Origin of the sequence: Centipeda periodontii DSM 2778, assembly GCF_000213975.1 — a bacterium.
GTDB classification, from domain to species: Bacteria; Bacillota; Negativicutes; order Selenomonadales; family Selenomonadaceae; genus Centipeda; species Centipeda periodontii.
Genome location: NZ_GL892076.1, coordinates 805,092 through 862,762, shown reverse-complemented (window position 1 = coordinate 862,762; position 57,671 = coordinate 805,092). Strand labels below are relative to the sequence as shown.

51 protein-coding genes, 5 tRNA genes and 1 other RNA gene (1 of these 57 only partly in view) are annotated in these 57,671 nt (G+C 57.1%); 13 read left to right on the top strand and 44 right to left on the bottom strand.

The window, feature by feature from the left end; genetic code table 11:
• From ilvB to HMPREF9081_RS03815, 4 genes are all read right to left on the bottom strand, one after another.
• Positions 1-1,435 carry the 5' portion of a biosynthetic-type acetolactate synthase large subunit gene (gene ilvB, locus HMPREF9081_RS03830; RefSeq protein WP_006305677.1) on the bottom strand. Its footprint begins 230 nt before the window's first position, so only the first 1,435 of its 1,665 coding nucleotides appear in the window; its start codon is at positions 1,433-1,435; the stop codon falls past the left edge of the window.
• A gap of 318 nt (positions 1,436-1,753) precedes the next feature.
• The gene (locus tag HMPREF9081_RS03825) at positions 1,754-1,960 is read right to left on the bottom strand and encodes a hypothetical protein (RefSeq protein ID WP_006305675.1); all 207 of its coding nucleotides are present in this window, start codon (positions 1,958-1,960) and stop codon (positions 1,754-1,756) included.
• A gap of 17 nt (positions 1,961-1,977) precedes the next feature.
• Complete coding sequence (locus HMPREF9081_RS03820; protein ID WP_040394427.1) at positions 1,978-3,702, bottom strand: GTPase; 1,725 nt, start codon at positions 3,700-3,702, stop codon at positions 1,978-1,980.
• Positions 3,699-5,732, bottom strand: coding sequence for a GTPase (locus HMPREF9081_RS03815; RefSeq protein WP_006305673.1), 2,034 nt, complete (start codon positions 5,730-5,732; stop codon positions 3,699-3,701). Before HMPREF9081_RS03815 ends, HMPREF9081_RS03820 begins: the two co-directional genes overlap by 4 nt.
• Positions 5,733-6,185: 453 nt before the next feature.
• Between HMPREF9081_RS03815 and HMPREF9081_RS03810 the strand changes: the two genes are divergently transcribed.
• On the top strand, positions 6,186-8,345 hold the full coding sequence (locus HMPREF9081_RS03810; RefSeq protein WP_006305672.1) for a PTS sugar transporter subunit IIABC: 2,160 nt from the start codon (positions 6,186-6,188) through the stop codon (positions 8,343-8,345).
• A 96-nt stretch (positions 8,346-8,441) separates the two neighbouring features.
• On the opposite strand, the gene ttdB is transcribed toward HMPREF9081_RS03810, so the two are convergent.
• From ttdB to HMPREF9081_RS03795, 3 genes are all read right to left on the bottom strand, one after another.
• A complete protein-coding gene (gene ttdB, locus HMPREF9081_RS03805; RefSeq protein ID WP_006305671.1) occupies positions 8,442-9,053 on the bottom strand; it encodes a L(+)-tartrate dehydratase subunit beta in 612 nt (203 codons plus the stop codon).
• Complete coding sequence (gene ttdA, locus HMPREF9081_RS03800) at positions 9,053-9,952, bottom strand: L(+)-tartrate dehydratase subunit alpha (protein ID WP_006305670.1); 900 nt, start codon at positions 9,950-9,952, stop codon at positions 9,053-9,055. The genes ttdB and ttdA overlap by 1 nt, the downstream gene beginning before the upstream one ends.
• A 201-nt stretch (positions 9,953-10,153) precedes the next feature.
• Entirely contained in the window at positions 10,154-11,554 is a 1,401-nt protein-coding gene (locus HMPREF9081_RS03795; protein WP_006305669.1) for an anion permease, read from the bottom strand.
• A 175-nt stretch (positions 11,555-11,729) separates the two neighbouring features.
• On the opposite strand from HMPREF9081_RS03795, the gene HMPREF9081_RS03790 reads away from it, so the two are divergent.
• The gene (locus HMPREF9081_RS03790) at positions 11,730-12,647 is read left to right on the top strand and encodes a LysR family transcriptional regulator (RefSeq protein WP_006305668.1); all 918 of its coding nucleotides are present in this window, start codon (positions 11,730-11,732) and stop codon (positions 12,645-12,647) included.
• A 54-nt stretch (positions 12,648-12,701) separates the two neighbouring features.
• Here HMPREF9081_RS03790 and HMPREF9081_RS03785 read toward each other — a convergent pair whose 3' ends face one another.
• From HMPREF9081_RS03785 to dhaL, 7 genes are all read right to left on the bottom strand, one after another.
• Positions 12,702-13,121, bottom strand: coding sequence for a rhodanese-like domain-containing protein (locus HMPREF9081_RS03785; RefSeq protein ID WP_006305667.1), 420 nt, complete (start codon positions 13,119-13,121; stop codon positions 12,702-12,704).
• A gap of 21 nt (positions 13,122-13,142) precedes the next feature.
• The gene (locus HMPREF9081_RS03780) at positions 13,143-13,547 is read right to left on the bottom strand and encodes a rhodanese-like domain-containing protein (protein ID WP_006305666.1); all 405 of its coding nucleotides are present in this window, start codon (positions 13,545-13,547) and stop codon (positions 13,143-13,145) included.
• 39 nt (positions 13,548-13,586) lie between these two features.
• A complete protein-coding gene (locus HMPREF9081_RS03775; protein WP_040395452.1) occupies positions 13,587-14,345 on the bottom strand; it encodes a sulfite exporter TauE/SafE family protein in 759 nt (252 codons plus the stop codon).
• 59 nt (positions 14,346-14,404) lie between these two features.
• Positions 14,405-14,479: transfer RNA gene (locus tag HMPREF9081_RS03770), tRNA-Glu, on the bottom strand.
• A gap of 7 nt (positions 14,480-14,486) precedes the next feature.
• Positions 14,487-14,561: transfer RNA gene (locus tag HMPREF9081_RS03765), tRNA-Glu, on the bottom strand.
• Positions 14,562-14,629: 68 nt separating this feature from the next.
• The gene (gltX, locus tag HMPREF9081_RS03760; protein WP_006305664.1) at positions 14,630-16,102 is read right to left on the bottom strand and encodes a glutamate--tRNA ligase; all 1,473 of its coding nucleotides are present in this window, start codon (positions 16,100-16,102) and stop codon (positions 14,630-14,632) included.
• A 27-nt stretch (positions 16,103-16,129) separates the two neighbouring features.
• Positions 16,130-16,753, bottom strand: coding sequence for a dihydroxyacetone kinase subunit DhaL (gene dhaL, locus HMPREF9081_RS03755; RefSeq protein WP_040394423.1), 624 nt, complete (start codon positions 16,751-16,753; stop codon positions 16,130-16,132).
• A 264-nt stretch (positions 16,754-17,017) separates the two neighbouring features.
• On the opposite strand from dhaL, the gene ssrS reads away from it, so the two are divergent.
• The 3 genes from ssrS (at position 17,018) to HMPREF9081_RS14075 (ending at position 19,965) form a co-directional block, all read left to right on the top strand.
• Positions 17,018-17,193, top strand: a non-coding RNA gene (ssrS, locus tag HMPREF9081_RS13095) — 6S RNA.
• A gap of 151 nt (positions 17,194-17,344) precedes the next feature.
• Positions 17,345-19,780 carry a cell division protein FtsA gene (locus HMPREF9081_RS03750; protein WP_006305661.1) on the top strand — a complete coding sequence of 812 codons (2,436 nt, stop codon included), beginning with the start codon at positions 17,345-17,347 and terminating at the stop codon, positions 19,778-19,780.
• Between the two features lie 11 nt (positions 19,781-19,791).
• Positions 19,792-19,965: a hypothetical protein gene (locus HMPREF9081_RS14075; protein ID WP_006305660.1), complete on the top strand. Its 174-nt coding sequence runs from the start codon at positions 19,792-19,794 to the stop codon at positions 19,963-19,965.
• 19 nt (positions 19,966-19,984) lie between these two features.
• Here the strand turns inward: HMPREF9081_RS14075 and HMPREF9081_RS03745 are convergent, their stop codons facing one another.
• The 15 genes from HMPREF9081_RS03745 to HMPREF9081_RS03675 all read right to left on the bottom strand — a co-directional run bounded on the left by HMPREF9081_RS03745 (position 19,985) and on the right by HMPREF9081_RS03675 (position 38,847).
• Positions 19,985-21,214: an ATP-binding protein gene (locus HMPREF9081_RS03745; protein ID WP_006305659.1), complete on the bottom strand. Its 1,230-nt coding sequence runs from the start codon at positions 21,212-21,214 to the stop codon at positions 19,985-19,987.
• 135 nt (positions 21,215-21,349) lie between these two features.
• On the bottom strand, positions 21,350-22,219 hold the full coding sequence (locus HMPREF9081_RS03740; RefSeq protein WP_006305658.1) for a lysophospholipid acyltransferase family protein: 870 nt from the start codon (positions 22,217-22,219) through the stop codon (positions 21,350-21,352).
• A gap of 1 nt (position 22,220) precedes the next feature.
• Positions 22,221-23,246, bottom strand: coding sequence for a UDP-3-O-(3-hydroxymyristoyl)glucosamine N-acyltransferase (lpxD, locus tag HMPREF9081_RS03735; RefSeq protein ID WP_006305657.1), 1,026 nt, complete (start codon positions 23,244-23,246; stop codon positions 22,221-22,223).
• A 13-nt stretch (positions 23,247-23,259) separates the two neighbouring features.
• Positions 23,260-23,691: an OmpH/Skp family outer membrane protein gene (locus tag HMPREF9081_RS03730; RefSeq protein ID WP_006305656.1), complete on the bottom strand. Its 432-nt coding sequence runs from the start codon at positions 23,689-23,691 to the stop codon at positions 23,260-23,262.
• A 58-nt stretch (positions 23,692-23,749) separates the two neighbouring features.
• Positions 23,750-24,799, bottom strand: coding sequence for a KIAA2012 family protein (locus HMPREF9081_RS03725; protein WP_040394420.1), 1,050 nt, complete (start codon positions 24,797-24,799; stop codon positions 23,750-23,752).
• 73 nt (positions 24,800-24,872) lie between these two features.
• Positions 24,873-25,337 carry an OmpH/Skp family outer membrane protein gene (locus tag HMPREF9081_RS03720; protein WP_006305654.1) on the bottom strand — a complete coding sequence of 155 codons (465 nt, stop codon included), beginning with the start codon at positions 25,335-25,337 and terminating at the stop codon, positions 24,873-24,875.
• 85 nt (positions 25,338-25,422) lie between these two features.
• A complete protein-coding gene (locus tag HMPREF9081_RS03715) occupies positions 25,423-25,824 on the bottom strand; it encodes a hypothetical protein (protein WP_006305653.1) in 402 nt (133 codons plus the stop codon).
• Between the two features lie 92 nt (positions 25,825-25,916).
• A complete protein-coding gene (locus HMPREF9081_RS03710) occupies positions 25,917-27,377 on the bottom strand; it encodes an ArnT family glycosyltransferase (RefSeq protein WP_006305652.1) in 1,461 nt (486 codons plus the stop codon).
• Entirely contained in the window at positions 27,370-28,326 is a 957-nt protein-coding gene (locus tag HMPREF9081_RS03705) for a glycosyltransferase family 2 protein (RefSeq protein WP_006305651.1), read from the bottom strand. The genes HMPREF9081_RS03710 and HMPREF9081_RS03705 overlap by 8 nt, the downstream gene beginning before the upstream one ends.
• 19 nt (positions 28,327-28,345) lie before the next feature.
• Positions 28,346-29,656: a hypothetical protein gene (locus HMPREF9081_RS03700; RefSeq protein WP_006305650.1), complete on the bottom strand. Its 1,311-nt coding sequence runs from the start codon at positions 29,654-29,656 to the stop codon at positions 28,346-28,348.
• Positions 29,656-31,620 carry a BamA/OMP85 family outer membrane protein gene (locus HMPREF9081_RS03695; RefSeq protein WP_006305649.1) on the bottom strand — a complete coding sequence of 655 codons (1,965 nt, stop codon included), beginning with the start codon at positions 31,618-31,620 and terminating at the stop codon, positions 29,656-29,658. Before HMPREF9081_RS03695 ends, HMPREF9081_RS03700 begins: the two co-directional genes overlap by 1 nt.
• A gap of 73 nt (positions 31,621-31,693) precedes the next feature.
• Positions 31,694-32,224 (bottom strand): hypothetical protein, encoded by a 531-nt coding sequence (locus HMPREF9081_RS03690; RefSeq protein ID WP_040394418.1) that lies wholly within the window; start codon positions 32,222-32,224, stop codon positions 31,694-31,696.
• 111 nt (positions 32,225-32,335) lie between these two features.
• Positions 32,336-32,962 (bottom strand): sigma-70 family RNA polymerase sigma factor, encoded by a 627-nt coding sequence (locus tag HMPREF9081_RS03685; protein ID WP_006305647.1) that lies wholly within the window; start codon positions 32,960-32,962, stop codon positions 32,336-32,338.
• Between the two features lie 23 nt (positions 32,963-32,985).
• The gene (locus HMPREF9081_RS03680) at positions 32,986-37,317 is read right to left on the bottom strand and encodes a translocation/assembly module TamB domain-containing protein (protein WP_006305646.1); all 4,332 of its coding nucleotides are present in this window, start codon (positions 37,315-37,317) and stop codon (positions 32,986-32,988) included.
• A gap of 9 nt (positions 37,318-37,326) precedes the next feature.
• A complete protein-coding gene (locus HMPREF9081_RS03675; protein WP_006305645.1) occupies positions 37,327-38,847 on the bottom strand; it encodes a TolC family protein in 1,521 nt (506 codons plus the stop codon).
• Between the two features lie 448 nt (positions 38,848-39,295).
• Here HMPREF9081_RS03675 and HMPREF9081_RS03670 point away from each other — a divergent pair, with 448 nt between their 5' ends.
• Positions 39,296-39,547 carry a DUF4160 domain-containing protein gene (locus HMPREF9081_RS03670; protein WP_006305644.1) on the top strand — a complete coding sequence of 84 codons (252 nt, stop codon included), beginning with the start codon at positions 39,296-39,298 and terminating at the stop codon, positions 39,545-39,547.
• Between the two features lie 33 nt (positions 39,548-39,580).
• Positions 39,581-39,898: a DUF2442 domain-containing protein gene (locus HMPREF9081_RS03665; RefSeq protein ID WP_154647286.1), complete on the top strand. Its 318-nt coding sequence runs from the start codon at positions 39,581-39,583 to the stop codon at positions 39,896-39,898.
• Positions 39,899-40,028: 130 nt separating this feature from the next.
• On the opposite strand, the gene HMPREF9081_RS03660 is transcribed toward HMPREF9081_RS03665, so the two are convergent.
• The 13 genes from HMPREF9081_RS03660 to HMPREF9081_RS03600 form a co-directional block, all read right to left on the bottom strand.
• Positions 40,029-43,796 carry a PolC-type DNA polymerase III gene (locus tag HMPREF9081_RS03660; protein WP_006305642.1) on the bottom strand — a complete coding sequence of 1,256 codons (3,768 nt, stop codon included), beginning with the start codon at positions 43,794-43,796 and terminating at the stop codon, positions 40,029-40,031.
• Positions 43,793-44,398, bottom strand: a complete 606-nt coding sequence (locus tag HMPREF9081_RS03655; RefSeq protein WP_050795003.1) for a lytic transglycosylase domain-containing protein — start codon at positions 44,396-44,398, stop codon at positions 43,793-43,795. Before HMPREF9081_RS03655 ends, HMPREF9081_RS03660 begins: the two co-directional genes overlap by 4 nt.
• Positions 44,355-44,960 (bottom strand): dephospho-CoA kinase, encoded by a 606-nt coding sequence (gene coaE / locus HMPREF9081_RS03650; protein ID WP_006305640.1) that lies wholly within the window; start codon positions 44,958-44,960, stop codon positions 44,355-44,357. The genes HMPREF9081_RS03655 and coaE overlap by 44 nt, the downstream gene beginning before the upstream one ends.
• Before the next feature lies 1 nt (position 44,961).
• Positions 44,962-47,595, bottom strand: coding sequence for a DNA polymerase I (gene polA, locus HMPREF9081_RS03645; RefSeq protein ID WP_006305639.1), 2,634 nt, complete (start codon positions 47,593-47,595; stop codon positions 44,962-44,964).
• On the bottom strand, positions 47,592-48,101 hold the full coding sequence (locus tag HMPREF9081_RS03640) for a cob(I)yrinic acid a,c-diamide adenosyltransferase (protein WP_006305638.1): 510 nt from the start codon (positions 48,099-48,101) through the stop codon (positions 47,592-47,594). The genes polA and HMPREF9081_RS03640 overlap by 4 nt, the downstream gene beginning before the upstream one ends.
• 74 nt (positions 48,102-48,175) lie before the next feature.
• Positions 48,176-48,589, bottom strand: a complete 414-nt coding sequence (ndk, locus tag HMPREF9081_RS03635) for a nucleoside-diphosphate kinase (RefSeq protein WP_006305637.1) — start codon at positions 48,587-48,589, stop codon at positions 48,176-48,178.
• Positions 48,589-49,119, bottom strand: coding sequence for a gamma carbonic anhydrase family protein (locus tag HMPREF9081_RS03630; RefSeq protein WP_006305636.1), 531 nt, complete (start codon positions 49,117-49,119; stop codon positions 48,589-48,591). The genes ndk and HMPREF9081_RS03630 overlap by 1 nt, the downstream gene beginning before the upstream one ends.
• A 46-nt stretch (positions 49,120-49,165) precedes the next feature.
• Entirely contained in the window at positions 49,166-50,395 is a 1,230-nt protein-coding gene (locus HMPREF9081_RS03625) for a tRNA nucleotidyltransferase/poly(A) polymerase-related protein (RefSeq protein WP_174262958.1), read from the bottom strand.
• Positions 50,396-50,454: 59 nt separating this feature from the next.
• Positions 50,455-50,531: transfer RNA gene (locus tag HMPREF9081_RS03620), tRNA-Ile, on the bottom strand.
• Between the two features lie 72 nt (positions 50,532-50,603).
• Positions 50,604-50,678 (bottom strand) — tRNA-Gly (locus tag HMPREF9081_RS03615).
• A 4-nt stretch (positions 50,679-50,682) separates the two neighbouring features.
• A tRNA-Gly gene (locus HMPREF9081_RS03610) sits at positions 50,683-50,757 on the bottom strand.
• 211 nt (positions 50,758-50,968) lie between these two features.
• Positions 50,969-51,859: a flagellar hook-basal body complex protein gene (locus tag HMPREF9081_RS03605; protein WP_006305634.1), complete on the bottom strand. Its 891-nt coding sequence runs from the start codon at positions 51,857-51,859 to the stop codon at positions 50,969-50,971.
• 18 nt (positions 51,860-51,877) lie between these two features.
• On the bottom strand, positions 51,878-52,252 hold the full coding sequence (locus HMPREF9081_RS03600; RefSeq protein ID WP_006305633.1) for a TIGR02530 family flagellar biosynthesis protein: 375 nt from the start codon (positions 52,250-52,252) through the stop codon (positions 51,878-51,880).
• A 163-nt stretch (positions 52,253-52,415) separates the two neighbouring features.
• Here HMPREF9081_RS03600 and HMPREF9081_RS03595 point away from each other — a divergent pair, with 163 nt between their 5' ends.
• The 5 genes from HMPREF9081_RS03595 to HMPREF9081_RS03580 all read left to right on the top strand — a co-directional run bounded on the left by HMPREF9081_RS03595 (position 52,416) and on the right by HMPREF9081_RS03580 (position 55,229).
• Complete coding sequence (locus tag HMPREF9081_RS03595; protein ID WP_006305632.1) at positions 52,416-52,610, top strand: ribbon-helix-helix protein, CopG family; 195 nt, start codon at positions 52,416-52,418, stop codon at positions 52,608-52,610.
• Positions 52,611-52,709: 99 nt separating this feature from the next.
• Positions 52,710-53,480: an enoyl-CoA hydratase/isomerase family protein gene (locus HMPREF9081_RS03590; RefSeq protein ID WP_006305631.1), complete on the top strand. Its 771-nt coding sequence runs from the start codon at positions 52,710-52,712 to the stop codon at positions 53,478-53,480.
• Positions 53,481-53,914: 434 nt separating this feature from the next.
• On the top strand, positions 53,915-54,103 hold the full coding sequence (locus HMPREF9081_RS13080) for a type II toxin-antitoxin system HicA family toxin (RefSeq protein ID WP_006305630.1): 189 nt from the start codon (positions 53,915-53,917) through the stop codon (positions 54,101-54,103).
• Positions 54,104-54,115: 12 nt separating this feature from the next.
• Entirely contained in the window at positions 54,116-54,511 is a 396-nt protein-coding gene (locus tag HMPREF9081_RS03585) for a type II toxin-antitoxin system HicB family antitoxin (protein ID WP_006305629.1), read from the top strand.
• 178 nt (positions 54,512-54,689) lie between these two features.
• Complete coding sequence (locus tag HMPREF9081_RS03580; RefSeq protein WP_006305628.1) at positions 54,690-55,229, top strand: YcxB family protein; 540 nt, start codon at positions 54,690-54,692, stop codon at positions 55,227-55,229.
• Positions 55,230-55,284: 55 nt separating this feature from the next.
• Here HMPREF9081_RS03580 and HMPREF9081_RS03575 read toward each other — a convergent pair whose 3' ends face one another.
• Complete coding sequence (locus tag HMPREF9081_RS03575) at positions 55,285-55,761, bottom strand: hypothetical protein (protein ID WP_040394412.1); 477 nt, start codon at positions 55,759-55,761, stop codon at positions 55,285-55,287.
• A gap of 60 nt (positions 55,762-55,821) precedes the next feature.
• Positions 55,822-56,514 (bottom strand): methyltransferase domain-containing protein, encoded by a 693-nt coding sequence (locus tag HMPREF9081_RS03570; protein ID WP_040395447.1) that lies wholly within the window; start codon positions 56,512-56,514, stop codon positions 55,822-55,824.
• A 136-nt stretch (positions 56,515-56,650) separates the two neighbouring features.
• On the opposite strand from HMPREF9081_RS03570, the gene HMPREF9081_RS03565 reads away from it, so the two are divergent.
• A partial coding sequence (locus HMPREF9081_RS03565; protein WP_006305622.1) for an efflux RND transporter periplasmic adaptor subunit occupies positions 56,651-57,671 on the top strand: 1,021 nt, incomplete at its 3' end.

Genomic DNA, 57,671 nt, shown 5'->3' with positions numbered 1-57,671 from the left:
GCTCATCGTAGAGCACCTTTTGCAGTTGACGGATCATGCCAAGACTGCGGTTGTTCACGAGAATTGAGAGCACGGGGAGTCCCAACCGTGCAATCGTATAGAACTCGTTCCCCGTCATCTTGATGCCGCCGTCGCCCGCAATATGGATCACGCGGCGACTCTCGCCCCACGCAAGCTGTGCGCCCATCGCCGCTGGAAGACCATAGCCCATCGTGCCAAGTCCACCTGAGGTCAGCCACGTCCGCGGCTCCTCCACGCGCAGGTGGAGCGCCGCCCACATCTGGTGCTGCCCCACATCCGTAGCGTAGGCATACGCCTTGCCCGTCGTACTCTGCGCCACCTGATGCAACGCCCACGGCACCGTCAGGCGACCGACATGGTAGTCGTAGTCGTGCTCCTCCTGCCACGTGCGAATCTGTGCCCACCACTGCGCAAGATCACATTTCGGTGCTTGACGCATGAGCAGCTTCAGAATCGTCCGCATGTCCCCCGCGAGCCCGAGGCTGTTCTCAATATTCTTGTCGATCTCAGCGGGGTCGATGTCAATGTGGATGAATTTACGATTTGCCGTGTATTTGCTGAGATTGCCCGTCTGACGGTCGGCAAAACGGCTGCCAAGCGCAATGACGAGATCGGCAGCACCGATGGCATAGTTCGCCGCCTTTTCCCCGTGCATCCCCGCAAACCCAAGCATCTGCGGATGCGTGCTTGCAACCGCGCCCATGCCCATGAGCGTATGCACCACAGGCAGATGATATTTTTCGATGAACGCCGTGACCTCTGCTGAGGTTCCCGCCGAGATCACTCCGCCGCCCACAATCACAAGGGGGCGCTCCGCATTCACAATCTCTGCCGCCGCCTCTGCTGCACAGATGATAAAGTCCGCGTCGGGTTTGCCAGGCGTCCGCACCTGAGGTTCCTCACGCGTATAGGCAACCTCCTCGAAGAAGAGATTGCGCGGCACATCGATAAGCACCGGTCCCTGCCGCCCGTTGCGCGCGAGGGCGAATGCCTCTCGGATCGTCGGCACAAGGTCTGCTGCGTTCTTAATCTTGTAGTTGTGCTTTGTCACGGGCATCGTCACATCGAGGATATCCGTCTCCTGAAAGGCGTCGCGCCCGAGCATGGCGATGTCCACCTGCCCCGTGATCGCGACCATCGGAATCGAGTCCATATACGCCGTTGCAAGCCCCGTGACAAGATTCGTTGCGCCCGGTCCCGACGTTGCGATGCAGACGCCGACACGCCCCGTCGCGCGTGCATAGCCGTCTGCCGCATGCGCGGCATTCTGCTCATGCGTCACGAGAATCTGTCGTATTTCGTCCTGTGCATAGAGTGCATCATAAAGAGGCAGGATCATCCCGCCGGGATAGCCGAACAAGGTATCGACGCCCTGCTCCTGCAGACACGCCAGAACAGCTTCCGCACCTCTCATACACACACTCCTCAACTTCACGAAACAATGATAGGAATATTATAGCATACGTAAGACAACTATAGCAAGCTGTGTACTTTGCCAATTTCCCGATTTTTTTGAGCGACATCTCCAACATGCGTGCGATCACCTCCAAGGGCAGTTTTTCTCATCCCACTCAAATCCGACCATGTCGATCACCTCACGTTGATGGTTCCTGCAAAAAAGCTTTCATCACATCGTGCTCGATACAGTATACCATATTTTTCAGACAGTCCAAAAGAAACATTCCGACAAAAAATCTGCCGCAGGAGAAAATTTCCCGCAGCAGATCATTCATTACACTTTACACTCGTATTTCCCGCAGAAGTGGAAGGCGGGCAGCTCGGCATTGGTGATGAGACAGCGGCTCTTCATACGCGGCTCGTATTCCCACTGTCCGATGCGCGGTGCACGCGGACGAATCGCCACATTCGTCGGGTCGTACCAGTGGCGGCAAAACGCGCATTTGCGAAACGATTTTCCATTGATGTTGACGAGTTCCACAGGCTCCACCTCCACTTTTATGTAGATGTCGTACCAATCTCCTCGATCAAGGCACGCGTCTGTGCCAACAGTCCCTCCAACTGCTCCTTTTGTTGCTGCACACGCAGCCGGTTTTCTTCCATCTGCCGTTGCACTTCAAGAATCGATGCCTTTTCCGCTGCCGTAATTTCATTGATACGCTGCCGCACCGCCGTCATCAGCTCGCTGTATACCTTTTGCGCGCCATCGCTGAAACCGCTGCGAATCTTCTCGCGTGCCTCCCTGCTTTCTCGTTCCGCCTGTTCACGTTTCTCGCTGCCCTGAAAGACGCTATAGATATTATACAGGACACCGACAACGCCCAAAACAGATCCGAGCATCGCCGCACCGCGCGCAATGCTCACCGCCCCCCACGGCGCAAATTTGACGCCGAGCGTGCTGCCCACGCTCTTGACAATGCTGTGCATTGCCGAGCCTGAGAACTCCGTGAGCTTACTGGTTGCGACATTCCACGGCATCAGATTGCCGGTCGCCAGTTGACTGCCTTCCTTCAAACTGCGCGTCGCAAGCTGCTTGCCCGCCTTCTGCATCACATCTCCCACGGAGACGCTATCCGCCGCCCTTTCTTCGTCACGCAAGGCAACAGCGTGATGGCTGATTGCCACAACCTGCCGCACAAAGGGCGATGCGAGAAGCTCCTCCGTCTCTTTTCCGATATGTTCCGCCATCACCCCGAGCGCACGGGCAGCCGCCGCATTCGCCTCATCGGCAAGCCGCTGCGCCTTTGCATCAGCCTCCTCGAATACCCGCTCTGCTTCCTCCTGTGAGTTGGCATGCTCAATTTGGCGGAGAACTTCGCGCCCAAAACCTGTGATCTCTGACTGACAGCGCATAGCAATGTCCTGCACGTCACGCTCGCAGTCCTGTGCCTCATCGTCGATGATGCGCAGCTTGCGTTTTGCAATCTCCTGATTCCCTGTGTAAGCCTCGTGCTCTATGGAACTCTCCGGAGCAGACATGATTGCCTGCTCCAGACGGCGGAGCGGAGTCAAAAGGCGTGAGGAAACACCTTTTTTCGCAACAAAATTATTCAAATTGGCAACAAAGGCATCGTGACCACTCTCTTCGATGAGTTCTCTGCGCAGTTCATCATCCTCCTCATCGCAGGACATCTCATAGTACTTCGTCGCAAGAAAGCTCATATAGAGATCCTCAGGCGTATAGGGAGCAATCACCTTTCGCATATCGTCACGGATGATTGTCTGCTGTTCGGAGGAGTTTCCAGCCGCTGCCCGATCCATCTTGTTGACGACGAGCACCATGCTTCCGCCGCGCTTCTGCTCGATGGCGAGCTGACGAAAATGCTCCGCCATTGTTGGATTGAAGCCCTCCCCCGTGACGACAAAGACAAGGAGTGCCGCATGACCGATTTCATCATAGGTAATTTCGTCATGATCCTCACGCAGTCCTGTATGAATGCCTGGCGTGTCGATAATCTCCATACCGTTCCAGTCAAATGCTTTCGCCTCACCTGTTGTGATGCCCGCACCGATTGCCGTATCAATCCCCGAGAGCATCTTGATGATACTGGATTTCCCCGCGCTGTACTGCCCGACGAAGACGAGCTTAATCTTCCCGTCATCGGGACGCATATCAGCGGGCAGTCCCTCCGTCGGCAGTTCCAGTTTCGTAAATGCCGCACGGGTCTGCGCCAGCAGACTCTCTGCGCGCTCTGCATACGCGCTCAATACAAAGGCGTTCATCCCCATACCTCACTTTCATTGAAAATCGGACTGCAAAAGAGCTGCTGCACAAGACGGTAGTTCAAGTCCTGACTCAATTCCTTCAACGGACGCTCATTCGCAAGAATCTTGCAGTAATACTGCCCGTCTTCACCATACTCAAAGACCTTGTCCTGATACGAGCCAATCAGGTCCTTGCAGTTCTTTGCCAATGTGCCGGAACTACAAACGACTTCCTCTCCAAGGACAGCTTGCATCTTCTTCCTATCCTTCTGCGTCAGCTCCTTCCTTGCAATAAGTCGTGTCTGTATGCCCGGAATCCGCGCAACCGTCATCAGGTCAATATCCTTTGTCACGTCTGCATAGCGCTGCGCCTCCGCCCAGAGTTCCATATTGAGATTCCGCAGCTCTGTCTGCATCCGTCCCGCCGCACGCGCCTCCTCGTGCGCAAGAGAAAGAAGCCGTTCATCTGCCGAAACAAGGACATCACGCAAGCCCTCAATTCGCTCACTGATAATTTCACCAATCTTATCGACCATTTGTGCGCTGATTTTCTCCTGCACCTCTGCCATCTGCTCCGTCAATTTACTGCGCAGCTCCACTTTTTGCTTACGGATCTTCTCTGCCTTGCTGTCACCAAAAAGAGCAACAAGACCGCTGGCAACAACTGCCGCCACCGGATTCACGAAAAACAGCCCCGCCGCTCCTACCTGCATCCATGTCTTTGTATCGGACACATCCCCCATCGAAAGCTGCTGCTCGAGCCGTATCCTTCCTGCGAACTTCCGCTCGATGCGCAAGTCGTCCAACAGTTCCCGCTGCTTGCGTTCACACATATGTGCAACTTCCCCAAGGAATGCGCTACACATGTCCTCCAGCCGCAGATTTTCCTTCATGTAGTAATTCCACTTTGCGCTGATGTCTCCCTCGTAGTGATCCTCCACAAAGTCCGCGATGCCGCTTTCTATTTCGCTCTCCATACGCACGCAAAACTCGCTGTATTTCTTCTTCACACGCGGAAAGAACTCGTCCCACCAACGATCAAGTTCATGCCATTTCCTGCGAAATATCATACCTTCCTGCGCGTTCAGCGAGCTGTTCCGTAGCAATCGCTCCATATGCGTCTGCATAGGGTTGACGGCACAGTCCACAAACGTCTTGATGCGCAAGAACGCGCCATCCCGCTGTACCTTTTCGAGGATATATTCCTCCACTGCGGCGAAATTGCTCGCCTCGTACAGTTCCGCATCGTTCAGCTGACTCTTCTGCCCGAGGAACGCTGCCAGCAGATGTGTATAGACAAAGGGAATTCCCTCCCAATTCTGCTGATATTTCTTTATGCCATATTCGCGGAACTGGGCACAGATCTCATCCAAATTTTCCGTCTCGGAAAGACGATCACGAATCACGCGCAGGGCAAGCGCACGGCGATTGGGATTGATCTCAGCTTTGACGTTCACAAGCCCCAGAACACTCTTCCCGAGTTTCCGCAGTTCGGCAAGTTTCGCTGCCTCCTCTTCCTGCGGCGCATCGTCCGAAACAAAGAAGAGGATCAAGTCCGCCGCCTTTGCCGCCTCCATCGCCAGTTCCTCATCGGCGCGCCCGTCAACGGCACAGATTCCCGGAACATCCGTGATTTTCATGCCCTGCCAGCGGTAATCCCGCACATCGCGCGTCGTGCGCTGATTGCCCTTACCGATGCTCGCCCCGTCGCCATGACGCAGAATTTCCATAAGCGTCGATTTCCCCGCCATTGTGCGCCCAAAAACCACAACGGAAAATTCCTTTTGCCGCTCGCGCAGACTCTGCAAATCTCGCCGCAGCTCCGCTTCCAATGCCTGTGAGGCACGCAGCTCCTGCAGCTGAGCATCGAGCGTATCACCGTAGTCGATGCGACCAGACTGTTTCTGCTCGTATTTTGCCTCCTGAAGTTTTCCCTCTTCCTCCAACACCGCATCATGCAATTCGTCGTAGCCCGCCTTGGCAAGCCGATAGCCGCGCTCGGCGTAAGCAGCACATTTTTCCAAAGCCTCTTGAATATCCTTTGACATACGATCTCTCCTCCATCGCAATATGTTGCTCCATGCTCCACCGTGTAGGACCCCCTCTTTCGTTCCACTTTAGGCAGAGTCTTCGACAAGTACAAGTATAGTATACAGACAAAATGCTTCAAAAGGTTGCCTACGAGGCAACCTTAGTATTTTACCTATATCTATTATTCCTCTACTGAGCAAGTTTTCCTTCTAAAATTAATTAATTTTTAGAGGGAAAATCCGCATTGAATCACACATCATTTTCCACTGTTCCCACTCCCACAAATCTCCCCTTTACACCCCATCCCCATCTACGGTATAATTATCATGTATTATTTTATAGATTCTGCAGTTCATCGCATACAGGCATCAACACAGGTTTCACAATCTTCTTGATGTCTCTTTGTTTGTATTGCCCAAAGGGGAGGGCGTACAGGGGATGGACGCGGAGGGAAAGGGGTATAGAGAAACATGAAGGATGAAATCTTTAGTGTGCTCCAACGCGTCGGGCGCAGCTTCATGCTGCCGGTCGCGATCCTGCCGATTGCAGGTATCCTGCTCGGCATCGGCGCGTCGTTCACGAACCCGACGACGATCGAGACGTACGGGCTCGGCGGTGTCCTCGGTGCGGGCACGGCACTGCATTCACTGCTCTCGATCATGGCAAGTGCAGGCAGCACGATCTTCGGCAATTTGCCGATCATCTTCGCGGTCGGTGTCGCCATCGGCATGGCAAAGGCGGAGAAGGAGGTCGCGGCACTCTCGGCGATGATCGCCTTCTTCGTCATGCACACCGCCTGCAACGCAATGCTGAAAATCGGCGGACAGATCCTGCCGGACGGCTCGATTGCACCGACGGTCCTCGAAGGCACGATTGCCGCCTCCTGCGGCATCATGTCATTCCAGATGGGCGTGTTCGGCGGCATCATCGTCGGAATCGGCGTGGCGTGGCTGCACAACAAGTATCATAAGATCGTTCTGCCGAATGCACTCTCCTTCTTCGGCGGTTCGCGCTTCGTCCCCATCATCTCGACGATTGTCTTCCTCTTTGTCGGCATCGCGATGTACTTCCTCTGGCCGCTCGCCCAGCAGGGCATCTTCGCCCTCGGCAGTCTTGTCACGGGTACGGGCTACATCGGCACGCTGATCTTCGGCATCGTCAAGCGTGCACTCATCCCGTTCGGTCTGCACCACGTCTTCTACCTGCCGTTCTGGCAGACGGGTGTCGGCGGCTCAATGATGATCGACGGGCAGCTCATCCAGGGCGGTCAGAACATCTTCTTTGCACAGCTCGCCTCCCCGAACGTCGTGCATTTCAGTGCGGACGCGACGCGGTATTTCTCGGGCGAGTTCATCTTTATGATCTTCGGTCTGCCGGGCGCGGCACTCGCAATGTATCACTGCGCACGTCCTGAGAAAAAGGCGGTCGCGCGCGGACTTCTGCTCTCGGCGGCGCTCACCTGTATGCTCACGGGCATCACGGAGCCGATCGAGTTCTCCTTCCTCTTCGTGGCTCCCGCACTTTTCGCCGTGCAGGTCGCACTCGCGGGCGCAGCATACATGATCGCGCACATGCTGAACATCGCCGTGGGACTTACGTTCTCGGGCGGTCTGCTTGACTTCTTCATCTTCGGTATTTTGCAGGGTGAGGCAAAGACGAGCTGGATGTACGTCATCCCCGTCGGCGTGATCTACTTCTTCCTCTACTATTTCATCTTCCGCTGGATGATTCAGCACTTCAACTTCAAGACGCCGGGCCGCGAGGACGACGACGAGGAGACGAAACTCTTCACAAAGGCGGACTATCAGGCACGCGAGGGTGCGGGCGGATCTGCCGCCGACGGAGCTTCGGGCGACGCAAAGAGCGCTGCGATCGCGCGCGGACTCGGCAGCAAGCGCAACATCACGTCCGTCGACTGCTGCGCAACTCGTCTGCGCTGCTCCGTGGCAGACTCCTCACTTGTAAATGAAAAACTGCTCAAGGCGACGGGCGCGGTCGGCGTCATCGTCAAAGGCACGGGCGTGCAGGTCATCTACGGACCGCAGGTCGCCGTCATCAAGTCGAACCTCGAGACCTATCTTGAGACAGCCCCCGATGTCGAGCCGGAGGACGATGCGCCTGCCACAGCACCCACCGAAGAAAAACCGGCAGCGGAGGCAAAGGCAGCGGCTCCCGCAGGCGAGGGACGCACACTTTGCAGCCCCGTCACGGGCACGGTGCATCCGATCACGGAGGCGCCCGACGAGGCGTTTGCGAGCAAGATGATGGGCGACGGCTTCTTCATCTACCCGAGCAAAGGCGAGGTGCTTGCGCCCGACGACGGCGAGGTGGTCTTCGTCTTTGACACGAAGCATGCCATCGGCATGAAGAGCGCGGACGGCACAGAGTACCTGCTCCACATTGGCGTGGATACGGTCGCGCTTGGCGGCAAGGGCTTCAATGTCTTTGTTGAGTCGGGACAGCAGGTGAAGAAGGGCGACAAGCTCATGGAGTTCGACATCGACTACATTCGTGAGAATGCGAAATCCGATGCCTGCCTTGTGATCTTCACAGGACTGCCCGAAGGTACGAGCATCAAGATGACCGCCACGGGCGAGGTCAGCGCACTCGATCCGGTCGCAAAGGTGTGAATTTTTATTGGTTGACGGCTCCCCAACGACACAACTGCCGCGACACAAAAGGACGCCGCTCCCGATCATGGGAACGGCGTTCTTTTTGTATGCTCTTTACTTGATAAACCCGACCTGCTTGCAGATCTCCGCGCACGCTTTTTCCTTGCGTTCGTTGAAGATCACCTTGTTCTCCTCGAAGATGTTGTGCCCGTGACTGTCGATGGAGACGATGAGGGGGCCAAACTCCTTCACCTTGCACGTCCAGAGTGTCTCCGGCATGCCAAGGTCGAGCCAATTCGCATCGACGATCTCCTCGACGCACGCGGCGGCGACGACAGCGCAACCCGCAGGGAATACGCAGTGGAGTGCCTTGTGGTCGCGGCAGCCGCGCATCGTGCCGTCCTTCATGCCGCCCTTGCCGATGATCAGGCGCACGCCCGTCTCCGCGATGAATGCCTCCTCGAATTTCTCCATGCGCATGCTGGTTGTGGGACCGACTGTGACCATTTCATACTTCCCCTCACCGTGCTTGCGGATGATCGGCCCCGCGTGGAGAATCGCGCCGTCCTTTACGTCGACGGGGAGCTTTCGTCCCTCCTCAATGACGCGGCGATGCGCCACGTCGCGGCAGGTTGTGAGATACCCCGTGAGGTAGATCACGTCACCGACGTTGATGTCCGCGAGATCTTCGGGCTGAATCGGGGTTGTCAGAACTTTCTTCTCCATCAGAAATCCACCTCCGCGTGCGAGAGAATCCTATAGTCGAGGTTCTTGTCAAAGACGATATGACCGCGCCTGTGTGACCAGCAGCCGACGTTCACGGCGACGCCGATCACGGACGGATGGCGCGCGCTGTTCTCGATGTTGACGCCGAGGACGGAGTGCTTGCCCATCAGTCCCTGCGGACCGAGGCCGATGGCGTTGATGCCGTCCTCAAGCAGCTGCTCCATCTTAGCGGCGCGCGGGTTCGGATTGTGCGAGCCGATCGGGCGCATGAGCGCCTTCTTCGAATGGAGCGCCGCAACCTCGACCGATGTGCCGACACCGACACCGACGAGGAGCGGCGGGCAGGCGTTCAACCCGTAGCTCGTCATGACATCGAGAACGAAACGCGTCACGCCCTCGTAGCCCTCGCCCGGCATGAGCACCATCGCCTTTCCCGGCAGCGTGCAGCCGCCGCCCGCCATGTACGTATGGATCTCGATGTCGTCACGCTCGGGCACGATCTCCCAGAAAATCGAGGGAATCTGCTTGCCGACGTTCTTGCCTGTGTTGAACTCGTCAAACGTCTCCACGGCGTTGTGGCGCAACGGAGCATCCACCGTCGCCTGCACGACCGCCGCGTGCAGGATCTCCGCCATCTCAGCCATGTACGGAAAGTTCGACCCGCATTTGAGAAAGAACTGCGCTGCACCCGTGTCCTGACAGCTCGGGCGGTTCAGCTTCACCGCAAGTTCCTGATTCCTTTCCATCGTCTCGTAGATGGACTTCGCAAGAGGAGCGTCCTCCTGCGCGGCGAGTTCCGCGATCTTTGCGCGCACATCGTCCGGCAGCCGCTTGCCCGTGTACGCCACGAATTTCGCGAGCACGTCCTGCATATGCGCAGAGGCTTCCGCTTTCGTCATAGAAATCTCTCCTTTATCCTAGGGAACCACTGATAAATTCAGCACCATCATCTTAGCGCATCTTTTTTGCCCGCTTTTCGTCGGCAAATCCTCCACATAGCTTTGGCTATGCGTCCGGTTTGCCTCCTCAATCGGACGAAAAAATCTACGCCAATCTGACGGACTTCATTTTATCAGTGGTTCCCTAATACCAATACACAGTTACCAAATCCCGAGGATCTTCCACCAGACGGAGCCGATGCCGATCCAGATGATGATGTTGATGACGGAGCAGACGAAGCCCAGCTTCCACCACTGCCCCTGCGTCACATAGCCCGCGCCGAAGTAGATGGGTGCCGACCCCGTGGAGTAGTGTGTCAGCCCCGCCATGAGGTTCGAGAGGAAGGCGAGCCCAAGTGCCGCAAGATAGGGAGGTGCGCCCGCCGCAACGGCAACGGCGAGAAATGCCGCGTACATCGCCGTCGCATGCCCCGACAGGCTCGCAAAGCCATAGTGACTGTAGAGATAGACAAGGAAGAGAATGCCGAGAGTCAGCCCCCATGAGACGCCCGTCATCGCCCCCGTAACGCTTGCAGCGAACCACGGGATGAAGCCGATCTTGTTCAGTGCACCCGCGAGGCTCACAATGCCGCCCATCCACATCATGCCGTCCCATGCGCCCTTTTCCCGCAGCACATCCTCCCATGTGAGGACACCCGTGAGGAGCATCGCCGTCACACCGAGGAGGGCTGCAATGGTCGCGTTCACGCCCGTGTAGCCCGACGTGCTCCAGAGGAGGAGCGCACCGACAAAGATGCCGCAGATGATTTTCTCATCCCGCGTCATTGCGCCCATCTCCGTGAGTTTTTCGCGCGCAAGTGACTGCGCCTCGGGCGTCCTCTGAATCTCGGGCGGATAGAGCTTGTAGAGCACATAGGGCAGAACAACCATCGAGAGCAGGACGGGCACGATGCCCGCCATCGCCCAAAGCCCCCACGAGATCTCAAGCCCTGCCGTGTCCCGTGCGAGCTCCGCCATCAGAGGATTCGGTGCGCACGCCGTCAGAAAGGCGGCGGCGATCGGCGCATCCACTTGAAACGACACGACGAGGAGGAATGCGCCGATCTTGCGTGCCGTCGCCCCCGGCTCCGAGCCGAAGACCGAAGCGAGGCTGCGCACAATGGGAAAGAGAATCCCGCCCGAACGTGCCGTGTTCGACGGCGTTGCAGGCGCGATAATAAAATCACTCAGAACGAGAGTGTAGGCAAGTTTCAGGCTGCTCGACCCGAATTTCAAAATGAGATAATATGCAATCCGCCGCCCCAGCCCCGTCTTGATAAAGCCCTGCGCGAACAAAAACGCCGACACGATCAGCCAGATCACCGTATTGCTGAAGCCCGTCAGCGCCTCTGCCGGCTTGATCGTATTCGTCAGTGCTGCAAACGTGATTGCCGCGAGCGCGACCGTCCCGAGCGGGAACGGCTGTAAAATAAAGCCGAGGATTGTGCCCGCGAAGATTGCGAACAGATGCCAAGCTGCCGGTGTCAGCCCCTCGGGCACCGGCAGGAACCAGAGGACGGCGATCAGCCCCGCCGTCAGAAAACATCGTACTCCCTTGCTCAAAAGAGTCCCCTCCCGTGATGATAATACACATTATTGAGCGTTTATGCGCCCATTCATCCAAGAGAGTCTGCGCAGACCCTTTACTTATTTTGCATTATACGCTATCCTTCCTTATAAGTCGAATACGTAAATTCCTATTCTCTCTATAGGAAAATTATTATACCGAGGTATATTTATGGAGTTCCGACAGTTCCGCTACATTTTGAAAATTGCCGAGGAGGGTACGCTCTCGCTCGCCGCGAAAAAACTCTACATCTCACAGCCGTCGCTCTCGCAGCTGCTCGCCGCGCAGGAGAAGAAGATCGGCGCACCTCTCTTCGACCGCGGCGGCGCACGCCTCACGCCGACCGCCGTCGGCAGGCTCTATCTCGAGACGGCGCGCTCCATCATCGCGCTCGATGAGGCGTTCCATCAGCAGGTGGATGACTGCGTGCACGGCGCGGCGGGCGACGTGACACTCGGACTCACGCAGTTTCGCAGCACACATCTCCTCGCGCCCATGCTCCCCGCCTTTCGCGCAAAATATCCGAAAATCACGCTCCATCTGCGCGAGGACACAACCTATCGACTCGAGGAACTTGCCACAACGAACGAGGTGGACTGCATCATCTCGCTGCTCCCCGTGAGCGAGCACCGCTTCGTCTACGATGTGCTTTTCGAGGAGCGGCTGCTGCTCGCCCTCCCGCCCGCGCATCCCATGTGCACGACACTCGGACTTGTCCCCGGTGCGCGCGAAAATATTCCGAGTGTTCCCCTCGCGGCGCTGCGCGAGACACCATTTCTCCTGATGCACCGCGAACAAAAACTCCACGATACGCTCTTCTCCCTCTGTGAGGCGGCGGGCTTCCTGCCGCAGATCACACTCGAAACGCGCAGCATGAACACGGCGCACGCACTCGCAGGCGCGGGACTCGGCGCCGCCATCCTCCCCGAGACACTCATCGCCGCCGCTCCGCCCGCACATCCCCCCTGCTACGCTGCCATCGAGGGCGACCCGCACCGCACGATCATCCTTGCCCGCGCAAAGAAGCGTTACCTGCCGCGCGCCGTCGATATTTTCCGTACAGAACTGCAGGCGTTCTGTGCAAAGTGAACACAAAAAAAGATTGCTGCAGGAAGCTTTTTACTTCGTACAGCAATCTTCCGATTATTTCACAACATCCCCGTGCCAGTCCTTGATGCCGCCCATCTCGACGATGTTCGTGTAGCCCATGTTCGCAAGCTTCTGCGCCGCCTGCTGGCTGCGCGCACCGCTGCGGCAGTAGACGAAGATCTTCTGCGCCTTGTCGGGCAGTTCCTTCGGCGGCGTCGTATGGATCGACTCGTTCGGAATATTGATGGCGTTCGGGATATGTCCGTCCGCGTATTCCCCCGCCGTCCGCACATCGACGATCAGATAGCCCTGCTCCGCCGCCATCATCTTCGCTGCTTCATCCGAATTCACGCGCTGAAATGTCGCCATTGCCGGATCCTTTCCTTCGGTCACCCCAGATGTCTGCGCGCTTCCGCAGCCGCAGATCCCTAACGTCAAAATACTCAAACAGAAAAGCATAACAATTTTACGCATATAAACACCTCATCAAACAAATCATTTCACAATCTCCCCATGCCAGTCCTGAATCCCGCCCATTTCGATGATGTTCTTATATCCCATATGTGCGAGTCGATTGGCAACATTCATGCTGCGAATCCCCTTGACACAGTAGACGAAGATCATTTGATTCCGATCGGGAAGTTCCTGCGGGGGCTCCTCCCCGATGCGATCCATCGGAATGTTGATCGCGTGCGGAATATGCCCCTCAGCAAACTCCTCCGGGCTGCGCACGTCGAGGATCAGATAGTCCTGCTCACGCTCCATAAGCACCTGTGCCTCATCGGCGGTAATGCGCCGATACTTCGCCTGTTCTTTCCTCTCCTCGGCTGTGTCCCCGCCACAGCCGACGATGGAAAAGGAAATCACGATGAGCAGCAGAACTGCAACAAACTTTCTCATACATTTCCCCCCCACCGACAGATTGTCCCCCCCGACAATCTATCGAAAGAATATCATAATCGAGCCGCCGATCGTCGGAAGCGCGACGATCCAGAAACGCAGAACGGGGAGCGGCGCAAGATGCGTCAGCTTTGCCCCGAAGAACGAGCCGACGGAGAGCGCCATGAGCGTCTGGATGAAAAGCAACGGCTCAAGCTGCCCGTAGAGGACGTAGCCGATGCCGCCGCTGATGGAGATCGGTACAATAATCATCATCGTCGTCCCGATCGCCTGTAGGAGCGGCACACCAAAGACAACCATGAGTGCGATCTGGATGTACGCCGCCGACCCGATGCCGAACGCGCCCGAGAGGACGCCGCAGACAAAACCGACGGGCAGTCCGTATAGATAGAGCCGCCGTCCCGTCAGGAGTTCCTCGCGCACGGCAATATGCCGTCCGAGCCACTCTGCCTGATAGATGCGCAAATAGAGGAGGCATGCGCTCGAGAGCAGCATGACGCCCGTAAAGAGACTCAGATTGGGTGCCTGCATATGGTTTGAGAGCACGGCACCGATCAGCGCCCCCACGAGTCCACCCGTACCGAGTACGGCGCCTGTCAGCGGGATGACCTCGCGCTCGCGGTAATGACTGATCGCACCCGAGAGCGTCGTGAACGCCATCGAACCGAGCGCAACGGCGAGCGCCTGATGAATCGGCACCCCGAATCCCACCACAAGCAGAGTAATGATGACGCCACTGCCGCCCGCCCCGACAAAGCCGATGATTCCTCCCATGAGAAGCATAGACAGAAAGAGCATTGCATTCTCCCGTCCCATAAACACAAAAGGAGCTGCACAGCAGCTCCTATCTATTACGATGGTGACGCCTATGGGATTCGAACCCATGAACCCGCCGTGAGAGGGCGGTGTCTTAACCACTTGACGAAGGCGCCGATGAATTGGTGACGCCTATGGGATTCGAACCCATGAACCCGCCGTGAGAGGGCGGTGTCTTAACCACTTGACGAAGGCGCCACATATGTCAACAGGAGATACTATATCATAGAGTTACTTAAAACGCAAGAGTTTTTTCACGACAGTGCTCACGAAAGCTCTGCAAGAGCTGTCCGCAGACGTGCAAGACCGCCCTCACGTCCGAGGATGGCGAGAATCTCCGTCGCTCCGCCCGGTGTCACCGCCTGTCCTGCTGCGGCGATGCGCAGCACCCACATGACCGTCCCCTTCTTCCATCCCTCGCGCTCGATACACTCCTCGAGCAGTGCGTAGAGGAGATCGTTCTCCCAGCGCTCTGCCGGAAGTGCCGCAAGGATCTCGATGAGTTCGGGCAGAAGCTCCCTCGCCGCCTCCGGTGTGACCTTGTTGCGCTTGTTCTCATAGAGAGATGCGTCAAACGGCGGCGTCTCGATGAGAAATGCAATCGCCGGGCGAACATTGGAGAGCTTTGTGACACGTGTGCGCAAAAGACGCGCAATTGTCTCCCACTGCTCCGCGAGTCGTGCGGGCAGTTCCCCCGCAAACGGGCGTGCCGCCTCAGCGAACTCCGCATCCGTCATCGCCTTGAAATACTCCCCGCACATCCAGCCAAGCTTGTCATAGTCAAAGACAGCGGGCGACTTCGACAGCCCATCAAGCGAGAACGACTCAATCAGCTCGTCCATCGAGAAGATTTCCTGATTCGTCGTCTTCGGGCTCCAGCCAAGCAGCGCCACATAGTTGACGATTGCCTCGGCGAGATAGCCCATCTTCACGAGGTCATCGAAACTCGTCGCTCCGTGCCGCTTCGAAAGCTTGCTCGTCTTGCCCGTCGCGTCGTCACGGCCCATGACGGGCGCGAGATGCACGAACACGGGTGCCTTCCAGCCAAACGCCTCGTAGAGGAGGACGTGCTTGGGCGTCGAGGTGATAAACTCGGTCCCGCGAATGATGTGCGACACCCTCATGAGGTGATCGTCAATGACGTTCGCGAAGTTATAGGTCGGCATCCCGTCACGCTTGAGGAGCACCTGATCTTCGAGTTCCGTATTCGGAATCGTGACGTTGCCGTGAAGTACATCATAGAACATCGTTTCCCCGACGAGCGGCATCTTCTGACGGATGACGTACTCCTCGCCGCGCGCGAGATGCTCTGCGACTTCCTCTGCAGAGAGGTCACGGCAAGTACGCGGGTAGCCGCCGAATGTCTTTTCTCCCTCGGCAGGTTCCGTCTCCTCCGTATGATTGCAGAAGCAGCGGTAGGCGTGTCCGCTCTCGACAAGCTGCTCGGCGTATTTCTGATAGATCTCCATGCGTTCGCTCTGAACGTAGGGGCCGTAGTCCCCGCCGATATCATCGGGCCCCTCGTCGGGCACAATTCCCGCCGCGTCGAGCGTGCGCCGGATGAAGTCCACTGCGTCCGCAACGTAGCGGTTCCGATCCGTATCCTCAATCCGCAGGATAAATGTCCCGTCGTTTGCGCGCGCGAAAAGATAGGCGTAGAGCGCCGTGCGCAAATTGCCGATGTGCATATAGCCCGTCGGACTCGGTGCAAAACGGGTGCGAATCTCCGTATTTGTCAAAACCTTTTCCCCCAAATCCCAATATTGTCAGCCGCGCAGATAGCTGCACAGTGCGCGGAACATGATGAGCGAGCTCATCGCGCCCGGATCCTCGATGCCGATGCTGCGCGGTCCGATGAGAGCCGCGCGCCCACGACGCGCCGCGATCGTCTTCGTGTACTCTGCGCCCGCACGCCCCGCATTCAGGGCATCCTCAAGGCATTCGCGCAGACTCTTGCCGTCCGCATTCTCCGCGCGAAATGCGTCGCGGATCGGAATGAGTGTATCGAGCATGGTCTTGTCGCCGCGCTCTGCACGACCGCGCCGCTGGATTGCGTCAATTCCTGCGGTAAAGAGTTTATCGAAGCTGTGCACGTCAAGGCGCGTCTTATTGTTCACCGCTTCGCTGGCACGCACAAATGCGATACCGTAAAGAGGCCCCGCTGCGCCGCCGACATTCTCGATGAATGCCCGCCCAATGTGATGGAGCACATCCTTAACCGGCGCGTCGGCGGGCATCTCTGCGAGGCGTTCCTCCGCGGCTGTAAATCCGCGCGCCATGTTCAGACCGTGATCCCCATCTCCGGTCTTGGCATCCACCGCCGTCAGATAATCCTTCTGCGCCATAATTGCGGTGATGACCGCATTCACTGCGTCACGAACATTTGCCATCTCATCGCACCATCTTTCCCTGTAGTTCAACAATTCCATATTCTCTTTTACATTATAGCACGGGATTTTCCATAGGAAAAGAGGGGGAAAACATTTTGATGTAGTTTTCCGAAAAGACAGATTTCATGGGAACCGCCAAGATGAAGTCCATCGGATGGACGCTGCACGGATCCGTGCTTCTCAAATTGTGCAGCAAATTGTTATTCCTCTGTTTGTCAAGTCTTGCGGCTTACTTTTTTTTATGCTATCATAATGCACAAGAAGGTGAGCCTTAGATGTGCGTGTGCCTTAGCAATGTCTAACCTACAGATCTTTTAGGGAATCCGAATTGATTCCGGTGAATGTGATGCTCCTTCGGAGAACGCAGGAGTCGGACTTAGGGTACCCACCTGCTTTACGCAGGTATAGACATATAAGTCATACGGCATTTCAGACCCCTCTCTTGTGGTCAGAGTGGAACTGCCCGCGCGGCGGCTTCGTTCTGACCTTTTTATGTGCAGTTCGTGCATACGGAATGGCAGGATTTTTTTGAAACGACACGAATAAATATAATGTTATACAGTAGGTGACACAGGATCAGAGGAGATCGAAATGCCGGATCTGGATAAAACGAACGAAGAAATGACATCAGGCTCAGTGGCAAAGAGACGGGGACGTTCGAAAAGGCACGGGCGTCCCAAGAAGGGAGAGCCCGGGTCAAACCATACTGCTCGTCATGAGCGCCCCACGGAGCTTGTCTTTGCACTCGATATCGGCACGCGCAGTGTCATCGGCATCGTTGCCGAGCAGCGGGACGGTCTGCTCCACATTCTCGCGACCGAGCGCATGGAGCACAAGACGCGCGCCATGCTCGACGGACAGATTCACGATGTGCCGCAGGTTGCTGCCGTCATCCGCGAGGTCAAGCACCGCCTCACCGAGCGCACGGGCGCACTCCAGAGCGCTGCTGTGGCTGCCGCGGGACGCGCCCTCTACACGATGACCGCCGAGGCGGAGCAGGAGATCACGGGCACCATCACGTCCGCACAGCAGCGCGATCTCGACTTTGCGGGCGTGCAGGCGGCACAGCGAAAGCTTGCGCACTCGCACACGGTCGACGATCCGACGCGCTACTATTGCGTCGGCTACAGCACGATCCGCTATACGCTCGATGACAACGAACTCAAGACTCTCGTCGGTCAGCGCGGCAGACACGCACAGGCAACCGTCATTGCGACCTTCCTCCCGCGTCAGGTCGTGGACTCCATGCAGTCGGCTCTGCGCGAAGCACATCTTGAGATGCGCGCGCTCACCCTCGAGCCGATCGCGGGCATCAACGTTCTTATCCCGCCTACGATGCGCCATCTGAATCTCGTCCTCGTGGATATCGGCGCGGGCACCTCGGACGTCGCCATCACGCGGGACGGCTCCGTCATCGCCTACGGTATGGTGCCGATGGCAGGCGATGAGATCACGGAGGCGATCTCACGCGAATACCTGCTCGACTTCAACGTCGCCGAGGATGTCAAACGCAAGGCGGCGGACGGTCAGGATGTGTCCTTCACCGACATTCTCGGCATGAAGCTCTCGCTGACCGCCAAGCAAATCGTCACCGCCATAAGACCTGGGATCGAACATCTGGCGAATGCGATTGCAAAGCAAATCTTGGAGCTGAATGGTGAGCCGCCGCAGGCAGTCATGCTCGTCGGCGGCGGTTCGCTCACACCCATGATGCCGGAACTCGTGGCGACGGCACTCGGGATTCCTGAGGCACGCGTCGCCGTGCGCCAGCCGAACGAGGTGGACGGCATTGCAGAGCTTCCGGAAGATCTTCACGCACCCGATGCGGTCACACCACTTGGCATTCTCAAGATTGCCTCCATCAACACGCTGCATTTCCTCGCCGTCTGGATCAATGACATCGAATACAGCCTCTTCAACTTCCGCGAGCTGAACGTCTCCGATGCCTTGCTCGCCGCCGGCATCAGTCTGCGCAAATACAACGGGCGTCCCGGCATGGGACTGATGATCACGGTAAACGGGGAGCGACGCAGCTTTCCCGGTACGATGGGCACGCTCGCACAGATCACCATCGACGACAAGATTGCGAGCCTCGATTCGCCCATCCACGATGACTGTCGGATCAGGCTCGTCGCGGGCGAGAACGGGATACAACCCGAGGTGCACCTCAGTGATATCATCGGCACAATTAACGGCTATACGGTTATCCTCAACGGAGAGGAGATCACCGTCACCGCGAGCATTCTAATCAATGAGAGTGTTCCCGAGGGAGACCCCATCCTGCGTGACGGCGATGTGATTGTCTCACGGCGGGAACGCACCCTTGGCGAGGTGCTGCGTGCGGCAGGTCTTCCCCCCACGGGACGGCGCATCTCCTATACGCTCAACGGCGAAGCGCGACGCTTCTCCACCCAACCGCAGATCACACTCAACGAGGCGCCCGCCCTCCTCTCCACCACGCTTCATGAGGGCGATGTCATCGAGTATGAGGAGACCGCCATCCCGACGGTCGAATCCGTCCTCAACCTCTCTGACGCATCTGCCTATGTGACGATCATCTACGAGGGCAGGGAGCATCAGGTGCCCGCCTCCGGATTCTCGCTTACGATCAATGGACGTGAGGCATCCTCCGGCACTGTGGTCGAGGACGGCGCCGTCATTGCCTATCAAAAGGGCACAGGCAGTGCGAATGTGAGCGAGGCACTGTTTGCCGTCGGGTTTACACCGCCGCCTGCGACGAGCCGCGTCACCTTCACCATCCTCGTAAACGGGAACAAGGCGGACTTCACAAGCCCCATTCGAACGGGGGACACGCTCGCGGTCACCTTCACACCGCTTGACCAGCCAAATGCACCGGCAGAAAAGCGCGATGAGAACACTCCTGTAGCGAGCGCCATCCTCGGCAGCATTGCCACACGCACATCCCTCGTGCAGGATGTTCCTCCGACAGCAGAGGGAAGTACGCCAACTGCATCCAAGCCCGCACCGGATACGATATCGATCGCCCCCCTTATACGCTACGACTGAGTACAGAAAACATGACAGAACTTTCCATGCAGTACCAAAAGACGGGGCGTGCCTTTCAAGATTGTCCAATCGCTGGAGGTTTTCATACCTTTGAAGGCTATGCCGCAATGATCTACTTGGTTGCAGGAAAATTGAAATTAGCGACACCTGTTCTGAAAATAGCTTTTCCACTAGTTTTGGAGTAGAGCCAAATTTTCTCCATCATCAAATGAGCGATATCGGAACAATCAGATTCTCTCGATCAAATGCGCCGAGCTTTTCGGCAAGGCAGAGTATTGCGCCCATGCCGCGCTGCAGAGGTGCTTTTTCAATCGCAGAAAACGTGCGGATCATCTTCTTTTCCGGCGCAGCCGTTTTCTTGATCTCAAGCGGATGCAGCTGCCCATCGCCTTCCATAATCAGGTCGATCTCTCTTGCATCCTTATCTCGATAGTAGTAGAGATAGGCTTCTTGCCCTGTATTCTGATAGCTCTTTTGTATTTCGCTCACCACATAGTTTTCCAACAAAGCGCCGTTCATCGCGCCGCTCATGACAGTTTCGGCACTGCTCCACTTCGTAAGATAACAGGAAAGTCCTGTGTCGTAGAAATATAACTTTGGTGTCTTCACCATACGCTTGAGTACATTGTTCGAATACGGATGCAGATAGAAAATGATCCCCAGCGTTTCTAAAACGCGGAGCCAGCTCTTCGCCGTGGTCTGGTCAATATCACAGTCATCTGCGATCCCCTTATAGTTCACCATCTGCGCTGTTCTGGCAGCCACCGCCGTAATGAAATTCAAGAATTTCAGAGAATCTATGCCGCCCGATAAAGCCTTTACATCGCGCTCCAAATATGTGGAGATATAGCTCGCATAGAAAATATTCCGTTCCTGGTATTTTTTACTGACGAGCGCAGGCATCCCACCCAAAAACAGCCGCTGAAAGACATCCGAGACTGAGACAGGCTCGACGACCCGCTGACGCTCTGAAAGAGCGGTCATATCCAGGCAAAACGCTCCAAACGGATGCCCATATATCTCTTGTTGAGAAAGCGGCGAAAGGTGAAGCAGGGCAACACGCCCCGCCAGCGACTCCTGCACGCCGTCCATCAGTTTGAACAGATGTGAACCCGTCATCCAAACATCGCCGGCGCGCTGATACTTGTCCACATGGATTTTGATATAGGTGAACAGCTCCGGTGCATACTGTATTTCATCAATCAGAACAGGGGGCTGATGCAGCTGGAAAAACATCGCCGGATCTGATTTCGCGAGTGTACGCTCATTCAGATCATCGAGGGAAACGTAATTCCGATTACGCGCCTCCACTGCAATCAGATTTTGTAGCATGGTTGTCTTGCCAACCTGTCGAGGACCGGTCAGCAAAACAGCAGGGTACTCTTCATTGAGTCTGAGAAAAACATCCTCCATGCTTCGTTTGATGTATCCCATCTTCACTCCTTATTTCGGCTAATATAGGTTACACTCCTATTTTAGCCGAAAAGAAAAGAAAGAGCAAGCGATATAAAAAGTCCCCGATTGAATTTTCTTGATTCAATCGGGGACATCTGCTCTGCGCATATATTATTACTCCTCCCGCAGCGATTTCCAGCGGTCATGCAGCCAGAACCACTCCTCGGGATATTTTCGGATCCATTGCTCGATGCGCGTATTGATCGTCTGCGTTACACGACGGACATCCTCCGTGCGGTCATCCGTCTTTTCAACCATAATGCCCGGCTCAACGGTCAGGATATGATGTCCGCTCTCCTCGCGATGGATAAAGACGGGAAAGATCGGCACGCCGCAGCGCCGTGCGATCGCCGCCGCTCCCGTGAACGCGTTCGTCGGCTGTCCGAAGAAATCGATGATGATGCCGTCACGCAGAGATGGATCCTGATCGCTGATGAGTCCGATGATCCACCCCGCATCGATCATACGGAACATCTCACGCACGCCCGTCTGATAGGTGATATGCATACCGACAAGTGCGCGGTACTCGTTGATGAAGCGGTCCATTCCTGCTGCGCTCTGGCGCTTTGCCACACCGACGATGGGGAGTCCCGCACAGGCGAACGCGCCGCCCATGAGCTCCCAATTGCCGCTATGTGAGGTGGCAAAGATCGCCCCCTTGCCAGCAGCGACTGCTGCGCGTACCTCAGCAATCGCTCCCGTAATCGTGACATAGTCATCCATACGCCCCTTCATGACGGGGAAACGGAGGACCTCCATCAACATGGGACCAAAGCGCAGGCTGCTCGCCCGCGCAATGCGTTCCGCCTCTGCCGCCGAAACAGAGAGGCAGCGCATGACCTGCTCACGCGCCAGTGTCTTGCGCTTTTTCGGCACAAAGATCCAAGCGAGCCGTGCCAGCCCCTGACCAAGCATCATCGCGGCACCGTGCGGCAGAAGACAGATCAGACAGCTGAGAAGCTTTACCGCATAGTAGGAAAACATCTCAGTCTTTCCCTTGCAGACCCTCGATTTCCTTTTCGAGTGTCTTGATCTTCTTCACCATCTCAGGCAGGCGGCGGATTGCCGCCTGTACGCGCAGCCACTCGGCGTGCGGCTGCACGGGAAAGCCTGCGCAGAAGACGCCCTCGGGCATATCCGCGATGATGCCGGAGCGTGCGGCGTAGACCGAGTTCGCACCGATATTGATATGTCCGACGGTACCGACCTGTCCGCCGAAGGTGACGTTATGCCCCACCTTTGTGGAGCCGGAGATGCCCGTCTGTGCGACGATCAGACAGTTTGCGCCGATACTGCAGTTATGTCCGATATGCACGAGGTTGTCGATCTTTGTCCCCTTGCCGATGACCGTCGCACCGAGTGTCGCACGGTCGATGCCGACGTGCGCGCCGATCTCCACATCATCCTCGATGACGACACCGCCGACCTGTGGTACCTTCGTATGGACACCTGCCTCCGTCGTAAAGCCGAACCCATCCGCACCGATGACGGCAGAGCTGTGAATCGTGCAGCGCGCACCGATGCGGCAATGCTCCCGCACGGTCGCATTCGGATAGATGACGGTATGATCACCGATCTCACTATACTGCCCGACATAGACATGCGGATAGATGGTCACGCCCGCGCCGAGAACGGCATGGTCGTCGATGTAGGCAAAGGGCAGGATGGTCACGCCCGCGCCGATCCGGACGTCGGCTCCGATATACGCCTCATCGCTGACACCGACGGTATGCTCAATCGGCGGTGTAAAGATCGTCAACAGTTTGGCAAACGCCGCCTTCGGTTCTGCGACATAGATGACGGGACACGAAAAGCCCTCCGTGCCCGGCGGCAGGAGGAGTGCTCCCGCCTTTGCTCCTGCGCGTGCCGCCTCGATATGCGGAGGAACAGCAAAGGCGAGATCATCCGCCCCCGCCTCGTCCAGAGAGGCAAGGCTGCGAATGAGACGGTTGCCGTCCCCGCGGACCGTACCGCCGATCAGCTCCGCAATCTCATTGACTGTCTTTTCCATGCTTCATGCCCCTTTATTGGAGTTTTTGGATCACTTCGTCGGTAATGTCCGTACCGCCTGTGAGCACGCTCGGATAGGTCTTGGAGCTGTCCATGACGATATCAAATTGTTTCTCCTTGACAATGTCCTGCACGGCGACATTCAGTTTCTGCTCAAGCTGAATGCTGTACATCTGATTGAGTCCCGCCATCTTGCGCTGCGTTTCCATCTGGAGCTGCTGCGCCTCCTCTTGAGTCATCGTCGGGTTCGCCTCGAATTTCGCCTGTGCTTCCTGCTGTGCCTCCATGAGCTTTGTATTTGCCTCGGTGACCACGGCCTTGATTGCAGGTGCCTCCTCCTGCACACGTGCACGATCGAGCGTTCCGATGTGCACCTGACCACAGCCGGCAGCAAACAGACTCGAAGTAAGAAGGACGGCGGCAGCCGCCTTGCTGAAATAATTCATCTGTAGATTAGTCCTTTCGTTACGGGAAATCACTGGTAAAATAATGGTGCCGCATTTCTCATGGCTTCCCTTCGATGCTCTGCATCTCGCGCACCATCTCCGCCGTCACATCGCGTGCCGTATTGCTGAGGATCGGTGCATAGCGCCGCACGGCAAAGAGTTCGGTCTCCGGCAGAAGTGTCACACCGTCTGCCTCGGGAGACGCAAGCACGAGAGAGAAATGGTACTGAATGGCGAGCTTCGCCGCACGGCTGCGTACATCGCGCATGATCTCCGCCTCGAGCGCATCTGCCTCTGCGCGCACAGCAGCAAGACGCATGGCGCGCTGCGCAAGTACGGACTCCCCTTCCTGCGCGGCAAGTGCGCGCTCCATCTCTGCGCTGCTACGCTCCTCCACCTCTTTTTTCAGTCGATCTGCTTCCGCTTTCTGCGCATCGACCGTCTCCTGTGCCTGCTTCATCCACGCCGCCTGCTTGGGCTCGATCCGTGCGGCGACACGGGCGCGAATCTCTGCCTCCCACTGTCGGTGAAGCGCCATCTGACGTTCGCCGCGCTCCAGTTTTAATGCCTCGCGCTCGGCTTCCCACCGGGTACGCTCACGGGAAAGCTCCTCCGCCGTGACATCAGGGCCGTGCATGGCGCGCTGATTGTCAATTTTAAGGTTGATGTTCAGAATGGCGTTGAGATATTCATCATCGATCGCCTTTCTGCGTGCCTCATAGTCTGCCTCTGTCTGCTTGCGGTAGACCTCGGTCAGGCGCTTCTGCTCACGCTCGAGTTCCACACGCGTCGATACGACCGTCTGTGCATTCTTCTGCCAGACGGAGTCCTCAAACGGAGCCTCGTCTGTCTTTGGCGGCTCAATTTTGGGCAGCTTTGGAAGATCACGCAGGAGCAGTGTAAGCGTCTGCTCCTCGGCACGCAGCTCACACAGGTGTACATAGGAGGGATGTGCCGCAAGTACCTCCGCGAGCCGGATCGTTCCGATCTCGCTCTCCGACGTCGGCACCTCAGATGAGGGTCTGAGAAACAATACGGCGAGGAGGGCGATAACGCATATGCTGCCAGCAAGGATCTCCTTGCGCCGTGTCTGCCATAGTTTTCGCACAGCCGATCCTCCTCTGCTTATAAAAATGTACCGAGCAGCGCTCTGCCCGGTACATATGCGCATGTCTTGTCGATTACTTGCTCAGCTGCTTGACGACATCCTGCGTGATGTCCTGACCGCCGTAGACTACAGCGCCCTTCTCGATAACAACCGAGAGCCCCTTCTTCTCCGCAACGCTCTTGACGGCGTCCTGAATGCTCTTTTCGATCGGCTCCATCAGCTCTTCATTCTTCTGCTGGAGGCGCTGCATCGTCTGCTGATAGTAGTCTGACTTCTCCTGGTCGTTCATGTTCGCCGACTTCGTCTCGAAATCCGCCTGTGCTTCCTGCGAAGCCTTCTGCATTTCGGCGTTTGCCGCTGCAAGCTGCGGATGCTGGCTGCCGACCTGACGATAGTCCACAACACCCACGGATGAGGTTGCCGCCGATACAATGCCCGAGCCGCTCTGCGTGAGCGCAAGCGCAACCACCGAGCCGACAAAGACAACGGCGATCAGAATGCTGATAATCTTAACCTGCTTCTGCTGCAATTTGATCATGAATAAAATCTCCTTTTCTGTTAGACCGTGTCGATCCGCTGACCGAACGCTCCTATTATAGCAAAGAGCAGCGTTCAGTTCAATATTATTTTACAACGCGTTGCGCAACCGGCGGTATGTCTGAAAACTCCATGCTTGCGATTCGGGGGCAGCTGAGCGGATTGTTCAGCCAATTCTCATGCGTGAAGGTTACATCCACAATCTTAGGTCCGTCCTGAAAGCGATAGGTGGAGCTGTAGATGCCGTCCACAATGCTCTGCTGAAGAAATGTCGCTTTGCCGTACATCCCCTCCAGATCGCTGAGACTCAGGTTCGACGAAAGGGTGTCGAAATTCTCCTTCGTGATGACATTCTGCGGATCGCCCCCGCTCTGCAATGCGCCCGGGGCCGGTGCACGATCCGCTGTCTTTGCACCGCAGCCCGCGATGAGCATCGACGACGCTGCAAACGCTGCTGCCACAAGGGCAATCTTACTGACCTTCCTCATGATAATCCCTCTTTCTTATGAACTCTCCTAATATACCGCCTCTATCATACACCATTCCCTTGATTCATTCAAGGAAAACAGAAGAAGATTTTTCACGGCGTCGCCGCCGCACGTCGGTAGAGGCGCAGCTTCGTGCGCCCTTCTGTCGGCAGTGCACCGAGCTCTTCCCAGCCCTGCCCCGCAAAGTTCACCTCGAACACGTCGAACGCATGGCGCTCCACAACGAGATAGACCGTCCTGTCTGCGGGCAGTTCATCGATGGGCAGGAACGGCATGACATTCTTGCTGTTCCAGCTCATCTCCTTCGGTGCGCGCGCGGCGATCTCCTCACGTGTCGCGAGCGCATACATCGTATGCCCCGTATAGTAGGGCACTGTCGCCGTATAATCGCCGTAACAGACGAGCAGATCATCCGCGTGCATCGATTGAGAGAGGATCGCTGCCGCCCCCTTCCCGCTGAAGTGTCCGTCACGCTCGGAGTAGTTCGTCACGACAAAGACAACCGTGAGATAGAGTCCCACGCCAAGGATTGCCGCCCCTTTCAGCATGCGCGGATAATGCACAAGAAGGCGCGCCGTCAAAACTGCTGTCGGCAGGAATGCGGGGAAACTGTACGTCGGATACTTTGTTGCCATACATTGAAAAAAGACGGGTACGACAATCGCCCATACGAGCAGAAACTGTGTGCGCACGTCGATCACGGGACGAATGCGCCACGCACGATAGAGCGCGAGCGGCAGAGCAAAACTCCACGGGAACATCCCGAGAAAGTAGATGCCAAGGTAGAAGTACCAGACATCCCACTGCGCGTGCTCGGATACCGTTGCGCGCAGGACGTTGTGAATCCCGAGAAATGTATTGATGAAATCCGAGCCATGCGCAAGATACATATAGACGTACCACGGCGCGCAGACCGCCGCAAAGACGAGCATCCCCTTCGGAAGCGCTATGCGCCCGAGCGCAGAGAGGTCACGCTGAACGAGAAGGAATACGAGAATGACCAGCCCCGGCAGCAGGAATCCGACCGGTCCCTTCGTGAGGACGCCCAACCCTGCACAGACATAGGCGATGTAGAAGTATTTTTTCTGCCGCTCATGATACCCGAGGAAGAACGCCCCGAGTGTTCCGCCGAAGAAGACGAAAAGACTCATATCCGTGAGGATGAGTTTTGCAAGGATCGAGTAGAGCACACCCGTCCCGAGAATGATCGTCGCCCAGAACGCCGTCCGCTCATCGTAGAGCCGCCGCGCAAAGGCATAGGTCAGAAGAAGTCCCGCCGCGGCGAAGAGTGCGGGGAAAAAGCGCGCGGCGAAGTCCGTCACACCGAACATGGAGAACGCCGCGATCAGCTCCCAGTAGAAGAAAATCGGCTTATCGTACCAATAGTTCCCATAGATCTGCGGGGAGAACCAGTCCCCCGCCGTCAGCATCTCCTTCGCAGTCTGTGCATAGTTCACCTCGACGGGCGCCGTTACGGCAAGCGCTCCATTCCCCCAAAAATACAGCACGACAAGGCACAGAATGGTCACGCCGCTCGTAAGTCGCTCATTCATCACGTTCCTCCTTCGGCTCTTTCCGCGCATGTCGATTGTCGTATGCGATCAGGTAGAGCGGACGATTTTTCACCTCTTGCAAGATGCGCGCAATGTACTCACCGCAGATGCCGAGCATCATCATCTGCATGCCGCCGAAGAAGAGGCCGCACACGACAATGGTCGACCATCCGGGCACGGTCTCTCCGCTGAGTGTCTCATAGAGAACGTGAAGGAAGATCAGTACCGCGAGCAGCGCTGAGAAAACGCCGACATAAAATGCTGCGCGCAGCGGCTGCACGGAATACGCAAGGATGCCGTCGAGCGCAAACGAGATCATCTTGTGCAGGGAGAATTTCGAGCGGCCCGCAAAGCGTTCGTGCGCCACGAACTCCACGGTCGTCTTGCGAAAGCCCATGGCACCCACGATGCCGCGAATAAAACGCGCGTGCTCACGATATCTGCGCAGCGCAAGCACTGCCTTCCGATCCATCAGGCGGAAATCTGATCCGCCCTCCTGGATCTCCACATCGGTCATGGCATTGAGCAGGCGGTAGTAGTATTTCGAAGTGAGCCGTTTGAAGAGAGAAACGCCCTCCGTCGTGAGGCGTACCGTCTGAACGATATCACAGCCCGCCTCCCACTGTGCGAGCAGCACGGGCAGCAGTTCCGGCGGATGCTGCATATCGCCGTCCATCGTGATGACCGCATCGCCGTCCGCATGATCCGTTCCGCAGGTCAGTGCCAGCTGATGTCCCGAATTGCGTGCAAGGAAGATCGACTGCACATGCGTATCCCCCTTCCCAAGTTCCCGCAGAATCTCACGGCTGCGGTCGCGGGAGCCGTCATCGATGAAGAGGATCTCGTAGGCATAGGGGAGCTTTTCCATCACCGCTTCGACGCTCAGCACGAAGTGCTCTATATTCTCCTCTTCATTATAAACCGGAACCACAATCGAAATTCTCTTCACCGTTTCGCCCCCTCTCTTTCTAGAAATTGCCAATCAGGCGAACCCAACGATCATGCCCGTCCACAAGACCCGCAATGCTCAAGAAATCGTGCAGCTTGTAGCGCAGCTCCCATTCCCACGCGCCCGTGTCCGTCCACTGCTCATAGCGAACGAGCCAACGCGGATGTATTTCATAAGTACCGGCGACGGAGAACCGCGCATCGCGCAGATCATAGCGCAGATCTCCCGCGAGGCGCGGAAGGAGTGCGCGCGCATAGCCCACGCGCCAATCGAAGCGGACATCTTCGGGCGCGACATCGGTCTCCACATAGAACTCATCGCGTGCGCTCATCATCTGCCCCGCATGCAGGCGCACATGCAGATCACGCCGCTCCCCATCGCGATTCTCCGCCGTGCGCCCGATATCGAGCCACCCTGTCAGACGCAGGCGATAGCGTGTCGTATCCGTGCGGCTCATGACCGCCATGCGCTCCCCCGGGGTGATTGTCACATGCGATGTAAGATGAAGGCGGCGAAAATCATGCACGCTGTCGAGCTCCCTCGCGAGCTGCTGCTCGAATGCGGCACGATGCCGTGCGACAAAGGACACAGGTACTCCCACAAGGTGGCTGACCTCGCTCTCCATCGCCTTTCGGCGCGTGAGCAGGGTGACATTCGGAATCGTGTCCGAGCGCATGGATAGATCAACCGTACGCACGACGGGCAGGCGCGGATAGACGGTGAGCCGCACCCGTGCCTCTGCATCCACATCGATATCGTAGTCCGCGCGGAACTCCGGCAGATGCTCGTCCATATACGATGTCAGCCGCCCCTTCAGTGCGCCCGCTGCCCAGTCCGTCGCAGCGACGGGCAGACCCACGAGCGCATCCGAAAAGACTGTATTGACACCTGCAAGATCGACACGCACAAGTTCCTCCACGGCAGGGGGCATTCCCTCGACTGTTGTTTCTACACGGACATCTCGAATCGTATCTGCCCATGGAGCGAGGTGAATCTCGACCTCTGTGCGCTGCGCTGGACGCACCTCGACGCCTGTCACGGTATAGCCGACGAGCAGCCGATCAAAGACCGCACCGATGAGCTCCGACTCCTCTGCCGGCGAGATCGCCGCTACCCGCCGCCCCTCCATGCGTTCCGCTGCGATGGCCGCTACGGTGCGCTCCATGCGCGCACGCACAATGGGTGGAATCGGCTCATTGCCCATGACAATAGCCGCAGTCTCCTCCACGCGGGAGTCCTCTGCGGCATATGCGGGGGCAAAGAGCCCCCATCCTGCAAGAAAGAGAAGAACGGCAGTCCACACGCGCACAGGCGCGCAGACCCGCCTCATCAGAACGTTCCGCCGACGCGGAAGTGCACGCGCCCGCCCTGCGAACCGCGTCCGTAGTCAAGGCGCAGCGGACCGATCGGCGTGTTGAGACCGAGTCCGACGCCCACGCTCGCGTGGAGATTCTCCGGCATGAATCCGCTCGACCACGCTCCGCCGTAATCCGCAAAGAGCGCACCGGTCACCTTGGACACAATCGGGAAGCGATATTCGGCGGAGAGAAGCGCCATGCGCGTGCCGCGGAACTGATCCTCACGGTAGCCGCGGATCGTATCCTGACCGCCGACACGGAACTGGCTGTACTCCGACATCGTCCCCTTACTGATCCCGTACTGAGCGCGCAGAACAAAGACTTGGGAACGCCCTGCTTTCAGATAGTGCGCGTCGCCCGCCGTATACTTCTGATAGGAGAAGTCTCCACCAAGACCCGCGAACTCTGCCGAGAGGGAGGCACGTGCGCCCGTTGTCGGTTCATAGATATTATCGCGTGTATCTGTCACATGCTCGAGCGTAATGCTGCGCGTTGTGCCAAAATTATTCTTGATCCATGCGGTGTTCCCGCTGCGGTTCCCCGCATTGCCAGACTCTGTATGCTTAACGTATTTATCATCACGATTTCTCAGCGTGACAAAATTCGTCGAATACTCGCTCATGGGACGGCTGATCGTGATCTCGCCCCCCGCATATTTACGCATGAACGACTCCTTGTGGTTGCCGTTTTCATCGTAATCATCGTATTCATACGTGCGGTTGTAGACGCGGAGTGTTCCCGCCGTCTCTTTTTTATCGAGCCACGGGCGGCGATACATGAACGTGTAGCCGCGTGCATCCGTATCATCACCGCTCATCTCGTAGCTGAGGCTGATCGTGTCGCCCATGCCGCGGAAATTCGTATCACTGACGCTGACCATACCGACCATGCCGTCCGAGCTGGAGTAGCCCGCGCCAATGCCGAACGATCCCGTCCGCTTCTCCTTGACATCGATCTCCATGACGACCGCATTCGGCTCGACGCCGGGGTTCATCTTGACATTGACATCCTCGAAGAAGCCGAGGTTGTAGACGCGCTGCATGCTGCGACGTGCCTGATTCGCGTTGAACGGCTCACCCGGCTTCTGGCGCATCTCACGGAGGATGACATGGTCCTTCGTTTTCTTGTTGCCCTTGACCTTATAGCTCTCAAGCACGCCCTCGCTGATCTTGATCGTGAGTGTGCCGTCCTGCGCGATGTTGAGATCGGTGATCTTCGCGAGGATGTAGCCGTCCGCGCGGTATTTCTCCTGAATCGCCTGCACATTTTCCTGCAGCGTACGGGAGTTGAGCAGCTCACCGTTCTTGACCGTGACAAGCTCCATCAGCGCTTCCGTCGACTCGACCGTATTGCCCTCGATCTTCACTTCCTTGAGCTCCGGATTCTCGAGCACGTTGTAGGTCAGGACAACGCCCTCGGGCACCTGCTCAAACGTTGGATAGAGATCGTAGAAATAGCCCGTTGCGTAGATCGCATCGCGATCCTTCACGAGACCTTCCTCCGATATGGCATCGCCTACATGCATGGCAAGGGCTGCGCGCGCGATCGGCTCGGTTGCCTTCGTTGCACCGCTGAAGTTGATCTCCACGACCGTCTTGCCAATTTGTGACGCAAGATAGTTGGAAATCTCATCCTCAGCGGGACGCTTTGCCGCCCATGCGGCGGCACGCTCATCCGATGTGGTGGGCACGGATGCACTCGTCAGTGCCGGTGCATCCGCGAGAGGGGCATTCATCGAATCACTTGCGGCAGACATCGTCGGCGCATCACTCAGAACGGGTGCATCCGTCACCGCAGCCGCAGACGTATTCCCGGCAGCCGCTGTCTGTGCGGCAGTGCTCTTCTCTGCGGCAAAGGCATGCGGCAGAGTGAGAGCGGATACGCCCACGCCAAGGGCAACCACACGTATGAGTCTCTGATATTTCTTGCTGTTCAAAGGCGAAACCTCCCAGACATATGCGCCGAACGGCGCGTTTCAACCCCCCCGCATAATGCGGGGGGCAGATCGACTACTCTCTTAAAATCTTGCCGCCAACTTGCATCAGACGCTGCAGATCAACATTCGGCATCTGAGGACGTGCGGGCAGCGTTGTGTCCGCCTGTGCTGGCGCGGGCGCCGCAGCGGCGGCTTCGGTACGTTCGGGCATCGTCTGCGGCACTGCCGGAGGCGCTGTTGGATGCTCCATCGGCTCCGTCGTTGCCTGCACTGCAGGCGCCGATTCCTCCGGTAGGGGGAGAGGCGTTTCCACGCGCGGCTCTTCCCGCTGTACCGCTGCAGCAACGGGCTCCTTCACAGGCGGGCTTTCCCAGATGAGCCAAGCCAAGATCCCTGCCGCAGCCAACGGCGGCAGAATCAACGCTGTCCATCGTCGGATGCGCGCACGGCGATCTGCCGCAATGCGCGCGAGCTCTGCGCGTGCAAGCATGAGCTTCAGATCTCCTGCAAGATCGTCCTCACCCGCAAGTGCATGCTCCGCGCCCGTGAGCCAATCACGTGCCGCACGTATGGATTTTGCACGCTCTCTGCGATCCGTACTCATCGCCCTGCCTCCTTTCGAGATTATACTACAGTCCATGGTATGGATTCAAGAAGCTAAAGTTAAAACGTGGTCTTAAGGAATCGCTGATAAAAGTTTCCTTAAGTCATCACACTACCAATGCTGCATAAAACGCGAAAGCATACCGCGTACGCGGCGAATCCCATTTTTTTGCAGGCGATAGATCTGTGCCGGTGTCACACCAAGCGACTCCGCCATCGTCTGCGCACGCGTTCCGCCGATCGTCACGCCCTCGAGTACAATGCGTTCCCGCGCGGGCAGGCGTGCCATTGCAGCGCCCAAAACACCAACGAGGGCATGGTGCTCCGCAAGTTCTGCCACCGAGGGACGCTCATCGACAAGCAGTTCCTTTGCCGTCTCACACATCTCCGTTTCTTCCTCAAGACAAGGCAGATCAACCTGTCCCTCACGACGCAGAAAATCCAGAATGCGCCCGCGTACACGGTGCACAGCATATAGGCTAAATGCCACGCCGCGCTTGGGATCATAGCGCTCTACCGCCTCGATCAGACCGATCGTCCCCTCCTGCACCGCATCCATCACGGCAGTCAGTGTTCGGTAAGGCATGACCTCACGAAAGACCAGCGGCTGATAGGACTCGATGATCCGCTGCCGCGCACCCTCATCACCGCATTCCTTATAGGCGCGCCAGAGTTCCCGCTCCTCCTCCGGCGTGAGTTTCTGCACAGCGGAAAGTTTTTTTACATAGTCCGAAAACACGGGCACACCTCCTTCGATGATGTCTAAAACCGTATTCTTGCCTCTATCCCGATCAGCTGATCGGAGCCCTCGCGGTCATACGAGATGCCAAAACGCTCATTGAAATCGTACTGTATGCCGTAGCGGTGCTTGTCCGACGCCGCACCAAGCCCCTGAACATAGCGCACGAGCACGCGGTCGCCGAAATACTTTCCAATCTCAATATTGTATTCATTCTCGTTCTTCTTGATCTCCTCATCGTCCTTCGTTTCAAAGAGCGATCCGCTCCCGCTCGAGAGGCGCAGCACATCGAGATGGAGGAAGTTCTTCACCGAGTCCTCCACCTCCGAGAGAATGCTCATCTGAAGACCGATCGACAGCACATCCGCTGCCGTGATGCCGCCCTCGCCATTTCGATAGGCGTTGCGCAGCGTGAGCATACGGATGATCTCCTCCTCCGACATCTCAGGACTGGAGAAGAGACGGAAATCCATGTGATCGAGCGGTCCGTTTGCCGCGAGGTAGACGCGCGTATGCGTGAGCCGTGCCTCGGCATAGAACGCAATCTCGGGCAGGAACGACTCGGGCTGATTGAACGTCGCCGTCCCCTCACGGATCTTGAACACCGTTCTGAGATAGCTCACCGTGTCACCGCGCCGCACGCCGATGGACCCCGTTGTGTGCGGGTGACGCGTCGTGCCGCCGAAATGCACATAGCCCGATGGGTGTATATCATAGAAATTCGGACTGAAGAAATGGACATGGCGAGCCACGGTCACCCCCACATCCAGAATGATGTGCGGAAGCTCCTCACTCGTCTCCGGAATCGACGGAATGGAGACGAGCGCGCGATCAATATCGATCGTCCCCGAGAGTTTTGGCAGCTTCTCGCCCCAGTACTCATCCTCCGTAAGATGCAGCGACCCGCTCAAAGGCCCGTCAAAGAAGGAGGTCTTGATTGCCAGCTCATTCATCACAAGGGTAAAGTCATACTCTGTCAGCTCCATGCCGCTGAGATCCATATGCCCCGTCATCATGTAGGTGCCGGCACCCATGTGCCCCGTGCAGGAGCGTACGACAACGCGGTCCCCGAGCGCATCGATCCGAAGCTCCATATCCGTCACCGGATTTTCAAGGTACTTGACCTTCAGCGCACCGCCCGTGACACGCACCGTTCCATCAAGGCGCGGCGCTGCGAGCGTCCCGTGGAGTTTCAGCGTGCCCTCCGTGGGCCCCATCGCCCACTCCACATGATTGGAAAAGACCGGCAGCAGCGAGAGATCGGCGTTGTCGAGGGCAATCGTCAGATCAATCTCCTCATAAGCACTCAGGTTCTCACTGCGCTTCGCCGTAAGCGCACGCAGCGGGAGCGTCCCGTGGGCACTCGCCATATACCGCGTCCCATCAACATACTTCGTCACGATGAACTGTTTCAGATGAATGACCGAATTGCGCAGCTGCGCCTCAACCAGCATTTCATCGAAGGAGTTGCCGTGCATACCGCCATCCTTCGCCACGAGATGCAGGTCTGCCTCCGGGTTCTGCGTATAACCGCCAATATGCGCCGTCAGCGTTGCCGTCCCCGTCACCTCTTCCGTGACATTCGCAAAACGCGTAAAGAGACCGATCGCAATATCCGACGCCGCAATCTCCACATTCGCCATGCCATTGAAGTCCATTGTACCGGACACGGTGAATGCGCCCGATCCCTGTTTCCCCGCAAGGGTACGCACGGTCAGCACGCGATCCGCAAGCGCCACATCAATTTTGACATTGCTGATCGGATAGGAGGCAAGCGTGCCCTCCGCGATCTCACCCGTCAGCGCAACGGACGGGTTGTCGAGAGAGCCGCCGAGCTGCACCTTGCTCGTGATCTTTCCGGCAACGCGGTCCTCTTTTTGGTTCGCAAGTGCAAGGAGCGCCCCCACATCCATCTGCGTGATGTCCATTGTGCCGCGCAGCGCCCGCGTCTCGGTATCATAGTGCAGACGCGCCGTCACAGAGCCGTCCGTCCCCTGACGGAATCCCGTATTCTCAAGCTCGATGATCCCGTTTTCATAGTGGGCGAAACTGCGGATCTCCGTGAGTTCCACGCCGTTCATCGTAATCGTATCCGCCTTCAGTTCCCCGCGGAAAATCGGATGAGAAATGGTGCCCCCGACCTTGCCGTTAAAGACACCATGTCCCGAGACCTCGTAGGGCAGCTTGTGCTCGAAGCGCTTCATGTCGAGATCACGCACCTCGGCGTCGAAATCGAGCAGCCCCTGTGTATTGATTGTGCCGTTCAGCACCATATCCACCATCGGCGAATAGATGTGGAACACCTGCACGCGGATGATGCCGCCATCGAGGAAGTAGTCGCCGTCCATACCCGAGAGAATAGCCCCTGCGTAGCTGCCGCGATAAAAGTGCACATAGCCGACCGCGTGGGGATTGTCGAGTGTTCCCGTGAACTTGATGATGTTGTCAATGTTGCCCGTGATCGGCTGATCGGGCGCGACAAGCGCCGCCACATCCTCCATGCGTGCGCCCATCGTATCGATCTGCAGATCGATACGCCGCTCCCCCGTGAAGCCGATCGTTCCATTCACGAGCCAGACCTCACGTCCGCCGCGCTCCATTGAGAAATCATAGATGCCGACTCCAGAGAGCGAACCGTCCGCGCGGAAGAGCAGGCTGTCAAACGGCTGATACATGAGATCACCGTTCGTCGCCGAAACGCTCAGTTCCACATAGGGGTCATGGATATCTCCATGCACTTCGCCGCTGAAATCCGCCAGTCCCGAAAAGCTCAGGCGATCATCCAGCGCGTTCAGCAGCGAGAGGTCAACATGCCCGCCATAAAGGTGCAGATCGAGCGCGGAACCGCCGATGATGTGCCCCTCGACGCCAAGATCCGAATCATTCGCGAGGTTCAAGCTGAGAAAGTCAATCGTCACATCATTTTCACGCAGCATAAAGGACGCGCTCGCACGCTCCACGGGAATATTGCGGTAGGAACCGTCCGTCACCTCCGCACTGCCGTAGACCGTAAGAGCAGACTTCTCCGCCCCCTGCCCGCTGATGCCGAGGTCGGCGTGCAGGCTGCCGTCCACACCATCCGGCAGGGGCATATCTGCCGCGCGCAGCCCCGCAAGCGCAATGCCGTCGGCGGTAAGATGTGCCGTATAGGATTTGCTTTCCGTATTGAAAATGCCCGCACCCGAAAGCGTACCGCCAAAAAGTTCCCCCGTCAGGTTCTGAAATGAAATCGCGCCGTCCGCATACGAAACATCTGCCGCCGCATTTTGGAAGGACACATCATTCACAGCCCCCTCTGCGGCCGTAAGGTGTCCCGTCGCCATGAGCGCAACGAGCGTTCCCGTCACGCGGATCTCTGCCGTCACGGCACCCGCGTAGGGGCTGTCCGTTAAAATGCGGTCGACAGCGAAATCCTTCGCACGCACCGTAAGGTCGAGATAGGGCGCATCCGTATCGAAACGGATTGTCCCGTCAACACGTGCCGTCTGCCCCTCTGCCTCCGCCGTTGCCGCGAGAAAGAGTGCGCGTTCGTCGAACGTGAGCGCGGTGCTTGTCACCTGTGTCTCCGTGCCGTAGAGCTCTGCCGTGCCGCTTACACCATCTGCACGTCCATCGAGCGTAAGCACACCATCGACACGGCGCAGATGCATCCCCACATGATCCGCTCGGACGCGATGAATGTGCACATCCTCCGACAGGGTTCCCTCTGGGAGTAGTTCTAAAAGCGGAGTCATTTCCGCAGCATTGGACGACAAATAGAGCTCCTGCGTCCCTCCGACATAGGTGCCGCGCACACACAGGGGAACGTCCATAAGTGCACCTGTGAGATCATAGGATACATCACTGCGATCCACATTGACCGTTCCCGTAATCCCGTCCAGTTCATACCGTATGCCATCGCTATCGATCGTCGCCGTCGCATCGGCGAGACGAAAACGCCCCTCGAACGTACTCGGCGTCGTATCATCTGCGCCAATATCCCCGTAGTTCCATGAACCGTCCGCACGCCGCACAATATGCGCATGTGCACCCGTAAGTGAAATTTCATTAATCGAGGTTTCCGGCGTTAAAAGCAAAGAAAGCAGACGAAGCGTTACCCGTGCCTCATCGGCACGGAGCACAGCCTCCGCCTGCTTATCATAGATTACAATATCGTCAAGTTTCAGTTCATGCAGAGAACGGATCTCCACCGAACCGATGTGCACAGTCGTCCCCAGCTTCTGCGCCATGAGACTCTCTGCCATCCGGCCAACCTCGGTCATGAAGGTCTGAGCGCGCACAATATGAATGAGGACCGCCGCGCAGAGGATGACTGCAACCAACGCCGCAATCCCGACATACGCTCTCCGTCTCATAAAAACCTCTTATTTGTTCATCTCGGCTTCGTAGGAAGCGTTTGCCGCCTGCACGCGCGCTGCCGCAGCCATCGCGGCCTCCATCGGTGCGCGCACAGGAACAGAGCGCACCTCTGCCTCCTTCGGCGTCTCAAAGAGAGCATCATCGTGCAGCTGGGCCGCGGCACGTGCATCGGGGGCACGTTTACCCTCCTCCTCGGCTGCGCGATAGCGCACAGCATCGAGATCAACCGGTACACCCATTGCGTTGTCGAGACTCGCCTTGCCTGTGTTGTAGGTATAAAGAGCCGTCGAATAGTTCATACGTGCCGTCGTCAGATTATCCGACGCGCGCATCACTTCGAGATTCGTCCCGACGCCCGCATTGTAGCGAACGCGGGCAATATGATAGTCCTCTTCCGCCTGCTTGACCGCCGTTTCCGTCGTCTTGATATTTTGCTCTGCCGCACGCAGATTCAGATATGCGGTGCGCACATCAAGGCGGATCTTCTCGTCCGCTGCCGCGAGGGCTTCCTCCGCCTTGCGGAGCGTCGCCTTTGCCGCATCGACCTGCGCCGCCGTCACACCGTTATCGAAGATGTTCCACGAGGCACTGACGCCTACTGCCCATGTATCGCTACTCGCGTGGTCACTCCCAAAAGGATGCTCGCCCGCAATCGAGCGCGTCGCCGCCGCATTCACGGTCGGATGATCGCCCGCCTTTGCCGTACGCACGCTCTCCTCCGCCTGCTTTACGGCATAGACCGCCGCCGCACCATCCGCGCGGTAGAGGAGCCCATAGTCCGTACAGTCATCGAGCGAGAGCTCGTAGCCCGTATAGCGCAGCTCATCGTTGATCGTGAGCATCGTATCCGTCGGCACGCCGATCACATTGTTCAGCGTTGCCACTGCGACCTCATAGTTGTTCCGCGCCGTCGTCAGATTCTGCTGTGCGTTCGCAAGCTCCACCTCCGAGGCGAGCACATCCGCACGCGCCACCGTACCAACGCTGAACTGTGCGTTCACATCCGCGAGATGGGTCTGTAGCGTCGCCACTGTATCCTCGCGTACCTTCACCAGATTGCGTGCCTGCAGAATATTGAAATAGTCCATCGTCGCCGTCAGGCGGATCGATTGCTTCGTCTGCTCGAGCGCAAAGTCCGCCGCATTCAGTCCATAGCGCGCCGCCTTCCGCCGTGCATTCAGCGCAGCATTATAGACGGGCATCGAAATCGTGCCCGTATTGCCGTAGTTGTACTTGACGCCGGACCCCTCATATGCCTTGCCGCCAACGCGGTTCGCCGTTGCCGACCACGTCAGCGTCGGTCCCATCGAACGGTTTGCCTGCGCGAGTGAGGCGTGTGCCGCATCCACATCCGTCAATGATTGCTTAATCGTGCGGTTGTTCTCAAGTGCCATCTGCACCGAACGCATCAGATCCACCTGCATCGTCTCTGCCGACACTGTTCCCGCAAAAAGTCCGATTGTAGCAGTAAAAGCCAACGCCCGTACAAGGCGTTTGGCACAACGTCCCCTATTCTTCAAAACCATTTCCTCCTCGAACGCGGAAAATACGCCACGATAGCGCAACTGAGCTTATCCGTGCTTGCCGCGATCAATGCCATGAATTTGTATTGACAGGTCCTCTCATTGTATCAGTTCTCCTCTTTTTTTTCAAATAAATTATTTGTTATAGGAAGCACTGATAAATTCAGTCCCATCATCTTGGCGCATCTTTTTTGCCCGCACTTCGTCGGCAAATCCTCTACAGAGCACTACTCTGCGTCCAGTTTGCTGTGCCTCAATCGGACGAAAAAATCTACGCCAATCTGAGGGGCTTCATTTTATCAGCAATTCTATTGATGACCTTTCATGCTGTTTTGTCAATCATTTTGATGGAAAAGAGTTGAAATATCCCGATTGGGGAAAACAACGTGTCATATAACGATTGTCATACTTAGCACTGTCTGATAAAATACATATAGTGGAGGTGACATAAATGCCGGAAATTACAAGGTTCTATGGAATTATCATTAAGATTTTCTTTCGGAACGAACACAATCCACCTCACATTCACGCGATCTACGGCGAGCACAACGGGCTGTTCTCCATCAAAGATATGCAGATGATCGAGGGGGATCTTCCTGCAACAGCAGTCAAACTGGTTCAGGAGTGGGGCAAGCCATTGTCCGAGGAGCTTCAAAAAATGTGGGACACAAAACAACTGAAAAAACTTCCTCCACTGAAATAGTTTCCAGTCCTATGATAAAAGGAGATGATGCCCATGCTGTCAATTAAAGTCACAAAGGTCATCCCTCTCGCAAACCTGCGTCTTCTTGTTTTCTTCGAAAATGACGTGAGCAAACTATTTGATGTCGCGGATTTCATCGCCGAATGTCCCGAATTCGAGTTGCTGCGTGATCCTGCGATATTCCAAATGGTCAGTGTCGAACCCGGCGGCTATGGCATCTCATGGACGGAGGAACTCGACTGCTCAGAAGGAGAACTCTGGGAAAGAGGCACAGAGATTCCTCTAACGGCTGCCGATTTTGAGGCTCTATCAGAGCATGAGCGAAAAACAAATATGAAAAAAGCATCGTAAGAAGCGTTCTTAGGAAATCACTGATAAAATGGAGGCGCTGAATTTATCAGTGATTCCTTAGATTACAAAACAGGACTGCCGTATGAAATCACAGGGATTTCATACGGCAGTCCTATTGTTATGCTCATTCCTACGCAAAAAGCTCGACCTGATTGCTCTCCATCATACCGTTGAGGCATCCATGCGCGCGCAGGAGTTCGATGGCGGGCGCAGGGACGTGGGCGCGGGTAGCGAGATCCTCGATGGAGATGAAGCGTCCATCCTTCCTCGCCTCGACGATCGCCTGCGCCGCCTTCTGTCCCATGCCGGGGAGCGCGGTAAATGGCGGGAGGAGCGAGTTCTCGTGCAGGATGAATTTCTCCGCGTCGGACGCATAGAGGTCGACGGGCTCGCAGGAGAAGCCGCGCAGGTACATCTCCCAAGCTAACTGTAACACGATAAGGATGTCCTGCTTCTTGTTGTCGAGCTTGCCGCGATGCTCGCGCGCCTCTGCGTTCAGTGCGTCGATCGCTGCCTTGACCGCCGTCTTTCCCTTTGAAATAATATTTGCGTCAAATTCATCGGCACGGATGGAAAAGTATGCGGCATAGTACGCGAGCGGATAGTGCACCTTGCAGAATGCGATGCGATAGCCCATCATGACGTAGGCGGTCGCGTGCGCGCGTGGGAAGAGATATTTGATCTTTTGGCAGGAGTCGATGTACCACTCGGGAATCCCGCCCGCACGCAGCTTTTCAACGACGTCGGCGGCGATGCCCTTGCCCTTGCGCACGTTCTCCATCGTCTTGAACGAGAGGAGCGGCTCGATGCCGTTTAGCATGAGGTAGTTCATGATGTCGTCACGCGCGGAGATCGCATCCTTCAGCGTGCTCGTGCCCGCCTTGATGAGATCCTGCGCGTTGCCGAGCCAGACGTTCGTGCCGTGGGAAAAGCCCGAGATGCGCACGAGGTCGGCGAAGCAGTCGGGGCTTGAGTCGTCGATCATCTTCTGCGTGAACGAGGTGCGAAACTCCGGAATACCGTACGTCCCCATATTCGCGCCAAGTTCCTCGGGGCTGATGCCAAGCGCCTCGGTCGATGTAAAGATGGACATGGTCGCGGGGTCGTCGAACGGAATCGTCTCGGGGTCGCGATGCGTCAGCTCCTCAAGCATCTTGATGACCGTCGGGTCATCGTGTCCGAGAATGTCAAGCTTGACGAGGCGCTCACTGATCGAATGGTAATCGAAGTGCGTTGTCAGCGTATCCGACTCCATATTGTTCGCGGGGCGCTGGATCGGCGTAAAGTAGTGCACATCCATGTCGCGCGGCACGACCATGATGCCGCCCGCATGCTGCCCCGTGGTCGCCTTGACGCCCATGCAGCCGCGCATCATGTGTTCGATGTAGGCGCGCCCCTTCGTCTCGCCCATGTCCTCGTAGTAGTGCATGGCGTAACCATAGGCGTTCTTGTCCTGCAGCCCCGAGATCGTGCCCGCGCGGAAGACGTTCATTTTGCCGAAAAGCACCTCGGTGTATTTATGTGCGGTCGGCTGGTAGTCGCCCGAGAAGTTGAGGTCGATATCGGGAACCTTGTCCCCATCAAAGCCCAGAAAGACGGCGAACGGGATATTGTGCCCATCCTTCGTGAGCGGCGTACCGCAGACGGGGCAGTCCATCGACGGCAGGTCGAAGCCGCTCCCGACGGAGCCGTCCTCGATAAATTTGTTGTACTGACAATGACGGCAGCGATAGTGCGGCGGCAGCGGGTTGACCTCGGTGACGCCGATCATCGTGGCGACGAACGAGGATCCGACGGAACCGCGCGAGCCGACGAGATAGCCATCGTCGTTTGATCGCTTGACAAGGCGCTGCGCGATGATGTAGAGCGCAGAAAAGCCGTGCCGGAGGATCGGCTTCAGCTCAAGTTCGAGGCGATCGGAGACGACCTTCGGCAGGTTCTCACCATAGAGTTTACGCGCGCGCGCGTAGGACATCTCCTGTATCTCACGGTCCGCCCCCGGCACCGTCGGCGCGTAGAGTTCGTCGGGGATGGGGAGGAAGTGCTCGACCTCCTCGGCGATTTTCCGAGGATTTGTAACAACGCATTCGTAGGCGCGTTCCGCGCCGAGATAGTCGAATTCGGCGAGCATTTCGTCCGTCGTGCGCAGGTAGAGCGGCGGCTGGCGGTCGGCATCACGATAGCCGTTCGCCTTTTGCAGCATGGCACGATAAATGGCATCCTCGGGGTTGAGGAAGTGCACGTCACATGTCGCGATCAGCATTTTGTCGAGTTTTCGTGCGAGTGCGTCCACCTTGCGGTTGATATCGCGCAAGTCCTCATCCGTATGGATCGGGTAGCGGTCGTCGATCTTGAGGAAGTCGTTGTTGTGGATGGGCTGAATCTCAAGGAAGTCATAGAACTTCGCCATCTCCTCAAGCTCCTCATCGGTACGTCCTGCGACGATACCTCGGATGAGTTCGCCCGCCTCGCATGCGGAGCCGACGATGATCCCCTCACGGTACTGTTCGAGTATGGCACGCGGGACGCATGGGCGACCGCGCTTTTTCGTGCCGCGGAAGTAGCGGATGTGTGAAAGAGAGACGAGTTTGTAGAGGTGATACAGCCCTGTCTTGTTCTTCGCGAGGAAGATGATGTGGTACGCACGCGTATCGTCAGGTTTGTCGAGGAGGTAGCCCTCCATGCCGTAGATGATCTTGATGTCCGTGCCCTTTTTCTTGAGTGCGCGCGCCGTGTTCATCGCCTCCGGGAATGCCTGCACAACGCCGTGATCGGTGATCGCGACGGCGGGCCACCCCCAGCGCGCCGCCGTTTCGACGAGCACCTTCGGTGGAACGACGGCATCAAGTGCGCTCATCTTCGTATGGGCATGCAACTCGACGCGTTTCACCTCTGCGGTATCCTCGCGCTGCGGCACCGTACGCCGCTCCATGCTGTCGATGAAAAGGACGTAATCGCTGATGAATTTATCGTATTCGATCTTGCCCTGAATGCGGACGGAACAGGTCTTGCCGATCGCCTTGAGGATACGCTCGACCTCGGCGTCGATGTCCTCCTGTGTCGTTTTTCCGCGTACGGCAAAAAATTTCTTGCACGCGATGCCGTTCGTCTTGTCGGCAAATTTAAGCAGCAAAATGTACGCGCCCGACTTGAGCTTGTTCGCCTGCGGAGCGAACACCTCGCCCTCAAGCACGATGCTCTTGATCTCGTCCTCGATCATGCCAAGCTCGCGAGCCTCGCCCGCGACACCGCGCCCAAAGATGACGTTTGCAGGCAGATCCTTTGGCTTTGCCCCCTTCGCCAGACGCGTGGGAGCGGCAGCAGCGGGTTCCTTTTTCACGGGCGCCGTCATAACAGGCGGCGTCCACTCATCTGCGCAAAGCTCCTCAAGTTCGGATGCCATGCAGACAACCCGACAGGCACAGCCGACATTCGTACGGACAGCCGCCTCAATGCGCTTTGCCACAGCACTCTGCGCGAAGAGCTCCGCGCCGAATGTGCCGGGCGCGGAGAGGCGAATCACATTGCCGTCAACTTCATAATCAGCCTGCCGCAATGTATGGAAGAGCACAGCATCCCCGCCCGCTGCCTCACGAACAACGCGCTCCCACAGCGGTGCGACAGCCCCCTTGAGTGCGACGACATTCTGCTGCACATATGCGCCCGCAAGCCCGTAATTCGTCGCAACCTGCTGTGCAATCGCCTCAGTCAGTTCCTCATCGAGGACGGCGGGCGTACCGATGACCAGTTCCCACGTATTTTCCTCTGTCGAGACCTCGACGTGACGCAGTGCGCAGGCGCACAAAAGCGTCCGCTCCTCATCGGAGAGAACGAGTCCGCGCAGCAGGCGGAGGAGCATATCCTCCGCACTTGGAAGAATCCGATAGATCTTGTTCATTCGTCGTAGAGCCTCTTATACTGTTCCCTGTCCTCGAGCACGCGGCGCACGTAGAACCGCGTCTCGGGGTAAGGAATTGCTTCGATTTCGTCAAATGTATCCGTCCAGTGAAAGCGTTCCATCCAGTCGCGCACATTGCCGCGCCCCGCATTGTACGCGGCGAGTGCGAGGATGTCATTGCCGCCGAACTCCTGCTCGAGTTCCGCAAGATACCACACACCGTAACGAATGTTGAGCGCGGGGTCGTAGAGATAGTCCTCGGTAAAGGGTTCACCGAGCCGCTCCGCAATCCACGCCGCCGTCCGCGGCATGAGCTGCATGAGCCCGAGCGCCCCGCCGTCAGACCGGGCATGTGGTTCGAAATTGCTCTCGTGCTTGATGACGGCAGCGACGAGATAGGGATCCGCACGGTGATGCGCTGCACTGGTCTCGATGTAGCTGCGGTAATCGTAGGGGTAGATGTAGCTGCGCTCCACCCATCCCCAGCCGCCGAGCAGTGCAAAAGCGATAACGGCGACGACGAGCAGGCGCAACCCCCACCAAAATCTGCGCCGCACTCTACGCCCTACCAAAGATGCGTTCCTCCCAAAGTTTCCCAACATAGTCCCGAGTTTCTTCCTTTGTCCCGCTGTTATCGATGACGACATCCGCGCGCGCACATTTCTCCGCAAGCGGCATCTGCGCGGCGATGCGTGCGCGCGCCTCGCCCTCGCTCATCGTCTTATCCCGTGCCAAAAGACGCGTAAGCTGCTCCTCTGGCGGCAGTGCAACCACCCAGACCTCATCGGCAAGCGCATCCCATCCTGCCTCAAAGAGCAGCGGCACATCGAGTACCGCTGCTCTTTTTTGTTCCTTCTCCGCCATGCGCAGACGCTCCTCCACCGCTCTGCGGATCAGGGGGTGCGAGATTTGCTCCACCTCCGCGCGCATGGTGGGATCGGTAAAGATGAGCCGCGCGATCGCAGCGCGGTCAAGCGTCCCGCCCGGCGTCACAATCGCCATGCCGAAGCGCTGCACATAAGCATTAAAAAGCGCCTGATTGGGCTGGGAAAGCTCGTGCGCAAGGGCGTCCGCGTCAATGATGCACGCACCGAGTGCGCGCAGAGCCTTGCTGACAGTGGACTTGCCGCAAGCGATGCCGCCCGTGAGCCCGATGATCTTCAACCTACTTCGCCTCCGCCCAGTTCTTCCCCGTGTGCACATCCACGGCAAGCGGCACAGCAAGCTCCGCTGCCCCGCTCATCGCTGTGCACAGGATGTCACTGACCTGTGCAATTTCATCCGCTACCACCTCAAGCACAAGCTCATCGTGCACCTGCAGAAGGATGCGGCTCCTGACATCCGCTGCACGCAGTGCCTCATCTGCACGGATCATTGCAATCTTGATGAGATCGGCAGCCGTCCCCTGAATCGGTGTATTCATTGCCATGCGCTCGGCAAAGGAACGTTGCATAAAGTTTCTGCTGTGGATCGCGGGCAAATCCCGCCGCCGCCCGTAGAGCGTCGTCACAGATCCGTTGGTATGCGCGTCCGCAATCGTCTTGTCGAGGAATTCACGCACGCCGTGATAGCGTTCAAAGTAGCGCTCGATGTAGCCCGCCGCCTCCTTGCGCGAAATACCGAGATCGCGTGCAAGACCGAAGTCGCTCAGACCGTAGACGATGCCGAAATTGACCGCCTTTGCACGCCGCCGCTGCTCGCTCGTCACAGAATCGATAGGTACGCCGAACACCTCCGATGCCGTGCGCGCATGAATGTCCTGCCCGCTGCGGAATGCGTCGATGAGAGTTGCGTCCCCCGACATATGCGCGAGGATGCGCAGCTCGATCTGCGAGTAATCTGCTGAGAGGAGCACGTCGTAGCCCTCGCCCGGCTCAAAGAGAGCGCGCACGGAACGCCCCTCCTCCGTCCGCACGGGAATGTTCTGCAGATTCGGATCGGAGCTTGAGAGCCGCCCCGTCGCCGTCACCGTCTGATTGAAGCTCGTGTGCACGCGCCCTGTCGCGGGGCGAATCAGCGCGCCAATACCCTCGAGATAGGTTGAGCGCAGCTTCGTCCACATACGGTAGGTGAGCACCTTGCTGACGATGGGGTGGCGGTCCTTCAGCTCCTCAAGCGTCTCGGCATTCGTCGAGTAGCCCGTCTTGGTCTTTTTGATCTTGCTCCCCGCCGCGAGGTCGAGGCGCTCAAAGAGGATTTCACCGAGCTGTTTCGGCGAGCTGATGTTGAAGTCCGCACCCGCCAGCGCATGAATCTCCTCCGCCAACGCATCGATACGCGCGTTCGCCGCCGTGCGTTCACGTTCGAGTGCCGTGCGGTTCACATAGATGCCCGTCCGCTCCATCTCCGCAAGCACGGGCACGAGAGGCAGTTCGACTTTCCGATACAGGTTGGAAAGGCCCGCTGTCGCGAGTGCCTCCTGCATGGGATGCGAAAGTTGTGCGGCAAGCAGCACCTCACGCACAGCACACTGCTCATCCGTCAGCCCCTCAGGTGCCTCCGGCAGGCTTCCCAGCCGTGCAAATGCTGCGCGCTCGATATCGCGCTTGCTCTCCTCGGGACGCAGGAGATAGTCCGCCAGTTCGAGATCAAAGATGTTTGCACCGATCGTCAACCCCGCCTGCGCATAGCGCTTCGCATTCCAGAGCACGACGGGGCGCTTCGCGAGAATCGCGCGCACCGCCTCGAACTGCGCGGAATCCGCGCGCACGATGCGCTGCTCCTCTCCATAGGAAAGAGCAAGCAAATCCATCTGCAAGAAGGGCGGCGTCCCGCTGAACACCGTACTGACAGCGATTTCCTCTGCATCGCGCAGCTGCTCAAGATCGGCGGCAGTAAGCTCCGCTGCTTCAAAATTCGACTGCGCAGCGGCGTCTTCGGAATCAAAAAGCGACTGCTCTACCGATGCCGCAGATGCGCTCGTCGCCTCCAGATACTCCGAGAACATCCGCCCGACCGTTCGCAGTTCATACTCCTTGCAGAACACTTCGAGCGCTGTACGATCGGGCTGCATGCGAAACCCCTCCGCCTCATAGCGGAGTTCCGGCACATTGCATTCAATCGTTGCAAGCTGCTTCGATAGGAGCGCCTGATCGCGGTACTCCACGAGCGAGGCACTGAGTTTCTTCCCACTGACCTCGGCGGCATGATCGAGCACGTTCTCTATCGTACCGTATTCGAGCAGCAGCTTTGTCGCAGTCTTGGGGCCTACGCCGGGCACGCCCGGGATATTGTCCGAGCTGTCCCCCATCAGCCCCTTCATGTCGATGAGTCGAATCGGTGCGAAGCCGTACTCCTCCTCAAACACTGCCGTGTCATAGGCACGCGTCTCACTGATGCCCTTTTTCGTCAGCAAGACGGTGAGGCCCTCACGGATCAGCTGCAGGGCATCGCGATCCCCCGTCACCACAACGGTCTCCACACCGCCCTCCGCCGCCTGCGTACCGAGGGTGCCGATGATGTCGTCCGCCTCGTAGTCATCCAGCTCGAGGAAGGGGATGCCGAGGCTCTTTGCGAGTTCCTTCAAGAGAGGAATCTGAGAGATCAGCTCCTCGGGCGTCTTGTCGCGTGTGCCTTTGTACTCCGGGTACAGCGCCGTGCGGAACGTCGTGCGGCTCTTGTCAAACGCGATGACGATCTGCGTCGGTGCAATTTCCTTGAGCAGCTTGATGAGCATCATCGCAAAGCCGTGCACTGCGTTCGTGTGGACGCCGCGCGCATTCGGCGGGAGCTGCAGCGCGTAGAACGCGCGAAAGAAGAGGCTGCTCCCGTCGAGGACGGCAAATTTCTCCCGGCTCACAGGGTCGGCTTGTCCGCATCCTCAAGGCGCATGAGGACGAAGCAGTAGTCAGAGATACGGTTGAGGTACTGCAGATCTACCTCTGCCACGCTGCCGCGGCGCGCAAGTGTCCACGCGCGGCGCTCCGCCTCACGTGCCACCGTACGTGCCAGATCGAGCATCGCGCTCGACTTCTTGTCGCCGGGGATGATAAACTCCTTGAGTGGGGGCAGGCTCTCCTCGATGCTCGCGATCTCCGCCTCGAGCCCTGCGACCATCTCCGCCGTGATGCGGGGCGGCTTGTTGCGGCTCGCAAAGTCTGCCATAAGCATGCCGAGCTGCTTCTGCACGGCGAGGATATCGTCCTTTACGCGCTTGTTCTCTGAAAACGCGCGCGCCATCCCAAGCGCCGAACCAAGGCTGTCCACCTTGCCGTACACCTCAACGCGCGCATCGTCCTTCGCAATACGCTCGCCTGTGAAAAGGCTCGTCTGTCCCTGGTCGCCGGTCTTTGTTGTAACACTCATCGTATGTTCCTCCTCCGGTCTGGATAAATGAACCCAGCCATGCAAAAGACACGACCGGGCACTTGACATAAAAATTAGAAAATCTCGGTTTCACTGAAGAAGATGTGCACCTCGCGCGCCGCACTCTCGGGGCTGTCAGACGCATGCACCGCATTCTCGCTCCCATTCTTTGCAAAGCGTTTGCGGATCGTCCCCTCCGCCGCATTCGCCGGATTCGTTGCACCGTGGAGCTCGCGTACGCGCGCGATTGCATTCTCGCCCGCAAGCACCATGGCGACAAGGGGGGCAGATGTCATAAATGCGGCAAGTTCGCCATAAAACGGCTTTTCAAGATGCTCTGCATAGTGGATGCGTGCGATACGATCCGTCATCTGCATCATCTTCATCGCGCGAATCTGGAGTCCAGCCTCCTCATATGCCTTTGTAATGTCTCCGATGTGGTGCGCCCCGACGGCGTCCGGCTTGATGAGAACAAGCGTCTGTTCCATTACTTCATCTCCTCAATGATCTCTTTATACTCCGCCCCGAGTCCGGCATAGTTCTCTGCTGCCGCCCGAAGCGCCTCGATCTCGTCGTCGCGCAGTGCGCGTACGATCTGAGCGGGGTTGCCGAACACAAGAGAGTTCGAGGGGATCTTCTTGTGCTGCGGAAGGAAGGTACCCGCTCCGATGACGACGTTCTCACCAATCTCGGAGTAGCCCATGACGATCGAGCCCATGCCGATGAGCGTCCCCGCCCCAATGCGGCTGCAATGCACGACGGCATTATGTCCGATGAGCACATTGTCCCCGATGTGAACAGGCACATCACGCATGACGTGAATCGTCGCATTTTCTTGGATATTCGTATTCTGCCCGATTGTAATCGGCTGAAAATCGCCGCGCACAACGGCACCAAACCAAATGCTCGAACCTGCTCCGACCGTCACATCGCCGATGACCGCCGCCGTAGGAGCAATGAATGCCGTCGGATCAATTGCAGGGGTTTTCCCCCGATAAGGCAGGATAATACTGTCCATCGAATACGCCTCCTTTTCTCCACTCGAACGTATTATACCACGCCGATTACTGCTCCAACAAGAAATTTTTCAGTATTCGTACGCGCTCCTCACGCAGCCATCTGCCAATCTCCTCGCCCGAGAGGTGTGTCGGCGCAGCACGTCCCGTGACCGTGCGCATCGCCGCAAGATACTCTGCACCGTGCGTGAGGTAGTCGGGCAGCGAGCCGTGGTCGGCACGGATGATGATGTCGAACGCCTCCATCGACAGCCCCGAACTCTCAACGCCGAGCAGGAGATCAGCGATCTTGCCGGGGCGTGTGAGGCGCGGCGCACGCATATGCTCACGTATGACGAACGATGCCGCCTTCAGCCAGTCGTGCGGGAGCGTCATGCGCCGGTTCCACGCGGCGAGCGCATCCAGTCCTGTGCGCTCATGCCCATAGTGATGCGGCAGCATTTCCTTCGGTGTCAGGCCCTTGCCGAGATCGTGCACGAGCGCGGCAAAACGCGTCTTGATCTCCTCCGTCTCGCGCGCGACCGCATCGACCATCGCGAGCGTATGTGCAAGCGCATCGCCCTCGGGGTGGAACTCCGTCGGCTGCGTCTGCCCCTCGAGTGCTGCAATCTCGGGAAAGGTCACGGAGAGGAGATCCGCCGCACGCAGCACGCGAAAGAAAATGGAGGGACGCGGCGCGGCAAGAGCGCGACGCAGTTCGCCCATCAGACGCTCGGTTGGTTCGCGCTGCAGCTCATCCGCGCACGCGCGCATATAGGCAAGCGTCCGCTCCTCCACTGTGAAGCCAAACGCCGCTGCCTGCCGTGCCGCACGCAGCGCACGCACGGGATCCTCCATGAAGTGCTCCGACACGGCTCGAATCACACCTGCCGCGAGATCAGCACGCCCACCATAGGGATCGAACAGCCGTCCATCGGGCAGCTCCATCGCCATTGCATTCATCGTGGTATCGCGTCGATAGAGATCCTCCTCGATCGTCACGGACGGATCGAACGCAACATCGAAGCCGCGATAGCCCTCGCCCGTCTTACGCTCCCTGCGCGCAAACGCGATCTCACGCCGCTCCCCGTCCACACGCACATGATAGACGGGGAATGCCTTTCCTATTTTCTCCGCGCGCGGAAAAAGTGCGTAGAGTTGCTCCTCCGTCATTCCGGTGAGCACATAGTCGACATCCTTTGCAGATACACCGCGCAGAGAATCGCGTACACATCCGCCGACGCGAAAGACGCGCGCGCCGGCATTCTGAATCATGCGTATAAAGTCTGCCTCCGTCATCATCCCACCTCCCCACGGGAAATAAAAAAGCATCACCTGCGTGATGCTCTCATTTCGATTGGTGGGCCCACTTGGACTTGAACCAAGGACCGACCGGTTATGAGCCGGTTGCTCTAACCAACTGAGCTATAGGCCCCAAACAAAACGGAGAGCGCCAAAGGCTCTCAGTTTCAAAAAAACCTGCGCAGTGCGCAGGTATGGAAAGCGATGGAGCGGAAAACGAGGCTCGAACTCGCGACCCCCACCTTGGCAAGGTGGTGCTCTACCACTGAGCTACTTCCGCAAAATGGAGCGGAAAACGAGGCTCGAACTCGCGACCCCCACCTTGGCAAGGTGGTGCTCTACCACTGAGCTACTTCCGCATCCGTCACTGACATCTCTGTCAATCAACAAGGGATATTTTAGCAAGAGAAAGAACTTCTGTCAAGGAGTATTTTGCCGGGACTCTTTGTTGGAGCAAAACGCCTTCATTTATTCCTTAGCTTCCCCCGTCCGAAACGGGGGAAGTGACGCGCGCAGCCAACCGAAAGGGGCGCTCAAAGAGCAGCCCCCCCCTTCAAGGAATGTTTTCATTTACCGCTTCATTGCCACCCATGTACTGGCCCGTTTCGTAACGGTATTCCCATCCTCATCCGTATAGGTCACCGTCGTAACAATTGCTTTTTCCAAGAACACTAGACTTTCATGTTTAATGCCGAGAGTGTCATAATAACCAAACGATGTCACCTTCGGCAGAGAACGTCCAATCGTATACGTGCTGGATGTAACCGTCTGCTTCGTCCCATCACTCAGCGACAGTGTAACCGGCTGTGCCTTGCTTGCCGTGATATACATACCGCTGTTTGTACTCGTTCGTACACGCGTCGTCGGAGGCGTTGTACTGTTGTCGATGAATGTATATCCCGTAATCATCGGTGTATTCGCATCCAGATTTTCCGAATACGTTGCTTTCTCGGTAGCCTTTGGAGCCATCATCTTACCGGCTTCTATGACAATATTCTCCACAGCCCCATCCGTAGATACTTTGCTATGCTCGGTCGTCTTATTCATCCAGCCCTGCACATGAAGCCCGGAACTCGGCAAGACATAGTTCCCCTTCGCATCAAACTCAAAAGCACCATTACGCGTATAATAGGTCTGGTCGCCCCGTTTTACCATAAACATCGCATTGCCTGTCAATGCCAGGTCGGTATTCTTTCCCGTCCCCTGCACAGAGCCATCGCTGAAGACCGTATCAATACCACCTACCGTCACACCGAGTCCGACCTGCTTGGGGTTTGTGCCGCCAATTGTCGTCCCCGGACTTGACGCGCCCGAGAGTGTCTGCGACAGCATATCCTCGAACGTCACACGTCCCGCCTTGAATCCTGTCGTATTGACGTTAGCAATGTTGTTGCCAATGACATCCATACGTGTGGTGTGGCTCTTGAGTCCCGAAACTCCTGAAAAAAGAGAACGCATCATAATAAATCTCTCCCTTTATTATAAAATTGCAGCACTGTCAATATTCGTAAAGATATTTTCCTTTGCACTTGCCTCGTCGAGTGCAGTGATGACGGTGCGGTTCTTGACGCTGACGACCATTGCAAGACCGCGGCTTAGGTAGACAAGAGCCTCGCGCACGCCCTTCTCTGCCATGCGGTCGACTGCGGCATCGAGACGCGTGAGATCGTCTGCCGTGAGATCAACCCCGCGCTGTTCGATGCGCGTTTTTGCGTGCGCGGAGAATTTTGTACGACTCCCTGCCTCATCCAGCAGCGTTTGGAAAACATTTGCGGGTAGAGACGTTCCCTGTCCCCTGCCGATGCGTGCGCTTCCTTGCTCGGCGCCTCCTTGTACAGCAGGATGTATTTCCATTTTTCACCTTCACTTTTATAACATATTTTATAATATATTTTTACACACAATATATTGTACATTTTATATGACAACTTAAACGTTAAATATAAACTTATATAACATGATAGATAATATATAAGGTTTTTCTGTTCATACATACACTATAAAAGAGGTGATATATATGAATACAAAACTAATGATTACAAAGAGAAAACGCGGAGAGGACGGGCATAAAATCCTATCCATCCGCGTTCGGGAAGATATTATCAACAGGCTCGATGCACTCGCCGACGAAACCGGACGCTCGCGCAACGAGCTTATCGGTCTCCTCCTTGACTTCGCCATCAATAACAGCGAGGTGGTTGCTGAAAAATAATTTTCGCTTGCATCACAACAGTAAATCGTCTACTATAATTTAAGACGTAATCTTTAGAAAACTTCTTTATGTAATTGGATTTTCCGGAGGAGGTTTCCCATGTACGAGCACATTAAATTATCCGTTCAAGACGGCATCGCGACGATTACGATTGACCGTCCGTCATCGAACAATGCGCTCAATGCGCAAATGTTCCGCGATCTGATTGGCACGGTCGAGCACTGCGACGCCGATGACGCCGTGAAGGTTCTCATCATCACGGGTGCAGACAAAAACTTCTCTGCCGGCGGCGATATCAAGGAGATGGCGACGTTCGAATTCATCAGCTACGAGCTCTCGATGCTGACGGGGCAGGCATCCCTCTCCCTGCGCAAATGTTCAAAGCCTGTCATCGCGATGGTGAACGGCGCGGCGGCAGGCGGGGGATGCGGTATTGCGCTCGGCGCAGACTTCCGCATCATGACGGAGGAAAGCTATCTGCTCACCGCATTCTCAAGCGTCGCGCTCCCCGGTGACACGGGCTGTATCTACCACCTATATCAGATTGTCGGACTCGCCAAGACAGTCGAGCTCATGGCGCTGAGTCCGCGCATCTACGGCAAGGAAGCACTTCAGCTGGGACTTACCACGAGGCTTGCACCTGACGGGAAACTCGAGGAGGAAACCCTTGCATTTGCCGAGAAACTCCTGCACCGCCCGCTCGGCGCGATCGCCATGCAGAAGCAGCTCTATTATGAAGTCTTTTACCGCGACTATATGGCATACAACCGCCTTGAGGCAGAAAACCTCGCGAAGGCAGGCGCCTCTGCCGATCACCGCGAGGCAGTGACGGCATTCCTCGAGGGACGAAAGCCAAAATTTAATCAATGATGCGCACTTGAAGGAATCACTGATAAAATGAAGTCCGCCAGATTAGCGTAGATTTTTTCGTCCGAACAAGGAGGCAAACCGGACGCAGAGTAGTGCTCTGTGGAGGATTTGCCGACGAAGTGCGGGCAAAAAAGATGCGCTAAGATGGTGGTGCTGAATTTATCAGTGCTTCCGAAAGATGGCAGTGCTGAATTTATCAGTGCTTCCCTAGCTGACATTTATTCGCCAAATAGAAGTCCCCCTCGAAAGTGATGATCCGAGGAGGACTTCGTCTGTTGCATCCTTAGTTGACAATAAGAAACGGCAACCGCAGGTGCTTTCTGCGATTGCCGCTTTTTATTGCCATGACATATTTAGGGAATCGCTGATAAAATAGACCTTCAACATCTTGTAAAAATATATACGAATATATATAATAACTGTGGGGTGAGCATATGACAACAGCGGAACTGCTTCGTCTTTTGAAAAAGAATGGCTGCACCTTGGTGCGAAATGGAGGAAATCATGATATATATTTCAGCCCCATTACGAGCAATCAATTCCCTGTTGGTCGCCATGCCAAAGATGAAATTCCAAACGGTACACTGCAAAACATCCTCAAACGTGCCGGACTAAAGAAATAGGAGGCGTTCCTCATGAAATATGTATATCCTGCTCTTTTCACAACAGAAGACGATAGTATCATCGTCACGTTCCCCGATCTGGATGACACCTTTACAGATGGTGCAACGATGCAGGAGGCATTCGAGAATGCCGAGGATGTATTGAATTTGATACTCTGGAACCGCGAGGAGGAAAAAGAGGAGATCCCCCCGCCATCACTGCCGGAGGAAATCGCTGTACCGCAGGGTGCGACCATTGGGATGATAAAAGCCGACACACTTGCCTATCGCAAGATTCACGACACAAAGACCATTCGACGCAGCATCACGATCCCGAGATGGCTCGACACACTCGCACGCGAGCACAATATCAACTTCTCACAGTTGATGCAAAATGCGATTCGCAGGGAGTGCGGCATTGGCGTGTAACACCCCTTCTTTGTGCCCCTACCACCGCTTGCGCGGTCCCCCTTCCCCGTCAAACGGGGAAGGCTAGAATTATGGCATCTTAGCTTCCCCCGCCAGAGCGGGGGAAGTGGCGAGCGTAGCGAGCCGATAGGGGCGTTCGTGCAACAGCCCCTTTTATCGTTTCTTATGCGAGGGCAGCATGACCTATACCTTTGATTTTACCGAGCGGGATGCGCTTCACTTCACACTCTTTCGCATCCTGCATACACCGGTGTTCAAATGGACGGATCGCATTGCGCTCATTCTCCTGCTGACGGCTCCGCTGCTCCCCATCCTGCTCTTTCTCCAAGACATCCTCGAGGATGCCCCGTGTGAGCCCACTGCCGTGCTTATACAGACCATTTTAACCGCCGTCCTGTGCATCATGCTTTACCGCATCTATCGGTATCTCTCCGAACGTATTATTGTCCAAAAGGTGCAGCACAGCATGGAGGAGATGCGGGCGGCGCACGCGTTCGGTATGCGCACCATCGCCTTTGAGGAACTGCGCATCGTCGAACGACGCGGACATACAGAGCACACAATGTCCTATCGGAGCATCACGGACATCTGCCTGACCGATCAAGCCGTCTGCCTCTTCACCGCACCGATGGCGGCAATCGTTCTGCCCCTGCGCATCTTCCCGTCGGAGAATGAAAAGGGACGGCTGCTTGCGCTCATTCGGGCGAAGATGCCATAGTAGAAGACAAAGGGCGTACACGACAAATGCCGTGCACGCCCTTTTCCATGTGTTCTCAGCGAACGAAGAAGCCCGCGAGCTTCATATTCTCATCGTAGCTGAGGCGGTAGATGACAGCGGTCGCCTTGTAACCCACGGCGAGCTCGCAGATGACATACCACTTGTCCCCCTCCTTGCCCGCCGTCATAAGCGGCTTGCCGACGCCCGCACGCGCGCCCCACTTCGGTGCGAACTGTGCCTTGGCACCCGTGATCTGCTCTGCCGTCAGATGCGGACGAAGTTCCCGCGTCGCCTCAAGCTGGAGCCCCGTCACATCATCCTTCTCAAAGCGATCGATGGTCGCCATCATATGCTGCTCAACAACCGCCGTATCAAACGGCGTCTGTACCTGTGCGGGCTGCTCTGCTGCAGAAGCTGCAGCGGCAGCAGGAGCCTCCGCTGCCGCCGCTGCATACACCGCAGGCGCAGCAAGAACCGCGCCGCCCGTGATAAGTGCAGCGCCAAGAATACGGGAAAGCATTCGGAACTTCATAAATATCCTCCTATAAAAAACAATCGATTTGGAAAGCGTACGCAGCCGCCCCATCTCCCCCTACTTGATACACGAGAAACACGCAAGCGACTCCACACACTCGACCTCTACCTCACGATAGAGCTTTTTCAGCCGTTCGATGAGCCCCTCCTTCGTATCATACGGCGGTGTGAAGAACCCCATGCGTGTATAGAGATGCTTCACGACGAACTCCGTACGCGGATTGCCGCCGAGGACGAAGACCGATCCCGTCAGCCGTCCGCCGGGACGCAGGACGCGGTGCAGCTCGCTCCACGCCGCCTCCTTGTCGGGGAAGGCGTGAAAGCCGTTGATCGAGACCGCCGCATCGAAAAAATTGTCCTCGAACGTCAGCTGTCCGATATCCCCCTCCACAAACGCAACGTTGTGCACGCCGATCGCATCCGCACGTGCACGCGCCGCCGCAAGCATCGCGGGCGAGTAGTCGAGACAGGTGATATCTGCATTCGGCAGCTCCGCATAGACGGGCAGCGAGAGACAGCCCGTCCCCACCGGCACCTCGAGCAGTTTTCCCTCGAACCCCTCGTGTGCCGCACGCAGGGCAAGCCCGACATAGCGGCTCACACCATTTCTGTCCAACCCCCACACGAGCCGCGAGACGAATTTGCCCGACCACGTCGAGTACGTCATCATCCCATCATACAGATTCGCAAGCCGCCCCACGGAGTGATACGCGCCTCGGATTTTCTCATACCGCCGCAGTTCCTCGTCCATCGTGACATCCTTTCTCATCAATATCAAGATGTATTCTATCATAAAACGAGCGCGTGTTCAAATCCCCTCCTTATGGACACGGTCCCGATTCGGTGGTAAACTTTAAGAAGTTACTGAAAACAAAGGAGAGATCACCATGCACGCGCGTTCCTACCTCACACTCATCCTCACAGCAGCGCTCGCAGTACTCACGGGCTGCGGCAGTGACGCAGCGAAGGAAACGCCGCCGCCGCTTGTGCGGACGATGACGGTCGGCGATGCCGCCGCGTCGGAAGCAGGCTACACGGGTACGGTACAGGGTCGCTATGAGACGCGCCTCGCCTTTCAGGTCGGCGGGCAGATTCTCGCGCGCAACGTAAACGCCGGCGCGCATGTCCGTGCAGGCGATGTGCTCATGGTGATCGACGCACGCGATGTGCAGCAGCAGGCAAATGCAACAAATGCGGGCGTCGCCGCCGCGCTCTCGCGCTACGAGCTCGCGCGTACGGAGCGCGCACGCTACGAGCAGCTTTACGCCGCGCAGGCAATCTCCGAGGCGATGCTCGACCAGTACCGCACGAATGAGCGCGCCGCCGAGGCAGCCTATCGCCAAGCCGTCGCGCAGGACAGCGCCAGCCGCAACGCACTCGGCTACACGAACCTTGTCGCGGGCGCGGACGGCGTCATCTCGAACATCACGGCAGAGGAGGGACAGGTCGTCGCGGCAGGGCAGACCGTCATGACCCTCACGCAGGAGGGTGAGCGTGAGATCGCGATCGCCGTGCCCGAGAGCCGCCTCGCGGAGATCTCCGTCGGAATGCCTGCCGCCGTCGCCCTCTGGGCAACGGGCGCCGCACTCACGGGCTATGTCCGCGAGATCGCGCCCGCCCCCGACGCCGCGAGCCGCACCTACAGTGCGCGTATCGCACTCACGGATGCACCCGCCGATCTCCCACTCGGGATGACGGCACGCGTCCGCCTCGGTGAGCATGCGGAGAGTGGCGCAGTGCTCCCCCTGTCCGCGCTGTACCAGACGGGCGATACGGCGCAGGTCTACGTGGTCGAGGACGACGCGGTGCATCTCGTCCCCGTCACCGTCACGGCGTTCCGCACCAATGATGCCCTCGTCACAGGGCTGCCGCAGGGCGCGCGCATCGTGACGGCGGGCGTCCATCAAC

Excerpts from the sequence above, each read along its gene's own strand:
- HMPREF9081_RS03820 (WP_040394427.1), bottom strand. The coding sequence starts at position 3,702 with ATGAACGCCTTTGTATTGAGCGCGTATGCAGAGCGCGCAGAGAGTCTG.
- HMPREF9081_RS03815 (WP_006305673.1), bottom strand. The coding sequence starts at position 5,732 with ATGTCAAAGGATATTCAAGAGGCTTTGGAAAAATGTGCTGCTTACGCC.
- HMPREF9081_RS03810 (WP_006305672.1), top strand. The coding sequence starts at position 6,186 with ATGAAGGATGAAATCTTTAGTGTGCTCCAACGCGTCGGGCGCAGCTTC.
- ttdB (WP_006305671.1), bottom strand. The coding sequence starts at position 9,053 with ATGGAGAAGAAAGTTCTGACAACCCCGATTCAGCCCGAAGATCTCGCG.
- ttdA (WP_006305670.1), bottom strand. The coding sequence starts at position 9,952 with ATGACGAAAGCGGAAGCCTCTGCGCATATGCAGGACGTGCTCGCGAAA.
- HMPREF9081_RS03790 (WP_006305668.1), top strand. The coding sequence starts at position 11,730 with ATGGAGTTCCGACAGTTCCGCTACATTTTGAAAATTGCCGAGGAGGGT.
- HMPREF9081_RS03785 (WP_006305667.1), bottom strand. The coding sequence starts at position 13,121 with ATGCGTAAAATTGTTATGCTTTTCTGTTTGAGTATTTTGACGTTAGGG.
- HMPREF9081_RS03780 (WP_006305666.1), bottom strand. The coding sequence starts at position 13,547 with ATGAGAAAGTTTGTTGCAGTTCTGCTGCTCATCGTGATTTCCTTTTCC.
- HMPREF9081_RS03775 (WP_040395452.1), bottom strand. The coding sequence starts at position 14,345 with ATGCTCTTTCTGTCTATGCTTCTCATGGGAGGAATCATCGGCTTTGTC.
- dhaL (WP_040394423.1), bottom strand. The coding sequence starts at position 16,753 with ATGGCAAATGTTCGTGACGCAGTGAATGCGGTCATCACCGCAATTATG.
- HMPREF9081_RS03750 (WP_006305661.1), top strand. The coding sequence starts at position 17,345 with ATGCCGGATCTGGATAAAACGAACGAAGAAATGACATCAGGCTCAGTG.
- HMPREF9081_RS14075 (WP_006305660.1), top strand. The coding sequence starts at position 19,792 with ATGACAGAACTTTCCATGCAGTACCAAAAGACGGGGCGTGCCTTTCAA.
- HMPREF9081_RS03745 (WP_006305659.1), bottom strand. The coding sequence starts at position 21,214 with ATGGGATACATCAAACGAAGCATGGAGGATGTTTTTCTCAGACTCAAT.
- HMPREF9081_RS03740 (WP_006305658.1), bottom strand. The coding sequence starts at position 22,219 with ATGTTTTCCTACTATGCGGTAAAGCTTCTCAGCTGTCTGATCTGTCTT.
- lpxD (WP_006305657.1), bottom strand. The coding sequence starts at position 23,246 with ATGGAAAAGACAGTCAATGAGATTGCGGAGCTGATCGGCGGTACGGTC.
- HMPREF9081_RS03730 (WP_006305656.1), bottom strand. The coding sequence starts at position 23,691 with ATGAATTATTTCAGCAAGGCGGCTGCCGCCGTCCTTCTTACTTCGAGT.
- HMPREF9081_RS03720 (WP_006305654.1), bottom strand. The coding sequence starts at position 25,337 with ATGATCAAATTGCAGCAGAAGCAGGTTAAGATTATCAGCATTCTGATC.
- HMPREF9081_RS03715 (WP_006305653.1), bottom strand. The coding sequence starts at position 25,824 with ATGAGGAAGGTCAGTAAGATTGCCCTTGTGGCAGCAGCGTTTGCAGCG.
- HMPREF9081_RS03710 (WP_006305652.1), bottom strand. The coding sequence starts at position 27,377 with ATGAATGAGCGACTTACGAGCGGCGTGACCATTCTGTGCCTTGTCGTG.
- HMPREF9081_RS03700 (WP_006305650.1), bottom strand. The coding sequence starts at position 29,656 with ATGAGGCGGGTCTGCGCGCCTGTGCGCGTGTGGACTGCCGTTCTTCTC.
- HMPREF9081_RS03690 (WP_040394418.1), bottom strand. The coding sequence starts at position 32,224 with ATGAGTACGGATCGCAGAGAGCGTGCAAAATCCATACGTGCGGCACGT.
- HMPREF9081_RS03680 (WP_006305646.1), bottom strand. The coding sequence starts at position 37,317 with ATGAGACGGAGAGCGTATGTCGGGATTGCGGCGTTGGTTGCAGTCATC.
- HMPREF9081_RS03675 (WP_006305645.1), bottom strand. The coding sequence starts at position 38,847 with ATGGTTTTGAAGAATAGGGGACGTTGTGCCAAACGCCTTGTACGGGCG.
- HMPREF9081_RS03670 (WP_006305644.1), top strand. The coding sequence starts at position 39,296 with ATGCCGGAAATTACAAGGTTCTATGGAATTATCATTAAGATTTTCTTT.
- HMPREF9081_RS03665 (WP_154647286.1), top strand. The coding sequence starts at position 39,581 with ATGCTGTCAATTAAAGTCACAAAGGTCATCCCTCTCGCAAACCTGCGT.
- HMPREF9081_RS03660 (WP_006305642.1), bottom strand. The coding sequence starts at position 43,796 with ATGAACAAGATCTATCGGATTCTTCCAAGTGCGGAGGATATGCTCCTC.
- HMPREF9081_RS03655 (WP_050795003.1), bottom strand. The coding sequence starts at position 44,398 with ATGTTGGGAAACTTTGGGAGGAACGCATCTTTGGTAGGGCGTAGAGTG.
- HMPREF9081_RS03640 (WP_006305638.1), bottom strand. The coding sequence starts at position 48,101 with ATGAGTGTTACAACAAAGACCGGCGACCAGGGACAGACGAGCCTTTTC.
- ndk (WP_006305637.1), bottom strand. The coding sequence starts at position 48,589 with ATGGAACAGACGCTTGTTCTCATCAAGCCGGACGCCGTCGGGGCGCAC.
- HMPREF9081_RS03630 (WP_006305636.1), bottom strand. The coding sequence starts at position 49,119 with ATGGACAGTATTATCCTGCCTTATCGGGGGAAAACCCCTGCAATTGAT.
- HMPREF9081_RS03625 (WP_174262958.1), bottom strand. The coding sequence starts at position 50,395 with ATGACGGAGGCAGACTTTATACGCATGATTCAGAATGCCGGCGCGCGC.
- HMPREF9081_RS03605 (WP_006305634.1), bottom strand. The coding sequence starts at position 51,859 with ATGATGCGTTCTCTTTTTTCAGGAGTTTCGGGACTCAAGAGCCACACC.
- HMPREF9081_RS03600 (WP_006305633.1), bottom strand. The coding sequence starts at position 52,252 with ATGGAAATACATCCTGCTGTACAAGGAGGCGCCGAGCAAGGAAGCGCA.
- HMPREF9081_RS03595 (WP_006305632.1), top strand. The coding sequence starts at position 52,416 with ATGAATACAAAACTAATGATTACAAAGAGAAAACGCGGAGAGGACGGG.
- HMPREF9081_RS03590 (WP_006305631.1), top strand. The coding sequence starts at position 52,710 with ATGTACGAGCACATTAAATTATCCGTTCAAGACGGCATCGCGACGATT.
- HMPREF9081_RS13080 (WP_006305630.1), top strand. The coding sequence starts at position 53,915 with ATGACAACAGCGGAACTGCTTCGTCTTTTGAAAAAGAATGGCTGCACC.
- HMPREF9081_RS03585 (WP_006305629.1), top strand. The coding sequence starts at position 54,116 with ATGAAATATGTATATCCTGCTCTTTTCACAACAGAAGACGATAGTATC.
- HMPREF9081_RS03580 (WP_006305628.1), top strand. The coding sequence starts at position 54,690 with ATGACCTATACCTTTGATTTTACCGAGCGGGATGCGCTTCACTTCACA.
- HMPREF9081_RS03575 (WP_040394412.1), bottom strand. The coding sequence starts at position 55,761 with ATGAAGTTCCGAATGCTTTCCCGTATTCTTGGCGCTGCACTTATCACG.
- HMPREF9081_RS03570 (WP_040395447.1), bottom strand. The coding sequence starts at position 56,514 with ATGGACGAGGAACTGCGGCGGTATGAGAAAATCCGAGGCGCGTATCAC.